The sequence below is a fragment of the Daejeonella rubra genome, assembly GCF_900103545.1.
Lineage (GTDB): Bacteria > Bacteroidota > Bacteroidia > Sphingobacteriales > Sphingobacteriaceae > Daejeonella > Daejeonella rubra.
On record NZ_FNHH01000022.1, the window covers coordinates 1 to 57,671 of the forward strand.

Consider the following 57,671-nt stretch of genomic DNA (forward strand, 5'->3'; position numbering starts at 1 on the left):
GAATCCTTCAGAATAACAACGGGTTTTCTTGATTTGCTGTAAATTTGCTTTCATATAACTTGACTTTTATGGTCAACCTATATCAGGGACGTACATTCATCCTTACTCTTTGCTCCTTGTTCTTTGCTCCCTGAAAAAGCGTGAATCCAATAGAATAATTCAAAGCCAGACAACTGACAACAGAAAACTTATGATAATGCAGGATAATCCGTATACCCCCTGGCACCTGGCGTATAAAATGTTGACTGATCAGCCTGATTCAATGGAGCATCCGTTTCAAAACGTTTCACCAGGTCCGGATTCGCAATAAATGGAACACCAAAAGCAACCAGATCCGCATCACCATCCTCTAGCACTTTGATAGCAGTTTCCTTCGTAAATCCTTTATTGATTATAAGTGTGCCTTGATATAATGGCCTGAAATGTTTGGCAACTTCCGTTACGGCAAAGGTTATATGATCAACCGGAGCAAAAGGCTCAGTTAAATGTATATAGGCAAGTCCATATCCATTCAGGCGATCAATTATATAATCGAAGGTTGGAATAGTAAGTTCATCCATGGTCATCCCCATAATGCCATGCATGGAAGGATTAAAACGAACGCCTACCCTATTCATATCAATAACTTCCTTCATTTGATCAAGCGTTTCAAACAAAATACGGCTTCTGTTTTCAATACTGCCACCATAATTATCTGTCCGGTGATTGGAGGTTCCATTAAAAAACTGATGAAATAAATAGCCATTTGCAGCATGTATTTCAACCCCGTCAAACCCTGCTTTTAAAGCATTGGAGGCTCCATTTTTAAAATCCAGAATAGTTTGCTGAATATCTTCCACTGTCATTTCCTTTGGAGTGACTGTGTCTACAAATCCATTGACGGTATATGACTTTTCATTCGGGTTAATTGCCGAAGGCGCATGCGGTAATTCTCCATTGTGAAAATCAGGGTGCGACAATCGGCCAACATGCCATAATTGAGCGAAGATCTTACCTCCCTTTACATGAACAGCTTCTGTAACCAGTTTCCAGCCTTCTACCTGGGCATCAGAATAAATACCCGGCACATTGATATAACCTACGGCCTTTGTACTCACAGGAGTACCTTCAGAAATGATCAGCCCGGCTGTGGCACGCTGTTCATAATATTCAGCAGTTAAGCTTGTCGGTAAATTACCCTGATTGTCTGAGCGGCTTCTGGTCAAAGGCGCCATAACCATTCTGTTTTTAAGTTCCAGGCCAGACATAGTATATGCTGTAAATAGGATTGATTTATCCATTATAGATTGTTTTTGTTATTATGAGTACTATTAAATAAAAGAGGTGGCCTGATAAAGACCACCTCTCTAAAATATTTAGCTTTATCTGGAAGACTCTTCTGCCTGCCAAAAAGCTTATCAATTATGCCAGATCGAAACGATCAAGGTTCATCACTTTTGTCCATGCTGCTGCAAAGTCCTGAGCGAACCGCTCCTTATAATCGGCAGATGCATAAACTTCTGCAAGGGCACGTAACTCAGAATTCGAACCGAAAATAAGGTCGAAACGAGTTCCAGTCCACTTGATATCTCCTGTCACACGATCGCGGCCTGTAAATGTATCCCTTGAATCAGATGAGGTCTCCCATTTAGTGCTCATGTCAAGTAAGTTGACAAAGAAATCATTACTAAGCGTTTCAGGATTCTTAGTGAAAACACCATGCTGGCTACTGTATGTATTTGCATTAAGAACACGCAGTCCGGCAACTAAAACAGTCATCTCGGGTGCTGTCAGAGTAAGCAACTGAGCTCTGTCTAACAGCATTTCTTCTGCATAGCGATCAATTACCGGCTGATTTACATGATTGCGGAATCCGTCAACCTTAGGTTCCAAGAATGCGAATGAATCTACATCGGTTTGCTCCTGCGTAGCATCCGTACGACCCGGAGTGAATTGAACTGTCAGATTCTGATCAGCTTTTTTCGCAGCAGCTTCAACACCTGCAGTTCCACCTAAAACAATCAGATCTGCTAAAGAAACTTTCTTACCTCCAGATTGCTGGCTATTAAATTCTGCCTGAATACCTTCAAGAGTTTCTAAAACTATAGCAAGCTTTGCTGGCTGGTTAATCTGCCAGTCTTTCTGCGGAGCAAGTCTGATACGTGCACCATTTGCGCCACCGCGCTTATCAGAACCGCGGAAAGTAGAAGCAGAAGCCCATGCGGTTGAAACCAACTGAGAGATAGACAATCCTGAATTAAGGATTTTAGCTTTTAGGGCTGCAATGTCCTGATCGTCAATTAGTATATGATCAACTGCGGGTAGTGGATCTTGCCAGATAAGAGTTTCCGCAGGAACCTCTTTACCAAGGTAACGGGAAACTGGTCCCATATCACGATGTGTTAATTTGAACCATGCTTTCGCGAAAACATCTGCAAACTCAGCAGGGTTTTCGTGGAAACGTCTTGAAATTTTTTCATAGATCGGATCAACTCTCATGGCCATATCCGCAGTAGACATAAAAGGAGCATGTCTTTTTGATGGATCATGAGCATCAGGAACTAAATCTGCAGCTGCACCATCCTTTGGAGCCCATTGATTTGCACCGGCAGGACTTTTTGTCAGCTCCCACTCAAAGCCAAATAACATATCAAAGTAACTGTTATCCCAAGTAGTTGGAGTTGGAGTCCAGGCACCCTCTAAACCACTGGTAATGGCATCAACACCTTTTCCTGTACCGAATTTACTGATCCAGCCTAATCCTTGTTCTTCAATGCCTGCACCTTCAGGTTCAGGACCAAGAAGCGCAGCATCACCTGCCCCGTGAGTTTTACCGAATGTATGTCCGCCAGCAACTAAAGCTACAGTTTCTTCATCATTCATTGCCATCCGGGCAAATGTTTCGCGAATATCTCTTGCTGAACCCGATGCATCAGGATTTCCGTTAGGTCCTTCCGGATTCACATAGATCAGACCCATCTGCACAGCTCCAAGTGGATTATCCAGTTGACGATCACCTTTGTAGCGCTCATCGCCTAACCAGGTAGACTCAGGACCCCAATAAATATCTAATTCCGGCTCATAAACATCTTCGCGACCACCTGCAAAACCAAAGGTCTCAAAACCCATCGATTCGAGGGCACAGTTACCTGTAAGGATCATCAGATCTGCCCATGAGATTTTGCGTCCGTATTTTTGCTTGATCGGCCAAAGTAAACGGCGTGCCTTATCCAGGTTTCCGTTATCAGGCCAGCTATTCAGGGGTGCAAAACGCTGAGTTCCGGAAGAAGCACCACCACGACCGTCACCCACGCGGTAAGTACCCGCACTATGCCATGCCATACGAATAAAGAAAGGTCCATAATGCCCATAATCTGCTGGCCACCAATCCTGAGAATCGGTCATCAATGCAAAAATATCTTTCTTTAAAGCATCAAGATCAATGCTCTTAAACTCTTCTGCATAATTAAAATCCTTACCGTAAGGGTTTATCAAAGGCGAATTCTGATGCAGCATTTTCAGGTTTAGCTGATTTGGCCACCAATCTGCATTGGAGAGAGTTCCGGCTGCCGTATGCCTGTGAGATGCTGCCAGGAATGGGCATTTCCCTGCATCAGATGATGTGCTATGATGTGTATTTTCCATATTATTATTATAAGTATTCTTTCTAACACAAATTTAAGATAATATCTGGTCAAAGGACTTCAATAAAATCTATATAACTATAGATAAAATTGATATATACAGGGAATATTATAGACTCGTCAAATAGATTTTAAAGAAGGATTTGACATTTAAAATCTAACCATTGCTTTAATAACATGATTTTCAGAATCCAACTATCTATCAAAATTATCAGCTATTTAATCAAACTGAATTGAATGAGTAATATAGTCATCAGGGGCAACCAGGCCTATTTACATGGATGGAATTACGTGGTCAAAATCCAAACTGGTAAAGTTTCTGCTACCTATACCTACATTTCCTGTGACTACACTTTGAAATACTCATATCAGATTTCCACAAATTTTGAACCTGATCCGAATTAAGCTTAAAGCTTCGCTTTCTTCTTACTGGGTGAACAGTCCATAAACGACAAAAACCTCTTTAGAATTAACTAAAGAGGTTTTCTGCTTGCTCCCAAGCCTGGACTCGAACCAGGGACCCTCTGATTAACAGTCAGATGCTCTAACCAGCTGAGCTACTTAGGAATTTCTGGTTATGAAACCATCTGGTGGTTTCGTCCCTTTCGGGAGTGCAATATTCGGGATTTTAAATTATTTATGCAATATTTGTGTGAAATTTTTTTTAAATAAATATGAGTTTAGTAATTATTGGGTCTGTTGCCTTCGATGCAATTGAAACTCCTTTCGGTAAAACCGACAAAATAGTGGGCGGAGCGGCCACATACGCAAGTTTAGCAGCATCCTACTTTTATAAGAAAGTTAAAATTGTTGGAGTGGTTGGTGAAGATTTTCATCAGGAAGACATCCAAAACTTCAACGATCATGGTATAGATACAGAAGGTTTGCAGATAAAAAAGGGAGAAAAATCATTTTTTTGGTCAGGAAAATACCATAATGACATGAACAGTCGTGATACATTGGTCACAGAATTGAATGTTCTTGGTGATTTTGACCCGATCATTCCTGAGAACTATCAGGATTGTGAATTCCTGATGCTTGGTAATTTAACCCCACAGGTTCAGCAAACTGTGATCAATCGCATGAAGAACCGCCCGAAGCTGATCGTTTTGGATACCATGAACTTCTGGATGGATATTGCACTTGATGATCTTCTTGCTGTAATTAAAAACGTAGATGTTTTAACCATAAATGATGCTGAAGCAAGGCAATTGTCCGGTGAGTACTCATTGGTCAAAGCTGCGAATAAGATCATGGCTATGGGACCTAAGTATCTGATCATTAAAAAAGGCGAGCACGGCGCCTTATTATTTAATGAAGACCTTATATTCTCTGCTCCTGCATTACCCCTTGCTGATGTATTCGACCCAACCGGAGCAGGAGATACTTTTGCTGGCGGATTTATCGGATACCTGGCTCAGGTTGACACGATCAATTTCAATAACATGAAAAATGCTATCATTTTTGGGTCTGCATTAGCCTCTTTCTGTGTCGAGAAATTCGGAACAGAACGCATCAAAAATCTAAGCGAAGAAGAAATTCAGGCAAGAGTTCAACAGTTTGTAAAACTGAGCAGCTTTGTGATCGAAAAATAGAATGTAATAGATCTTCAATATCAAGGGTACTTCATTTAATTGAAGTACCTTTTTTTGTGGGTAAAAATTCTCAACCCCTATTCATCAAACCACTCTCAGACCTCATACCTCAGTCCTCATACCTCAGACAACAGACAACTGACAACAGATAACCAATTCCCTCAAACCAACTTCCCAACCACCTTAAACTTCGAAAACACCGTCTCCGTATGTGGTGCATCCTTAAGTTCGTCTGTCAGGTCCTGCCCTGCCCAGTGTTCATAATGCTTGCCATTTTTCCATAAGCGACTTTCGCTGACATCATAGATAATACCATTTAAGGCTACCCATATTTCAGGTTTATCCTGTCCGTTTCGAAGAGCAAGGTATGACCTGCTATATTCAGGTAAGGTGATCATGCAGTTAACTTTCCCTTTTTTCTGAAATATTCAAACAGAAGAATATTGATCAATAACATAGACATCGAGTAGAAATGATCTTCCAAAGGAATGGTTCCCACTCTGAATGCCATATTCTCAGCATCGTTATACATTACAATAGGAATGGAGGTGAGTATTCCATTGACAATATAGAAAGGTAACAGGGAAACCAGATAGGCTAAATAAAATCGGCTTAGTATGCTGCTTTTTATAACAAATTCAGCAACTATTAACACTGCTGCCAGCAAACCGAATGTGATCAGTGTATATACCCTGTCATAAAACAGGAAAAGCATCAGGACTGACAATCCGATTAGTACATAACTAATATAAGCTGAGAAGCGCTGTAAAAGGTCTTTCCTGACATAGAAATTAAGGCATTCGTATACAAAAATACAGGCGAAGGGAACCGTAACGAAAAAAAGTATCTCCTCCAAAGGAAGATTGAGGATATAAAACCCAATAATATATTCAGGATTAAAAGACCATACCCCGTAAACCGTGAATATATAATCCCATAAAAGAAACAGGAGTCCGGTTATGAAAAGTCCCGGGAAAATAAACTTCCAGCTTTTAAAAAATTGTACCCGCTTATCAAATGAAAGAATGATCGGAAAAAATATAGTTAAAAAATTGATCAGCAGATAGGCAAATTTCATGCATAAAATTAAGTATTCTTATCCATTAGCACCCATTAAGCGGTTAAAAAAGCTTCGCATTGGCTATAAAAGCTAATTCTTTTATGTGTAAATCAAATACTACCATGGCAGAAGCAGGCCGGGAGGAAAAACCTCCCAGGCCTTTGAACAAAAAATAAGAGAAAATCAATAGCACTGAGAAAAACATGGTTCTTTAGTTGAACAATTCAGGCACTAATTCAGATATACCAGCTTATTAACTTGAGGATTATAATCATCCAATGATTTTTTCAGAAGTTTTCTTGCCACATGGATTCGTGTTTTAACAGTTCCAATCGGAATTGTTAAATGCTCAGCGATCTCATGATATTTATGCCCGTCAAAATACATGGAAAAGGGAACATAATATTCATCAGAAAGTTTTTCAAGTGCAGTTCTGATATCTTCCATGATAAATTTTGATTCCCCAAGATTTTTACTGGCACTATACATTAGATTTGAATAAGGAATATCATCTGACTGGATCACCATAGTTCCTATCTTAACATAACGCCGATATTTATTAATAAAGGTGTTTTTCATGATGGTATATAACCAGCCTTTCAGGTTTGTACCTTCCTTAAACTTATTGCAATACGATAAAGCCTTCAATATCGTATCCTGAACCAGATCATTTGCATCCTCACTATCATGAGTAAATCGGAGAGCATAAAGTTTTAATGATTCGGCCTGACGTGTGACCATGGTGTTAAATTCAATGGTAGTCATGTTGTTTAGCTTAGATGTTAGTACTCTGAAACACCGCGAAAATCGGTTTTCAATTAGAAGACATACTAAATAAAACAAATGCTGTGCCTGATTTGAACCTAAGCTAAATTCTGTAAAGGGTTCTGTTAGGATTGTATACTAATTGCACACTATATGACATTAACTTCCCGCTCAAGCCGAATTCCGAACCTTGAACTGACACTTTCTATAATGGTGGCAGAAAAGCTGAAAATCTCATTTCCAGTGGCTTTCCCATGGTTAACAAGTACTAAAGCCTGATTTTTCCAGGTACCTGTATTACCCACAACTTTCCCTTTCCAGCCACAATGCTCAATAAGCCAGCCTGCTGAGATCTTTACAAATCCCTCACCTGCAGGGAAATGAACGATGTCCGAAAAATGGGACTGTAACTGTCTGAATTTCTCAACCGGTATTACCGGATTCTTGAAAAAACTTCCCGCATTACCAATAGTAGCTGGATCTGGTAGCTTACTTACACGGATATGGGATATCACCTGGGATACGTCCTTTATACTTGGTTTAGCAATACCGCGGTCATGTAATTCTTCAATAATTGCTCCATACCTAACATTAGGCTTAAATATTCCGGAAAGCTTAAAGGTAACTTCCGTGATGATAAACAATCCTTTTAAGGCTGATTTAAACACGCTATCGCGGTAGCTGAAACCACAATCCTGCTTACTGAACACTTTGATATTACCCGTTGAAATTTCAAATGCTCTGCAGGAATGAAAAATATCCTGAAGCTCAACACCATAAGCGCCAATATTCTGAATGGGCGATGCCCCAACTGAACCGGGTATCAGGCTCAGGTTTTCAATTCCCGCAAATTCGTTATTTACACAGTAATTCACCAGATCGTTCCATACAACACCTGCTCCGGCTGTGACAAAAATACCATCACTCTGAACTTCAGCTTTTAATCCCTGAATTTTAATATGCACGACTAAACCTTTGAAATTACCGGTAAAAAGCATATTACTGCCCCCTCCCAACACCAATCTCGGGCAATTCTTCCACTGCTCATCAGAAAATAATAATTTGAGATCATTTTCATCTTCAATGTCGACAAACCAGGCTGCATTCGCTTCTACCCCGAAAGTATTCAGTGCTTTAAGTGGAAAATTTTCAAGTACCTGCATATAAATCAATGAGAAGATTTGGGAGATTGGTTAAAGTATTTTTTGGATGCCAGAAGCAATCCGAATTCTTCAGAATGATCCCTTTCTGTAGATTTATGATGGATCTTATGTGCCCTCCGGATACCCAGCAAATAGCTGTTACTGGTTTTAAAACTCTTCAACCTGTTGTGTATAAACCAGTCATGGAATATAAAATAAATTATTCCATAAACTGTTATACCAACACCGATCCAGAATTTAACATCCAGATCTGTCCTTCCCATCCATATAAGATACAAAGAGATTGCGGCAAAAAGCAAGCTGAAAATATCATTGAACTCAAACCATCCGGACCTATGCTGATGGTGGCTTCGGTGAATAAACCAAAGAGGACCATGAAACAAATACTTATGCATAAACCATGAAAATGCTTCCATACCTGCAAGAGTTCCAAGGAGTATTGCAATGGGAAGGATTATTTGCATGGCCTATTTTCAGTTGTCTGTTATCGGTTATCTGTTATCAGTTGTCTGTTATCTGTTATCTGTTATCGGTCGTGCTTTATCCTTTTAGCTTTTAGCCTGAGTTGTCAGGGAATAAATCAATTATCAAAAAAATTCAACTATTGAAACAGAATTCAGCTTTATCCTTTTTGCTTTCAGCTTTGACCTTTCGGCTTTCAGCTTAAATATGTATCGCCCTGTTCTCAGAAGCGGCCATACTTGCCTCTCTGAATGCTTCAGTGTAGGTTGGATGTGCGTGTGAGATCCTGGCAATATCTTCTGCAGAAGCTCTGAACTCCATCGCAACAACTGCTTCAGCGATCATATCAGCTGCTCTGGGGCCGATCATGTGAACACCAAGAATCTCATCTGTTGCAGTATCTGCCAACACTTTAATAAACCCATCAGAATCATTGCTAGCGCGAGCTCGTCCGCTTGCTTTAAACGGGAAAGATCCCACCTTATATTTGATCCCACTTTCTTTAAGCTGTTCCTCTGTTTGTCCAACACTTGCCACTTCCGGCCAGGTATAAACTACTCCTGGAATTAGATTATAGTTGATATGAGGTTTCTGACCAGCAATTACCTCGGCTACGAAAGTTCCCTCATCTTCTGCCTTATGAGCAAGCATTGCTCCTTTCACCACATCTCCAATAGCATAAATTCCCGGAACTGAAGTTTCAAGATGCGCGTTAACCGGAATCTTCTTACCACGCTCTTCCAGGGTAATTCCTATATTTTCTAGTCCCAGGTTTTCAGTATAAGCAGTACGGCCAACCGCAACAAGGCAATAATCACCTTCAAGACTTATTTTTTCGCCTTTGGCATTATCCGCAGTCACTGTCACTTTCGATCCCTTAACTGTTGCTCCGGTAACTTTATGGCTTAATAAAAATTCCATCCCCTGTTTAGCAAGAACTTTTTGAAGTTCTTTACCCAGACTCTTATCCATTGTCCCAATGATAGAATCCATGAATTCTACCACAGTAACTTTTGATCCCAATCGTGCATAAACAGAACCCAGTTCAAGGCCGATAACACCACCGCCAATAAGAATCAAATGCTTAGGTATTTCCTTTAAATTCAGGGCTTCAGTAGAAGTAATGATACGTTTACCATCAGTTTTAAGGAATGGCAAGGCTGTTGGCTTTGATCCGGTAGCGAGAATAATATTTTTACCGGTCAGAGTCTCCGCTGTTCCATCAGCTTTAGTAACCTTTACGGTATTCTTATCAACCATGGATCCGATACCCTGATAGGTGCTGATCTTATTTTTCTTCATTAGAAATGAAATCCCGCCGGTAGTATGAGCAACAACCTCATCCTTACGCTTAACCATTTGGGCCAGATCAGGCGACAAATCCTTCAGATTAACTCCATGCTCTTTGAAGGTATGTAATGCATTGTGATAATGCTCTGATGAATCCAATAAAGCTTTTGAAGGAATACAACCTACATTTAAGCAGGTTCCTCCATAAGTGTTGTATTTTTCAATAAGCGCTGTCTTTAACCCCAGTTGGGCACAACGTATGGCGGCAACATAACCACCAGGACCACTACCAATAACTACTACGTCAAATTGCATGTAAGGATATCTTTAAAATTCAATCAAAGTTAATAATTATCGACCCTTAAAAAAATCTGATAAATAAAATGTACACTCATACATGTAATATTTAGTATACATTATTTAATTAGATTTGAGAATCCAATTATAAATGTGCAAAATGTTAAAAAAATATGCTCTGACTGCTGTACTGGCATGCCTGATCACTTCAGTTTCATTTTCTCAAAGCCCGGGAACTCTATATTCAAGAGCTGATTCTCTAAGAGGTACTTTAAGTGATCTCAGGAGTTCCTATGACATTAAATATTATCACCTGAATATCAAGCTCGATATTGAGAATAAATTTATCAGCGGATCGAATCTTTTCAAATTCAAGGCTACAACTGACCTCAACCGTATACAATTCGATCTTTTTGCCAATCTTCAAATCGAGAAAGTACTTTATCATGGACAGGAGCTTCCTTTTAAAAGAGAGTTCAATGCAGTCTTCATTGATTTTCCGGGTACCATAAAAAAGGATACTCAGGATGAATTCACCGTATTTTACAGTGGTAATCCAACGATTGCTGTCAGGCCCCCCTGGGACGGTGGATTTACTTTCTCAAAAGACAAGCAAGGAAAACCTTGGGTAAGTGTATCCTGTCAGGGATTTGGGGCAAGTTCCTGGTGGCCTAATAAAGATCATCAATCGGATGAAGTAGATAGCATGATGATCAGTATTACTGTGCCCAGGGGATTAATGGATGTGAGTAATGGTCGCCTTAGGTCTGTCCAGAATATTGATGCCGATTATACCCGTTTCAACTGGTTTGTGTCTTATCCCATCAATAACTATAATGTAAGCCTTAATGTAGCTGATTATGAGCATTTCGAAGATTCATACGCCGGCGAGAATGGTAATCTTACATTGGATTATTATGTCCTGAAAGAAAATCTTGAAAAAGCAAAAAAACAATTTAATGCGAATGTGAAACCCATGTTTAAAGTTTTTGAAGGCTGGTTTGGTGCATACCCGTTTTATCGTGATGGATATAAGCTGATAGAAACTCCTTACCTGGGAATGGAACATCAAAGTGCCGTAGCCTATGGAAATAAATATTTGAACGGATACATGGGACGCGATCTCTCAGGAACCGGCCTGGGATTGAAATGGGATTATATCATAATACATGAAACCGGGCATGAATGGTTCGGTAATAACATCACCTCTAAAGATATTGCCGACATGTGGATCCATGAAGGATTCACCATGTATTCTGAAGCACTATATGTTGAAAGCCGGGAAGGAAAAGATGCCGGCGCGAAATACATTGCAGGTATCAGGCAAAATATTCAAAATGACAAGCCACTATTAGGTCCATATGGAGTAAATACGGAGGGCTCTAGTGATATGTATTATAAAGGCGCAAACCTGATCCACATGACACGTACAATGATCGATGATGATCAAAAATGGCGTGAAATACTGAGGGGATTAAACAGTGAATTCGGACTTAAAACAACAAGCACTGAAGAGATAATAAATTACCTGAGCAATAAATCAGGTAAAGACCTAAGCAGGATCTATGATCAGTACCTGAGATATACCAATATTCCGGTACTTGAATATAAAACTGAAGGGAAACAGATCTTATATCGCTGGCAGGCAGATGTTCCGGGTTTTGATATGCCTCTAAGAATTAAATCCGGCAGAAAGCATTTATGGATCAAACCTGAGAGCGAATGGAAAAAAATCAGGCTTAAATCAGGGTTTACGCCCGATGTAGAAAATTTCTATATTAAGGTTAAAGAAGTATAAGAACAAAAAAACATATAAAGTGCAACGTTTTATGAGAATTTGCGTCTGATATTTTAAACGAGCCCTAACAGGGAATTTATAGCTTAAAATAAAGACATGAAAAAAACACTCAGATACTTTGCACTTGCATTATTAATGGCAAACACTGCAGAGCTTGCCACTGCAAACACCCTGATCACAGTAGTTAAAAGCAAAAAAATCAGTTCAGACGAAAACCGGACAGTTTCTGGTTTTTCAGGTATTTCTTCTTCAGGAAGCTATAATGTATTTATTACCATGGGAAATAAAGAAAGCCTTCGCTTGGAAGGCAGCTCAGACATTATAAGCCAAATAGAAACTACAGTTGAAAATGGTATTTTAAAGATCCGCAATAAAAAGCAGATGAATATGAGAAACTGGAACAGTGGCGGGAAGGTGAATATCTATATTGAAGCGAAGACCCTTCATGGCATTACGCTTAGCGGATCAGGCGATATTGATGTACGGGGCATGGTGAAATCCACCCAGCTCACAAACACGATCAGTGGTTCAGGAAGTATTTCTCAAAGTATGGATGTAGAAAATTTTGTTGCCGTAATTAGTGGATCAGGAAAGATCAATGCAAAAGGCAAGGCAGAAAATGCAAAAATAACTATTGCAGGATCGGGAGATTTTGAAGGTAAGGGACTTCAGACAACTAATGCAAGTACAAAAGTTAGCGGATCAGGAAACATCACCATCAGTGCCGATAAAAGTTTAGAAGCACTCATGAGCGGTTCCGGGAATATACAATATAGTGGTAACCCAAGCCTTAAATCTACAAAAAGCGGCTCTGGCAGTATTTCGAGATACTAAAAAACAGGTGCAGACTTGTGGATTGGGTTGCTGAATAAGTACCTTATTCAGTCCTGAAACAGAGTCTAATTCAGAAGCTTAACATTCAGGATAAAATAAAAGGCCTGCTCATTTTAAATGAACCGGCCTTTTATTTTATATTCCAGAACGCAAAACGTTCAAATCAATTAAACTCCCAATAACAGTCTGGTTGGATCTTCCAGCAATTGCTTAACTCTAACTAAGAAACCAACTGATTCTCGTCCGTCAATTATTCTGTGATCATATGATAGAGCCACATACATGATCGGACGGATAACAACCTGACCGTTTACTGCTACAGGGCGCTCAACAATATTGTGCATACCTAAAATCGCAGACTGCGGAGCATTGATGATAGGAGTTGACATCATTGAACCAAATACTCCCCCATTTGTAATTGTAAAGGTACCACCTGTCATTTCTTCCAGGGTTAGTTTACCGTCGCGGGCCTTAACTGCTAATGCCACAACTGAAGCTTCGATCTCAGCAAGTGATTTAGCTTCCGCATTCCTGATAACCGGAACAACTAATCCCTTTGGGGCTGAAACCGCAATAGATATATCTGCAAAATCATTAAAAACGATCTCTTCACCCTCAATGCGTGCATTTACTGATGGAAAATCTTTTAATGCTTCACAAACAGCTTTGGTGAAGAAGGACATAAATCCTAAACCCACACCATGCTTTTCCTTAAATTTATCTTTGTATTTGGCACGTATATCCATGATCGGCTGCATATCTACCTCATTAAAGGTAGTCAGCATGGCAGTTTCATTTTTTACAGTAACCAAACGTTTAGCAACTGTTTTTCTCAGAGATGACATTTTCTCACGTCTTTCCAACCTTGCACCCGGAACAGAAACAGCAACAGGAGCAGTTTTTGCGGCAGCTGTATCCGGCTTCTTAGCGGTTTCAGCTTTTAAGGCATCTTCTTTCGTTAACCTGCCACCAACACCGCTTCCCTTAACATCTGCAGCATCCACACCCTTTTCAGCCAATATTTTTGCAGCAGAAGGTGAAGGAGCACCGGAAGCATAGGTGCTTCCTTTTACTTCTTCAGATTTTGCTATTGGTTCTTTTGATTCTGCTTGTGGAGCAGATTCCTTAGTTTCAGCTTGTTTTCCACCCTCCTCTATACTACAAACAGGTGCTCCAATTTCGAGAGTATCACCCTCATTGGCAATAGTTTTTAAAGTCCCTGCCTTTTCAGCTGTCAGTTCAAAGGTTGCTTTATCAGATTCCAATTCGGCAATTACTTCATCCATTTCAACATAGTCGCCATCCTTTTTTATCCACTGGGACAATGTAACTTCGGAAATAGATTCGCCAACAGGCGGAACTTTGATCACTAAACTCATAATGGTTTTTGTTATAACTATTAGTCAATATTAACAACTTTTTTCGTTGCTGCTTCTACTTGTTTTTTATCTTTCGGACTAGCGGCTGATTCAAATGCACTGGCTACAATATACAATTGCTGAGCAATATGCTGTTTCGCATAACCGGTTGCAGTACTACTACTTTCCTTACGGGATATCAGCTCAAAGTTAAATGATGAATTACGGAATTTTCTTGAAATATAAGGCCATGCACCCATATTTTCAGGCTCTTCCTGAACCCAAACAAATTCAGTTGCTTTTTTATACTTACTTTGAATTGCTTCAAGCTGATCATAAGGCATTGGATATAATTGCTCTAAACGAACAACTGCTACATCCTTCCTCTTATCTGCCTGTTGTTTTTCCAGAAGATCATAATAAACTTTACCACTACAGAAAAGTACTCGTTTTACGTCAGCTGCTTTTACAAACGCATCGTCAATCACTTCATTGAATTTACCATCAGTGAATTCTTCCAGCTTACTTACACATTGAGCACTTCTTAGCAAGCTCTTTGGAGTAAATACAACAAGTGGTTTTCGGAAATCGCGTTTAAGCTGTCTCCTCAATACGTGGAAGAAATTTGCTGGTGTGGTACAATTAACTACCTGGATATTATCATCAGCGCAGGCTTCCATAAAACGTTCTATCCTGCCCGAAGAATGTTCAGGGCCCTGACCTTCAAATCCATGAGGCAATAACATAACCAGACCATTTGAGCGCTGCCATTTAGTTTCTGCACTGGTGATAAACTGATCGATCACGATCTGAGCACCATTGACAAAATCGCCAAACTGAGCCTCCCAAATAACCAATGCCATTGGGTTTGCAAGAGCATATCCATACTCAAATCCTAATACGCCGTATTCAGAAAGGTGAGAATTGTAAATTTCAAATTTGGCTGATTCATTGTTAAGCTGTGCCAGTGGAATATATTCTTCTTCAGAATCCTCCAGTGTCAAAACAGCATGTCTGTGAGAGAAAGTTCCTCGTTCCACATCCTGCCCGCTTATACGCACTCTGAATCCTTCCTGCAATAATGTACCGTAAGCCAGTAATTCGCCCATTGCCCAATCAAAGACTTTGGTATCAGACATTTTTCTACGCTCATCAAAAAGTTTTTCAATCTTCTTAAAGAACTTCTTATCGGTAGGTAAAGTGCTTATGGCTTTTGAAAGAGTAAGCATATCCTTTGAAGGCACTTTAGTATTGACAGGAACAGATATTGCTCCGGGTTTTGCTAATTTCAATCCTTTCCAGGATCCGCCAAATATCTGATGAACGGCAGAATAAGTTTGATCTTCTTTGGCTTCGTTTAATCTTTCCTGAAGCAAGGCACGGAAATCTTTTTCCATTTCCTTAGCCAGATTAGCATCAACAGTTCCTTGCTCTAATAATTTTTGGTTGTAGATCTCACGGGGGTTTGCATGTTTCTCAATGGCTTTATATAAAAGCGGCTGAGTGAATTTAGGCTCATCCGCCTCATTATGGCCATATCGACGGTAACATAAAATATCAATAAATACATCGTTATGATACTTCTGACGATATTCAACTGCCATATTGATAGCGTATACTATCGCTTCAACATCATCTCCATTCACGTGAAATACAGGAGAAAGAGTCACTTTTGCAAGGTCAGTACAATAAGTTGATGAACGTGCGTCCTTGTAATTAGTGGTAAATCCTACCTGATTATTAATCACCAGGTGAATACTTCCGCCTGTCCTGTAACCATCCAGCTTAGCCATCTGCAGCACTTCATAGGTTATACCCTGTCCTGCTAAAGATGCATCACCATGAATCAATATTGGTGCTATGCGCTTATAATCTCCTTCGTATTTAAAATCAATTTTAGAACGAACCATTCCTTGCACAACCGAATCAACGGTCTCAAGATGTGAAGGATTAGGACATAAACTCAGGTGTACACTCTTACCAGAATCAGTCTTAACATCTGTAGAATAGCCCAAATGATATTTAACATCCCCTCCAAACGGGGTATTAACATCAAAGCCCTTACCTTCAAATTCGGAGAAAATATCTTTGTAGGTTTTGTGCATAATATTGGCGAGGACGTTTAAACGACCTCTATGTGCCATACCAATCACAAATTCTTCTATTCCAAGCTCAGCACCTTTCTGGATCACTGAATCCAATGCAGGAATCACTGCTTCGGCACCTTCAAGTGAAAATCTCTTCTGACCTAAAAACTTGGTTCCAAGAAAATTTTCAAAGACCACCGCTTCATTCAGCTTGGCTAAGATCCTTTTTTTGGTATCTATATTGAAATTTGGTGTATTTCGCTCAGTTTCCATCCTAAGCTCAAACCATTTCAGCTTTTCAGGATTTCTGACATATTTATATTCTACCCCAATTGACTGGCAATATGTTTGCTCAACCAGGGCAAGTATATCTTTTAATTTTGCTGATCCCAGACCAACTTCAACACCGGCATTGAATACCGTATCAAGGTCTGAATCATCTAAACCGAAAGTAACAAGCTCCTTTCCAGGAAAATAGGATCTGCGCTCACGAACTGGATTCGTTTTTGTAAACAAGTGTCCGCGCTGCCTGTATCCATTAATAAGATTTAAAACTTTTATTTCTTTAAGAAAGTGGTCAGGAGTTTCAGCACTAACTACTCCCGCTTCAGATCCACGACCAAAATCGAATCCTTCAAAAAATTTCTGCCATCCAAAATCTATTGACTCCGGATCTACTTTATATGACTGATAGAGAGAATCGATGTAGGCAGAATTCGCGTTACTGAGGTATGATAATTTATCCATTTAAAAACAATGTCTTTTACGACACAAAAATAAGATTTTAAGCATAGAATCGTGTAAAAGTGAGCGCTAATTTGAAATTTAGCATCAGCACTGAAACTCAAAGAATCTACGGGTGAAAATTAAGAAAAAATGTTCAGAAAATGCCCGGAACAAGCTAAAAGCAATCAATAAATAACAATTTTCTATTTACTCCCTTTAACAGCAACAGGTTCAGGGGCATATGCAGGAGATTCCATGTAGCCTTTTAACTGAGATTCAGCACGTTCAATCTTCGACAGCTTCCATGGCTGATGAATTTGGGCCGCACTAATTGTAGCAAGCTCAGGAATCCATAAACGAATATATTCACCCTGAGGATCATATTCCATAGCCTGCTTCAGGATATTGAAATGCCTGTATTCTCTGGGATCATTCCCCACACCCGCAATATATGCCCAATTTCCCCAATTATTGGCCGGGCAGTAATCGATCAGTTTTTCCTCGAAATAAGCTGCACCCCACATCCAGTTTACTTTGAGATCCTTTACCAGAAAACTTGCCACATTCTGGCGCCCCCTGTTGCTCATAAAACCTGTTGAATTCAATTCACGCATATTCGCATCGATGAATGGAATACCCGTTTCAGCATTCTTCCAGAGATCGAAAAATTCCTGTTGGTTTTCACCTTCTTCCGGAGCAACGCCTTTAAATCCTGCCTTCTGAAAAAACTTGTTACCGTACTTTTTGAACATATAACGGAAATAATCCCGCCATAATAATTCAAGATAAAGACTATATGTTGAATCGCCGGTCCCGTGAACTTGTTCGTATTTTTTTATTTCCCAGTAAACTTCGCGTGGTGAAAGGCATCCCATAGCGATCCATGCTGAAAATTTTGAAGAATAATCAGCTCCAATTAATCCATTTCGGGTTTGCTTATAGGTTTTTACTGCATTCGTAGTCCAGAAATAATCCTGCAATCGTTTCAGTGCCTCTGTTTCTCCTCCCTTAAATTTCATGACCGACCGTTCATCAAAAACCTCGGTATCGGCAAAACCAAATTCAGATAAGTCAGGTAGTTCCCCGGGATCTATATTTTCCGGAAATTTCATAGTACCCGGTGCTTCGAAACATCTTCTTACGGAACTATCTCGTTCGACCTTTTTACGGAAACTGGTAAATACATCCGGAATATTATTGATAGGAAATGGCAGGTCTTCCTTATGATAAAGTGTATGGCCTATAAAATGTCTTAAGTTTATTTTCAACTTCCATAAAGCATTTTCAACTAAGGTTGAAATCCCTGTTTCCTCAGAGGCCACTTCCCGGTGATGATAAACTTCATGAACTTTATATTTAGAAACCAGGTCGGGGAGAATAGATTCAGGTTTACCTACCCGGATGATCAGGTCGCCCCCTGCATCCTGAAAGGATCTGCGCAGATCAGAAACACTCTCCAAAAGAAATCTGGCACGGATCAAACCTGTCTTGTATGTATTGAATGGAGTTAATTCGAATTGCCTGGGATCAAAACAATAAACAGGAATGATCCTATCACCTCTGCGGACTGCTTCGGTCAATATTTCATTATCGTGAATTCGTAAATCCTTTCTAAACCAAACTAATATGGTTTTCCCGCTCATATGTTTAAAGGGCTATCCCTGAATTGCTTTTTAAAAGCAGAATTAAACTGATTTTAAATTTGAGCCAAAATACGTCCTAGAATTGGTTTTAATGATCATTTTCTTGTAAGATTTTCAATATATGTAAATCATGCTCTGATATGGTGTACAACTCAATGAAGCTTCAGGGTATCAATCATCAAAATAACTTCTTAGTTCAGCCAGGATTTTTTGCCAACAGAAATAAAGAATTATTATTTATATTTAATTAAGCTAATATATTCTGCTATGAAAACTGTAAAGAATATCATCCAAAACAAATCAAAATCCATTTACTCTGTTACTCCTCAAACATCTGTATTAGATGCATTACAGGTAATGATGGATAAAAATATCAGTGCTTTACTTGTTATGGAAGGCCCCGATCTTAAAGGAATATTCACTGAAAGAGATTACGCCAGGAAGATCATATTGCAGGGAAAATCCTCAAAAGAAACAAGTATCCAGGAGGTAATGACCGCAGAACTTGCGATAGTTAGGCTCAATACAAGTATTGACCAATGTATGCAGATAATGACAGAACGACATATCAGGCATTTACCAATTGTTGAAGACGGGATGGTTGCCGGGATGATCTCCATTGGAGATCTTGTGAAATTTGTAATCGAAGACCAAAAGCAAACGATAGAACAGCTGCAGAGTTATATTAGTAGTTAGTGTGGTCCGGTCCGGATCGGGTCCGGACTGACAGCAGAATTTTAAACGATAGCAAATAATGTCAGTCCGGACTTGATCCGGACCGGAATTACTGTTTTACGTCCGTTACCGTGATATCAAAATCAAGGGCTGAGAATGCAGGTATTGATGGAGAACTTCCATCTAATCCATAGCCCAGTGATGATGGAACAATTAAACGAATACTTCCACCCTGCTTGATAAGCGGCACTGCCTGACGCCAGCCTTGAACCAAAGAATTAAGTGTAAAGGTTGCTTCACTTCCGGCAAGAGCTCTGTCAAAAATAGCACCATTAAGTAATTTACCAGTATAATTTGCAACGATAGTAGAATCAACTGTAATCGGGCTTCCTGTTCCAGGCTGCCCTATTTTATAATACAAACCGGTTGTAGTTCTTGTAAATCCGGTCAATGAATTTGACTCCAGGTATTTCCTGATCGTAAAATCCTCATAATCAATCAATTTTGAGATATCCAGCACTCTAACCGTTATATCCATAGAAGCATTACCAGGAATACTACCTGAACCATTTCTGCCAAAAGCTAAACGTGAAGGAATGATCATCCTTATAGTACCGTTTGATTTTTTCAAAACTTCTTTTACCCCAACGCGAATTCCTTCAGGGTTATAATATCCCAGAAAATTATAATACCTGTTAGCAACATTAAAAGTATCGACAGACACATACTTACCGTCTAATGAACGCATAGTAATTATTGCGGGAATTCTGTCTGAGTATTGAACTTCAGGACCGGTACCAGCAGTTACAACCTGATAATAGATACCAGTTCCCTGATATTCCTGAACATTTAATTTATTCTGCTGTATATATTCCTGAACATTTCTGTCATCAATTACATCTATGGTCTCATATTCCTTTTGGCATGAAATAAGGATAGTCAATAAAAGAAATCCAGGGAAGGCATATTTAAAAAATTGTTTCATTTCGTCTATTTATTATTGAACATCAACCAGTTCTATATCAAAATCAAGAACTGCGTTAGACGGAATTCTACCTGCACCATCTCGTCCATAACCGTACCCGGAAGGAATCAGCAATCTGATCTTCCCACCCTTTTTAATTAAAGGTACACCAATCTGCCATCCAACTATTACATTTCCAAGCGGAAAAGTAAGGGGCTGAGTTGTAGTTTGATCGAATACAGTTCCATTTAGTAATCTGCCGGTATATTTTGCGGTAACCTGAGTTGATGCAGAATAAGTTGTTGAACCACTACCAGAGTTTAATATCTGATAATATACTCCGCTGGCATGCTTAATTGCTGTAATATTGTTATCAGCAATAAACTTAACGATCAGGGCATCATCTAATCCAGCCTGCACTGCAGGATCATAATCATCACTTTTTAAACATGAGCTCAAAGTGAACATCATGATAAAGGATAAAATCACTAAATTTTTAATCTTCATATTGCTGCAAATTTATCCTTTTAAATGTTAAAAAGTAAGTATTAACATTATTTAACAAAATATTTAGACAATGTGGCTTTCCAGTCCTGTATCAATAGAATAAAAAACCTATACAGAACATATTTTAGTAAGGAGTATTAATATGAGGTTTCCAGGTATCTGTTCTTACGATTGCTCCCAGTTCATGAAGCATATTATACAAACCAAAGTTAGTACGGTTTACATAAATAAAATGTTTAACACCTCTGGCCTGTTTGAATTCAGGCATTCCAGCAATTCTTTCGCCATAATTATAGAGATTATCGAAATATCCCTTCTTACTGAAATCAAAAGTCTCGGACATATATGGCTGGGCAAATAATTCGATCATTTCTTTATAAACCTGATAGAAAAATTCTATTTGTGCAGGACTATCATTTACACGGATCATCTCCAATTCACGGAAGGCCTTAATAGTCTTAGTTTTATCCTGAAGCATATCTGTTGAGGTCAGGGAAAAGAAAGGATCATAAAAATCAGAAGGCATTTCCTTTATACAACCGAAATCAATAACACCTAATTTCCCATCAGGGGTGATCAGGAAATTTCCCGGATGAGGGTCTGCATGTACTGCTCTTAACTCATGCTGCTGAAAATTATAAAAATCCCAAAGAGCCTGCCCAACCTGATTGCAGATCTCCTGTGAAGGATTCGTTTTCATGAACTCCTTCATATGCAACCCATCCAGCCAGTCCATAGTAATGATACGTTTAGACGACAGATCAGGATAATAGGTAGGGAAAACAAGATTTGGAATATTCTTACAAGCTTCAGAGAATTCGATTGACCGTTTTATCTCAAGATCGTAATCAGTTTCTTCAAGCAAACGATCTTCAACCTCAGACATATAAACCTCAAGCTCCTTCTGGCTCATCCCGAGTAAACGGAAGGCAAATGGCTTAACCATTTTCAAATCTGATGAAATACTATCCCCAACACCGGGATATTGAATTTTAACCGCTAATTTTTTACCCTTGAGGCTCGCCTGGTGAACCTGACCAATTGAAGCTGCATTTGCAGATTTGATATTAAACTCGTCAAATATCTGTGAAGGTGTCTTTCCGAAATATTTAGTAAAGGTTCTTACAATCAGGGGACCCGATAAAGGCGGAGCATTATATTGGGATAAAGAAAATTGATCAACGTATGCTTTTGGCAAAATATTCTTATCCATACTTAGCATCTGTGCTACCTTAAGAGCACTTCCCTTAAGCTCGCTCAGTGATGTATAGATATCGGTCGCGTTGTCAAGATTTAACTCATCTTTATTAAGAGCAGGGTTAAATAATTTCTTAGAATAATGTTTGATATAATTCCCCCCAACCTTAAATCCTGTTTTGACAAATTTTGCAGATCTTTGTGTTTTTGAGGTTGGGATGCTATCTTGTTCTTTCATGCTTTTTGGCAAAATGCCAATCTAGATTAGATTAAAACTTCATGTTTTGTTTAATACCACCGTTGTTCATCATAAATTTCCCGTAGTCAAACAGACTATCCAGGGGAGATTTTTCGAACAGATCAAAGGTCACATTAATACCTCTTTCAATGGCTTCATCGGTCTTTTCAAAACCGGCGCTGTTATCCTTTGTCCAGAAATTAAGAATGAAACCGAATTGTATCCAAAGTGCATCTTTATACTTCCCTGTAAAAAAACGTCTGTTTGCCAGTTCACCCGACTCAACTCCTTGATCTATAATTCCTGTAGCAAATGCTTCAAAAATATTTTTCACACCAGTGATGATGGATGGAGTTCCAATCATCTGACCTGAATGCTTAAGGCTGTACAAAACAAAACTTCTCTTACTTTTAAGGAGTTCAATAAATGCAAAAAAGAATGCCAATGCTTTCTCTCTTGAAGAGTATTGCGACCATATCTCCTGATTTTCAGCCTCAGTGAGTGCCTTTTTACAGAGACCTGTCCAGATCGACTGCTCTATACCTTCAAAAGAACCGAAATAATTGTAAAATTCTTCCTCTGTAAGATTGTTCTCCTTAGCAAAAACATAAACAGATTTCGGTTTGTTGCCTTGCGTTAAAACATGATCTACATAAGCATTTTGCAATTCCTCTGCAGTGATCAAACTCTTTTTCTTAGCCATTTTACAGATCAGTTGAATTCTGGTTACCCGCGTTTCTCTTTAAATTCATAGAATTATTAACTCTTACAGGGGCAAAAGTCAATTGCTTTCCTTTATGATTTGAAGTACTGTTATTCTTAAAAAAGGAATAATATTTCTTAATAAGAGATACTATTAATCCGGGCATTAAAAGATTTCTGAAGTTCATAATCAGTGTATTAATTGTTTAACAAATATCGGAAATACAGGAAAGGAAAATGATTTTGAAGGTTGGATTATTGTCATTTTTCAGAGCAAAATGACTGGCTTTGAAAAAGATTGACAAAGCGATGATAAAGGAAATATACTCATCAGACCAGAATGCCTGGCCTGATGAGTTAAAAATTTAGTAACAGTATTTATTGGCTTCGATCAGTTGCTTAGCAACACGCTGCCTTGTTTCTTTGATATTAAATGGCTCAGTTTTGGTAAATCGTCTTAGTCCGACAAGCATCATTCTAAGTTCATCACCCTCTGCAAAAGAACAAAGTGCTTCTTTACCAGCCACAGCAACCTTATCAACTGACTGATACAGGTAGATTCGCATCATATCCAACTGGCCTTTGCATGCCTCTTCTCCTCTTAATTTTACCAGTTTCTCCACACGCAGGATGGTTGACTCCAGCACATAAACATATCCGATGATATCAGCGATGTTCATCAGTACTTCCTGTTCTTTGGAAAGCGTCATCATCAGTTTCTGAACTGCTGCACCAGCAATCATTAAACCAGCTTTTTTAAGGTTTTGCAAGACCTTCTTTTCAGCGGCAAACAGAGTTGTATCTTCTTCAGCAAAATCAGGGATCGACATTAATTCTCCTGCCACTGCCTGCGCAGGTGTCATCAGATCCAGTTCTCCTTTCATAGCGCGTTTCAATAGCATATCCAGGATCAGAATACGATTGATCTCGTTAGTACCTTCAAAGATTCTGTTAATACGGCTATCCCGATAAGCGCGATCCATTGGAGCCTCAGCTGAGTAACCCATACCACCATAAACCTGAACACCCTCGTCAACAATATAGTCGAGCATTTCAGATCCCCAGACCTTCAATATTGCACATTCTACGGCAAACTGTTCTGTAGATTTTAGTTTTGCCTGGGATGGATCCATTCCTTCAGCAACAAGAACATCATAGGCATCATCAATATTTTGTCCTGCGCGGTAGGCAGCACTTTCAATCGCAAAATTTCTGGTTGCCATTTCGGCCAGTTTATAACGGATAGCTCCAAATTTAGAGATCGGCAAACCGAACTGAATACGCTCATTTGAATAATTGATAGCATGATTCAAAACTTTACGAGAAGAACCAATTGCAGCAACACCAAGTTTGATACGGCCTATATTCAATATATTAACGGCTATTTTAAACCCATTTTCACGCTCTGAAAGCAGATTTGCTACAGGAACAGGGCAATCATTAAAGAATACCTGGCGGGTTGAAGAACCCTTAATTCCCATTTTATGCTCTTCAGGATTCATAGTGATACCACCAAAACCCTTCTCTACGATAAAAGCAGAAAGATTTTTATCATCATCAATCTTAGCAAAAACGATGAAAATATCGGCGAAACCACCATTGGTGATCCACATCTTCTGACCGGTGATCAGATAGTGGGTACCTTCAGCATTTAGAACTGCTTTTGTTCTTCCTGAATTTGCATCTGAACCTGAATTTGGCTCAGTCAGGCAATACGATGCTTTCCATTCTCCTGTTGCAAGTTTCGGGATGTACTTATCCTTCTGTTCCTTATTTCCATAATATAGAATTGGCAAGGTGCCAATACCAGTGTGCGCAGAAAGCGCGACTGCAAAAGAGCAGCCGGGCCCTACTGAGTCGGCAACCAGCATTGAAGTATTGAAATTCTTTCCAAAGCCTCCGTATTCTTCAGGAATAGACACTGCCAATAAACCAAGCTCGCCGGCCTTATCCATCAAATTGACCATAAGTCCCTCTTCCTGATTATCGATCCTGTCCAGATTTGCATAAACCTCAGATTCCAAAAAATCTTCACAGGTTTTCCTGATCATCAACTGCTCCTCATCAAACTCTTCAGGAATGAAAATATCTTCACATGCAGTTTCGCGAATTATAAATTCTCCGCCTTTGATTGATTTGCTTTTCAATGATTCCATATTTTTTTAATTGACAATATTTTTTTAATTGATTAAGGAACAAGGAGCAAAGATTAAGGACAAATTTGTTTCAATGGACTATTTCTTTAGTCTTTGTTCTTTCATCATTGGTCTTGGTTCCTTGTTATTTGCTCCTTGCTCTTTCTGCTTTTTTACTTTATTCCAGACTGGTCAAAAATTTAGTTAACATTTTTTGAAGCTTTACTATTTTAGGCACAAGGTTATTTAATGTCTCCTCTCTTATAATTCCAAACTCATTTGATAGTATAAGCTGGGTTTCCAATTCAAATAAAGAACCTAATGCAACCTTGATAAAATATGAAAACTCCTTATTTGATGTCCTTCCAGATCCTTCTGCAATATTTGACGGAACTGAAATAGAACACCTGTTTATCTGTGAAACCAATCCATATTTTTCCTCTTTAGGAAATTCAGAAGTGATAAAATAAACTTCCTTTGCCAGTGCCATCGAATCCAACCATATATTCAGCTTCCTGAAATTATGCATAACCTTCGTTTTAAATTGAAATATGAACAAGGAGAAAAAAATAAGGACAGATTCGTTTTAATAGAACTATTTCTATCATTTTTGTTCCTTGTTCCTTGTTCCTTGATCCTTGTTCTTTAATCTCCCTTCAACATCACATTATCTCAAATATCCCAGCAGCACCCTGCCCTGTTCCCACACACATAGTAACCATTCCAAATTTCTTTTCTCTTCTTTTAAGCTCATTGAACAATTGAACAGAAAGTTTTGCGCCGGTACATCCCAGAGGGTGGCCGAGTGCAATAGCTCCACCGTTTACATTGACTTTGTCCTGATCAAGATCCAGTTTTCGTATAACTGCCAATGACTGAGAGGCAAAAGCTTCATTCAATTCGATGAGATCCAGATCCTGCTGCTTCATCCCTGCTTTTTTCAATGCAAGTGGAATAGCCTCTATCGGACCGATACCCATGATTCTTGGGGGCACACCTGCCACACCATAACTGACCAGGCGGGCAATCGGCTGTACATTTAATTTCTTTAACATTCTCTCTGATACCACCAGAACAAAAGCTGCACCATCAGATGTTTGCGATGAGTTTCCTGCAGTTACCGAACCACCGGCAGCAAATACCGGTTTTAATTTTGCCAGTTTATCAATAGCAGTATCAGCACGCGGACCCTCATCGGTATCAACAATAAATTCTCTGGTTTTCTGCTTTAGATTATCATCAAGATAAGTTTCCTTCACAGTGATCGGAACCACACCATCTTTTAAATGGCCATTTTTAATTGCTGCGATAGCTTTTTGATGGGAGTTAAATGAAAACTCATCCTGATCTTCGCGATTTACGCTATACTCTTTGGCAACCGCTTCAGCGGTTAGGCCCATACCCCAATACCATTCAGGGTTATTTTTAGCCACATCAGCATTGGGAACGAGTTTCCATCCGCCGAAAGGCATTCCGGACATCACTTCAACACCTCCAGCAATAATACAATCAGCCATCCCTGCCTTGATCTTTGCTGTTGCGATGGCAATTGTTTCCAATCCTGAGGCACAATAACGGTTCACTGTAACACCCGGAACTTTGTCGGTATCCAATCCCATTAATGAGATCATACGCGCAATATTTAGTCCCTGTTCAGCTTCAGGAGTCGCATTTCCAACAATTACGTCGTCAATTTCAGCCGTATCCAGATCAGGCACAGATGCCACCAGATGCCTGACCACTTCAGCCGCCAGATCATCGGCACGTGTAAAACGAAATACACCACGAGATGATTTTCCAACTGCGGTTCTGTAGGCTGCTATGATATATGCTTGTTCCATCTTTTTAGTATTTAGTATGTAGTAGTTAGTAATTAGATATAAGTACTCATACTTTCTGCTTAAACTTTGATTGAATAGAGTAATTCATTTTTTGTACTTCCTCGATTTGCTCTATTAAATGATTTAATTCTTCAACTGATAAATAATTTAAATTCTTTGATATTATTAATTGAGTTTCCAGTTCATATGATGATGCATGAGCAATTGACAAAAACTGAATAAACTCTTTATCTGAATTTCTTCCGGCACCCTCAGCTATGTTGGATGGAATTGAAACTGCCGACCGATTTATTTGAGAGACTAAGCCAAATTTTTCACCTTGAGGAAAAGAACTAGTCAATAAATATACAGATGTGACTAAATCAATTGACTTTTGCCACAATTTCAATTCCTTATATTTATGCATTTCTGAAAATATTCACCGATCTGATTTCTAACTACTCAGTACTAATTACTTTGTACTCTCGACTAAATACTAATTCCTCAAGGGCTTCCCTTTTGTCAAAATGCTTTGAATACGTTCTAAGGTTTTCTTTTCTCCGCACAGTGAAAGGAAAACTTCCCTTTCCAGATCAAGTAAATATTGTTCTGAAACCAGTGTTGGCTGTGAAAGATTTCCTCCGCACAAAACGTAACCCAATTTTTCGGAGATCTTTTTATCATGTTCAGAGATAAAGTTACCTGCGAACATGGAGTTAGCTCCGGCATATACAATTCCCATTCCCTGTTTACCTAAAACGCGAATATCCTTACGTTTTACAGGCTGGGTATAACCATTTTCAGCAAGTTCTATCGCCTTATTTTTGGCATCGATGATCAATCTGCTTCGGTTCATGGTGATACTGAATTTATCTTTTTGCAGATAACCCAGTTCAGCTGCTTCAACTCCTGAAGTTGAAACCTTAGCCTGACCAATAGTTAAAAAACGATCTCTGAGAGCAGCCTGTTCTATCTGCCCATCTTTGAATTCATCTGAAAGGCGGAGAGCAAATTCTTTTGTTCCACCACCACCCGGGATCAGTCCAACACCAAACTCTACCAGACCCATATAAGTTTCTGCGTTGGTTTGAACATGATCAGCATGCAGGCATAATTCGCAACCACCACCTAAAGTTAGATTATGGGCAGCCGCTACAACCGGAATACTGGAATAGCGCATCCGCATCATGGTATTCTGAAACATCCGGATAGCCATATTGATCTCATCCCAATCCTGCTCTACTGCAGCCATGAATATCATCCCGATATTAGCACCTGCAGAGAAGTTGGCACCATCATTCCCTATGACCAAACCTCTGTAATCCTTTTCAGCAAGATCAATTGCTTTATTCAATCCCTGAATCACTTCCCCTCCTATGGTATTCATTTTTGTATGAATCTCAAGGTTTAGAATTCCATCACCAAGATCAGTAATGGTTGTTCCTGAATTTTTCCAAATGGTATTTGTTGGGCGAATATTATCTAAAATGATAAAGGCTTCAGAACCTGGGACTGCTTTATAAGACTTTGAAGGAATATCGTAATACTTTTTAATGCCATTCTCTACTTTATAAAATGACTCATGGCCGGCAGCAAGCATTTCATGTACCCATGAGGCTGCCTCATTGCCATATTTCTTCATACCCTCTACAGCATTTTTGATTCCAAGCGAATCCCACACTTCAAAGGGACCAAGTTCCCATCCAAATCCGGCCCGCATAGCATCATCAATACGGTACAATTCATCAGAGATCTCAGGTATGCGATCTGAAACATATTCAAAAAGACCAAAAAAAGAAGTTCTGAAGAACTCTCCAGCCTTATCCGTTCCTTTGGCGAATACCTTCATCCGTTCCCGCAAATTTTCAACAAGCTTCGTTGCCTCGAGTGTAGATGATTTTATTTTTTGCTGTGCTTTATATTCTAATGTTTTAAGATCAAGTGCAAGGATCTCAGATTTTCCATCTGCACCCTTAACTTTCTTATAAAAACCTTGTTTTGTTTTATCTCCAAGCCACTTGTTTTCCTGCATTTTCTTAACATATTCAGGAAGTTCAAACAGTTTATGAGCTTTATCATCAGGAAGATTATTGAATAATCCACCGGCAACATTGATCATTGTATCCAAACCAACTACATCTGTGGTGCGGAAGGTTGCCGATTTAGGTCGGCCCAATGCAGGACCGGTATATTTATCAACCTCCTCCACAGAAAGATCCATCTTTTCAACCAGATGAAGCAAGGCCATGATAGAATATACACCTACCCTGTTTGCAATAAATGCTGGCGTATCTTTACAAAGAACAGTGGTTTTCCCAAGGAATTTATCCCCAAAATGCATCAGAAAATCAACGATCTCAGGTTTTGTTTCGGGAGTTGGAATTATTTCAAGAAGACGAAGGTAGCGTGGCGGATTAAAGAAGTGTGTTCCGCAAAAATGAGCCTTAAAATCTTCAGATCTGCCCTCAGCCATCAAATGAATTGGAATTCCGGAGGTGTTTGAGCTTATCAGAGTTCCCGGGGTCCTGAATTTTTCAACCTGATCATAGACCAGCTTTTTAATATCCAGTCGTTCAACAACTACTTCAATTACCCAATCGCACGAAGCGATATCCTTCATATTGTCATCGAAGTTGCCAGTGCTGATATTTGATACAACTTTTTTAGAAAAAACCGCAGAAGGATTTGATTTTAAGGTACTTTCAAGTGCGGCATTAACAATTCGGTTCCGAACATTCTTATTGGAAATATCGAGACCTTTGGACTGCTCTTCAGGTGTCAGTTCTTTTGGAACTATATCCAAAAGCAGGACTTCAACACCAATATTGGCAAAGTGACACGCTATCCGGGATCCCATTATTCCCGAACCCAATACAGCAACTTTTCTGATCACTCGTTTCATATACATTCATTTTCAAGTTTCACTACCCGGAATCTCCGGGTAGCAAAACTGAGGTTTATAATCAGTGGTTAGTTGATTTATTTTATTTAAGGTTTTTATTAACTGAAGTCTCTCCTTATCGGATATATGCGCGTTCAGGTATTCATTAAATGTGCGTACCACATCTTTAGCGATCTGCCGCTTTTCTTTTCCGAAAGGGGTTAAAAAAATCTTAACTGATCTCTTATCATTCGCATCGGTCTCCCTGAAGATCAATCCCAATTCCTCCATGCTCTTCAGCATCCTTGAAAGGCTTGTTGACTTTACTCCCGACAAGGCAGCGATCTGAGATACCGCTGTGCCTTCTTCATGAATATTGATCAGCATATAACCCAAGGCTTGCGTGATCCCGAAATCCGAAGCTATCTGATTATATTTATTAGCAACAGTTTGCCATACAATCTTTAAAAAATAATCTACAGTTTCTTCAGGCTTCATTCAAAATTACTATGCAAGCATAGCAAATCTATTAATTAGAAATTTATAAAACAAGGGCTAAAGCATAAATTATTTTTAGATTAGGGAGGCTCCTTCGATTAATTATTAAGCTTAGCTTTGAGCAGAGATGAAGAAAAACAAATTATATGTACTTATAATTTCTGTGATTGCAATTGCCACCATGCTTTGGAATGCATTAAGTGAACCTGGAATCAAAGGATTAAAAGGCAATCTAAAAGAGACGGCATTTATCCGTAACGAGCAGAATACCGGTCCGGTGATCAGGATATATGCAATAAGTATTGATGAAGAGAACTGGAAAGACATGGAACAATACGGCAATTATATGCCTCATAACAAATATGGAACAACCCGAGTCTATTTCTTTTTGAGTAATAATCCCTATGCTGGAAAACTTGAACTCGGAGACAGCAATATAGAGGAAGAATATAAACAACACTGCATCGCCCTATATGAAAAGAACGGCATGAGCCAGTCTTCATTTGTAAGGTATCCATTCAGGAATTGATTTTCAACAATTTAAAATAGTACCTTAACTTATATGAAACCTGCATGAGCTTACCGCTCACAAACCGGAATGAATAAGCTCATGCAAGCTTCATAACCATTAAAAAACAAATTATATTCTGATGAAAAATAAAGGACTGAGATTAATACTACTGTTTCTGCTTACCGCAGGCTGGTTCATGTTAATGAGACAAATGACCGCACCATTAGATCCTGCCAGTATTCTAAAATTTGAGTTTATTGGGACAGCCGAAAAAGCAGTGAATTTTCTAAACGGTCTGAGAGAATCAGGTCAAATAGAACTTATTACTCTCAGCATTTACCTGGACTTTATTTTCCCACTTTTATATGGAGCTATGTTCTATTATGGCAGTGCATGGGCCTGCAGTAAACTAGCTAAAGGCCATACCCTAAACAGGTTCAAACTATTAAGCAGTTTGACGGTAATTGCTGTTGCCTGCGACATGATCGAGAACATCTCACTCCTTCAGCTGATCTATTTTGAACCTACAAATATGTTTGCCAGTGCAGCATTCATTTTTGCAGGGATAAAGTTTTTGCTGCTAGCAATTGTCTTGCTACACTTTCTTGTCAGCACATTATTACCAGGCAAAGGGAGTAAAACCAATTAAAATCTGGATTTTAATACAGAATCAGGGTATTACCAGCCCAGTTTTGTATCATCTCCCCTTGGATCTGCACCGCCTTCATAATAACCCCATTGGGTCTTTAGGATCGCATCAACACGTCCTATCGCTCTTCTTTCTCTGAATTTATAGCCTTTTTTCTCAAGCCTGAGCCTTGCCAGGCTATCCAGGCCACCCTTCTCAACCACTACTTCATCAGGGAGCCATTGATGGTGAAACCTTTTGGCATTCACGGCACTTTGCATCCCCATATCAAATTCAATAGTATTCAGGATAGTTTGGAAAACAGAAGTAATGATAGTTGATCCTCCAGGGGTCCCTACCACCATAAAAAGATCACCATTTTTTTCAAGAATTGTTGGAGTCATTGAACTTAACATTCTTTTCCCGGGCTGTATTGCATTGGCCTCGCCACCCAGTAGTCCGAACATATTCGGGGTTCCGGGCTTTACAGAAAAGTCGTCCATTTCATTATTCAATAAAAAGCCGGCCCCCTTTACGAAGACCATTGAGCCATAGCCTCCATTCAGCGTTGTGGTAACTGCTGCTGCATTCCCTTCACGATCAACGATAGAGAAGTGGGTAGTTTCCTCAGTCTCCTTTGGTACTTCACCTGCCTTGATATCGCTGCTCAATGTTGCCTTTTCCCAATTGAAGTTACTCATACGGTATTTAGAATAGATGGGATTAATAAGATATTTCTGGGGCACTTTGTAAAAATCAGGATCCCCAAGATGGGTTGCTCTGTCTGCATAAACTCTTCTTTCAGCCTCAATCATTACCTGCATGCTTGAGTCGGAATTGAATCCATAGCGCTTAATGGGATATTCCTCCACAGAACTTAAAAGTTGCAATAATGCAATTCCACCACTCGAAGGCGGAGGCATAGTTATTATTTTATATTCTTTATAATTTCCAACAAGCGGCTCGCGCCATTGTGCCTGGTAATTTTTCAGATCTTCTTTGCTGATCATACCACCCCCGGCAAGCATTTCAGCTACGATATGATCGGCTACTTCTCCAGCATAAAACCCTTCACGGCCTTTATCTCTGATCAATTGAAGTGTTTTAGCAAGATCTTCCTGAACCCAAACATCTCCTTTTGCCCATTTATCTTTAATAAAGTAGGTTTTACCGGGATTATACTTTTTTATCGGCTCCTGGATTTCTGCAAATTCTTCAGCCTGACTTTCAGTGATAGGAAATCCGTTTTTGGCAAGATCCAATGCAGGTTGCACTACCTCAGCCCAGCTTAATTTACCAAACCTGGCATGAGCCTTAACCATCCCATCCACGCTACCCGGAACACCGGCTGCCAAATGACCAAATATGCTTTTTTCTGTTATGGCATTACCTGCAGAATCCAGATACATGTCACGGCTGGCCTTTCCTGGTGCTTTCTCTCTGAAATCAAGAGTTGCTGTTTCACCTTCTGCAGAACGATAAACAAGGAAACCTCCACCACCAATATTTCCGGCATCAGGATAAACAACTGCCAAAGCAAACTGCACAGCAACTGCCGCATCTACTGCATTTCCACCTTTCTTAAGAATATCAAGTCCAACTTTCGAAGCAGCAGGATGAGCAGAGACCACCATACCGTTTTTATACTGACCGCTATTATTCCTGCCTGTCTGACCACCAACACATCCTGAAAACAATATGCCCAGAGAGAATACAATTAGTAAACCCTTAACAGATCTGATCTTAATATTTTTATTCATTTCTATATATTTTATCAACCAGTGTCTTATATTTTTGTAAAATTATTTTTCTTTTTAAGCTTAGTTTAGGAGTTAACTCCCCCCCATCTATACTCCATTCATTTACCAGCAGTTCAAACTTTTTCACCTTCTCCCAGTTTCCGAAATCCTGGTTAAAATGATCGATCACTGACTGGATCTTATCAATAACCCGCTGATCTTTGATCATTTCCTCATTCGTTGTGTAGGTGATATCAGATCTGGTGCACCAGGCTGATAAGGCAGGGAATGATGGGAGGATTAACGCAGCGGGAAAACGCTCGTTTTCACCTATCACGATCACCTGCTCAATATAAGGTGATTCTTTAAATTTATTCTCAAGAACCTGTGGGGCTATATACTTTCCTCCGGCAGTTTTAAAAATTTCTTTTTTACGATCCGTGATCCGCAGATATTTGCCTTCTAAAAGTTCTCCAATGTCTCCGGTATGGAAAAAGCCATCCTTATCTATTACTTCATCACTAAGATCAGGACGATTATAATAACCTTTCATCACATTAGGGCCCTTACATAAAATCTCTCCATCCTCGGCAATTCTGACCTCCACATCTTTTATCACTTTACCTACGGTGGTAAATTTTGCCGCTCCCGGGTCAAGTCCGTTAACTGCAATAACAGGTGAAGTTTCAGTCAATCCGTATCCTTCCAAAACAGGCATATTCGCTGCCCAAAAAACCCGGGCAAGCCTTGGCTGCAATGCAGCTCCACCAGAAACAATTGCCATGATATTTCCGCCTAAGGCTTCACGCCATTTTTTGAAAATGATCTTATTGGCAATTTTAAGCTGAAATTCATAAAATGCACCATTTTTTCCGTCCATTTCATATTTAAGCCCCAGATTCAGTGCCCAAAAAAACAACTGTTTTTTGATGCCTGTCAACTCTGACCCTTTAGCTACAATACGATCATAAACCTTTTCCAGCAAACGCGGAACTGTTGTAAAACCATGTGGTTTTACTTCAACCAGATCCGCAGCAATAGTATCCATACTTTGTGCGTAATAAACAGATATCCCAAGGTAGAAATACATGTACAGTACCATCCGTTCGAAAATATGGGAAAGAGGCAAAAAGCTTAATGCTTTTGAGAAATTCTTAGGATACATCACTGAAGAAGCAATGCAATTACTAACCAGATTACCATGCGTTAGCATCACCCCCTTAGGTGTTCCTGTGGTTCCTGAAGTATATATTAAAGTCAGAAGATCACCCGGTAGAATACGATCGCGATAAATTTGTAGATCAACAGGTTCAGAACGGCCTGCAATTTCAGACAATTCCATCCAATACGGAACACCTTCGATCTTATCAAAACTAAAGATCTTGAAATCAAGTTCCTCTAATGTCCTAACGTTGTTTAGTTTTTCATACAGTATCTTATCCGAAACAAATACAATTTTGACTTCTGCATCTCTCAAAATAAATTTTATATCATTCTCGGCGAGAGTCGGGTACATCGGTACTTGCGTTGCACCGATCTGCATGATGCCAAAATCACATATATTCCACTCAGGCCGATTGGGCGACATGATAGCAATTTTATCATTCTTGCCGATTCCGGAAGCTATAAGTCCGGAGCTAACTGCGTTAACAAGCCCAACAAATCTCTCAGTTGAATACTTTTCCCAAACCCCATTCTGCTTGGCTGCTACCATATCATCCTTCTGATACTTTTCAACAGAAAGCTGTAGAAGATCAAAAACCCGGGTTATCTCTGCCATAAGAACATTTATTTTACAGTGTTAATTTAGCAAATTAGCTAAAAATAAGAGCTCTGCAAATAAGAATAAATTAAGTTTCATAATTTCTCATCCTGGATATAAGGAATAAAAAATATTTTGATCAGAGTTTTTATTTCATCCATTCATAGAAAATTCTTTTCCAACTATAAGGTGTTGGCATTGTATTTGAAATCAATATTGCATTAAATACAATAATTATGAAAAAACTACTTTTACTATGCTTAACTGCTGGATTTTTGCTTATCGCAAACACGAATGCAAATGCCCAAAACTATGAGAATGCCATTGGTGTTAGATTGGGTTCTTACAATGGTTTAAACTATAAAACCTTTTTAAATTCAAATAAGGCACTTGACCTGAACTTATCATTCAGAAACAACGATGACCTTAAGCGTTTTATATTTACTGGTCTTTATGAAGTACATAACCCAATTGCAGGTGCTCCTGGTCTTCTTTGGTATTACGGAGGTGGTGGTAGCATCGGATCCTACAAAAGAAGAGATTTTGAAGGCGATCTATTTTTGAGTGCTGATGGCGTTCTAGGTTTAGATTATAAGATAGATGGAGCTCCCTTAAACCTGGCAATTGACTGGAGACCAAGATTGGAACTAACTCCAAATACTGACTTCCGTTCAGGCGATGTAGGTTTAGCAATACGATTTACATTCTAATTGAAATAAACATTAAAACAAAAAAAGCAGCTTAAGCTGCTTTTTTTTGTTTTAATTAATTTTTAACCATCGCTTCCTCACCGCGATCTGCGATGGATTCGCAGTTTCAATTGCAGCAATTCTGAACTTATGATTCGGGTTTCTAACAAGTACAATGTCAATATTCATCAATCGGCCGTCACGGTTAACCAAAACCCGGATCTTATCACCAGCGCGCTTATTAGCAATAAACTTCTCAACCTCAGACAATCTAGGATCTGAAACATTATTTATCCGCTGATCGTCCATAGCCAGAATTTCATCATTTACATTTAAACCTCCTGTCCACGCCGGGCTTTGGCGGGAGATATTCGTTACAACAATCTTTCCGTCTTTAAGCGAGGTTATCGCACCCAGATAGGCATCATTTCCAGCAGCTGCATCATCAATTAATGTCAAGCCTGCATAGTTTAAATACTTATTGTAGTCAATGGTTTTTACTCCGTTTATATAATCTGCGTACATAGCATCAAATGATTTTCCTGCTATCTTCTCAGTCATCGCTTTAAATTCTGCATCTGTGTAACCCTTTGATTTCTTGACAAAATACTCGTCATACATCGCCTTCATTACCTCATCAAGACCTGATTTACCGGCTGTAGAATTAATGATCTCCAAATCCATGATCAATGCAATCAAAGCACCTTTACTGTAATATGAAATTGTTGAATTTGCTGAATTTTCATTCGGGCGATATTGTTTGATCCAGGCATCAAAACTTGCCTGACTGACAGGATCTACACGATTTCCGGGCTGGTTCTCAACCAAACTAATAGAATTTGCCAGATTCATAACATAGCGCTCAGGACTTTGCAATCCGGCTCTTTTGGTATAAATATCCTGATAATAGGCAGTGAAGCCCTCAGCGATCCACAAATTAGTTGTGTAATTTTCTTCGTCATAATTGAAAGGACCTAAAGCAATTGGCCTCAGGCGTTTGACATTCCACAGGTGAAAATACTCATGAGAAACAAGGCCCAAAAAACGCAGGCGGCCAGCTTCCGTATTGTAAGAATTACGACTTGCACCCAATACAGTTGAATTCAGGTGTTCCAATCCGCCGCCACCTGAATTGAAGTTATGGACAATAAACACATACCTTTTATTGGGGTTAACACCAAATGTTTTGGTCTGCTCCACAACAATTTTTGTCATATCCCTTTTTAGGATCTCTTTATCATAATTACCGCCACCATACATGGCTACTTCATGTTTTACACCAGCTGCATCAAACTCAAACACATCCTGATTTCCTATTTCAAAAGGAGAATCATAAAGTACATCAAAATCAGGCGCAATAAAGGTATTTGCCTTTGATCCGGTCAGTTCAAGACCCGTAGATATTTTTGTCCAGTTTTTGTATGGGATGATAGTGATCGTCGAAGCCGAGTTCAGTTGTCCATCAGGATACATGAATATTCCGGTTGGGGATAAAAAAGCATGCGATTCATCCACAAAACTCGTCCGGACAGATATTTCAAAGGAATACACACGGTAAGTTACTTTGATCCTGCCATTATTCTGAGTGTTTACCCTCCAGGTATTTTTATTTATTTTCCCGGCATTTAAGGCTGAACCTGTAGTACTAAAGGCCTCAAAAGATTCAACATTTTTTGCAAACTCCCTGATCAGGTAAGATCCGGGAGTCCAAACAGGCATCTTCAGATCGACATATGCACCTTTTAGTCCTGAAATTTCCATTGCTACATCTACATAATGTGCCTGAGGTTCTGAGAAAGAAACTTCAAAAGCAATTTTATTCTGGGCACTTAAGGAAGTAGTCATAATTGCAATAAAAAAAAGTGATATCAGATATTTCATAAACAGATTAATAATTGGTTGCGCCAAAAATAACTTTTTAATACATTTTTCAAGAGGCAAGTAAATTGAAGGCTGTAAAATAGTTGCTACATACAACTAATTACAAGGTATAAAAATAGATTTGTACACTAATTATGCAAGAGCCCCTCGCAAATCCATTATTATCTGCCTCTAAAAAATACCTGAATGCCCTTTCAAAAATGGTCAATCAGTTATCTATAGACCGATATCATTATGTTCTGGTATTGATAGACTTTCATGAGGAGAACCTATCACAGAAGGCACTTGCCGAAATTTTACATATTGATAAATCTTACATGGTCAATATTTTGGATTACCTGGAAGAAAAAGAATATGTGATTCGGGAAAAAAATCCCTATGACCGGAGAGAGCAGCTGATCAGACTGACATCCAAAGCTCAAAAAGACATACCTGTCATTAAAGAAGCTATTGAAGAGTTAAACAACAAGTCGCTTCAAAATATAAGCGAGTCGAAAAAGCAGATCTTCAATGAAGTTCTGGGAATTATTCAGGATAACCTGATAAAAATTGAGCCTAAGCAAACTAAAAAGCCACATACAATTTTAAAAAACTATAACTAATTATATGAAAGTCAAGTATATCGTATATATAATCATTGTAATTCTTGTTGGAGGAGCAGTTGCATACCGGTTTACAAAAAATAAAGCCCAGAAGCCTGCTGAAGGTGGCCGCGGTCCCGGCGGACCCGCAGCGGCATTAAATGTAAATGGTATTGTCACAAAAACTGAGAGCTTTTCCAATTCACTTTCAATTGCAGGATCAATAGAGGCCAATGAGCAGGTTGATATACGAAGCGAGATCTCTGGTCTTGTAACAGCCATACAATTTTCTGAAGGAACATCGGTCAGCAAAGGAAAGGTATTGATAAAGATCAATGATCTTGAGCTTCAGGCTCAACTATCACAGGCATTAACCAAGCAGAAATTAGCTCAGGAAACAGAATACCGGGCGGGTATGCTACTTGAAAAAGAGGCCATCAGTAAAGAGGAATACGATGTAGCACTGGCAGAACTTCGGTCATTACAATCACAAACACAGTTAATTCGTGCTCAACTTGCAAAAACTCAGGTCCGTGCTCCATTTAGCGGGAAAATAGGCCTGAGAACTATCTCTGCGGGTGAATACATTACTCCTTCGAGTAATATCGCTCGTCTGGTTAGCACAGATCCTGTAAAGATTCTGTTCTCTATTCCTGAAAAATATGCGGGCACTATCAAATTAAACACGAAGATCTCATTTACAGTGGCAGGCTCTAAAGATTCGTATACCGGAACTGTCTATGCCATTGAACCAGGGATAAACATATCAACCCGTACCTTACAGTTAAAGGCCAGAGCATCCAATTCAAAAGGAGAGCTATTACCCGGTTCATTTGCGAAGATCGATCTGCCATTGAGTAATATAAATGATGCGATCTTAATCCCTACACAATCTATTGTACCTGTACTTATGGGTAAAAAAGTTTATATCAGCTCAAATGGGAAAGCCAAAGAAGTTATGGTTGAAACCGGAACCAGAACTGAAAAATCTGTTTTAATAACCTCGGGTTTAAGTGTGGGTGATACCGTCCTGACAACAGGAATCATGTCATTAAAAAATGATGTCCCGGTTGTAGTTAAAATTGTCAATTAATAAAGAAACAGTTTACGAATCAGGGTGATCAGTTTAAATAAAAAACAATAGAGCAATGAGTTTATCAACCACCAGTATAAAAAGGCCTGTACTAGCAATCGTAATGAATCTATTACTGGTTCTTTTCGGGATCATCGGCTTCAATTTTTTAGGTGTCAGAGAATTTCCGTCTATTGATCCTCCCATCGTATCTGTACGTACCAGTTATCCTGGGGCTAATTCGGATATTATAGAATCACAGATCACCGAACCTCTTGAGAAAGCAATAAACAGTATAGAAGGAATAAAAAGTGTTAGTAGCTCAAGTAACCAGGGTACCAGTAATATTAATGTTGAGTTCAACCTTGAAAAAAATCTGGAAGAAGCCGCGAATGATGTCAGAGACCGTGTTTCTCAGGCTGTAAGGCAATTACCAAAGGATATTGATGGCTTGCCGGTAGTTTCTAAAGCTGATGCAAATTCAGAAGCGATCTTATCAATGACCCTTCAGAGTGACAGAAGAAATCAATTAGAGTTAAGTGACTATGCTGAAAACGTAATATCTCAACGTTTGCAAACAATTCCGGGAGTTAGTGGAGTGCAGATCTGGGGTCAAAAACGTTTTGCTATGCGTATCTGGATCGATCCGGCAAAACTTGCTGCATACAGGCTTACCGCATTAGACGTAAAAAATGCTCTCGACAGGGAGAATGTAGAACTTCCATCAGGCAAAATCACCGGTAATTCAACAGAACTCTCAGTAAAAACACTCGGTAACTTATCAAATGAGGAACAATTTAACAACCTGATCATTCAAAGTTCAGGAGATAACATTGTTCGGCTGAGAGATATAGGTACAGCTGTTTTGGGCCCCGAAAACGAGGAAACCATGTTACGCCAATCAGGCACCCCGATGATCGGGATAGGAATTCTTCCACAGCCAGGCGCCAATTATCTGGAAATATCACAGGAGTTTTATAAACGATATGAACAATTAAAGAAAGAGCTTCCTGAAGATTTTGTAGTTGATATTGCTCTCGATACCACCGTTTTTATCAAGCGTTCTGTGACTGAAGTTGCTGAGACCATTCTAATCTCACTCATCCTGGTTATCCTGATTATCTTTTTGTTTTTCCGCGATTGGAGTATCGCATTCAGGCCACTGATAGATATTCCCGTTTCCCTGATATCCACCTTTTTCATTATGTACCTTTTTGGCTTTTCCATAAATGTACTGACGCTACTTGCTATCGTATTGGCAACTGGTCTGGTAGTTGATGATGGTATTGTAGTAACAGAGAACATCTTTAAAAAACTTGAAGAAGGATACAGTCCAATTGAGGCTGCAATTAAGGGCTCTAACGAAATATTTTTTGCAGTTATCTCCATATCAGTTACCCTTGCCGCCGTATTCCTTCCGGTAATCTTTTTAGAAGGTTTTGTGGGGCGGCTCTTCCGGGAGTTCGGCGTCGTCATTGGCGCGGCAGTACTGATCTCAGCATTCGTATCACTTTCTTTGACACCTATGCTGAATGCCTACATGATGAAGGCAAATAAAAAGAAAACCAAATTCTATAATTGGTCGGAGCCTTATTTCGAAAATATGACATCAGGGTATTCTGAGTCGCTGACCCGTTTCATGAAAAGCCGGTGGCTGGCCTTCCCGATCATTGCGGTCTGTATTGGACTAATCGCATTATTCTGGGTGATCATTCAAAAGGAAACTGCCCCATATGATGACCGAAGTGCTGTTAACATTCAGGTTAGTGCCCCGGAAGGTTCTTCTTATGATTATACCGACAATTTTATTCTGCAGTTATCCAAAATGGTGGAAGATTCTATTCCTGAGAAGAAAATAAATCTAACGATCACCTCACCCGGATTTAGTGGTTCAGGGGCAGCAAATACCGGATTTTTAAGGATCAGGCTCAGCGAACCCAATGAACGTAACCGTACACAGGCTCAAATTGCCGATAAGCTTACAAAAATCACCAAAGGATATAATGACGGACGGTCTTTTGTTATTCAACAACCTACAATTTCGGTAAGCAGAAGAGGGGGACTACCAATATCATATATTATTCAGGCCCCGAATTTTGAGAAGCTAAGGGAAAAAATTCCATTGTTTATGGAAGAAATCAGCAAGGATCCAACATTTACCGCAACCGATGTAAACCTTAAATTTAACAAACCGGAGATCAACATTTCTATTGATAGAGAAAAAGCAAAAAATCTGGGTGTATCTATCCTGGATGTTGCTCAAACGCTGCAATTTGCACTTAGCGGACAGCGCTTTGCCTATTTTCAGATGAATGGAAAACAGTATCAGGTTATAGGACAATATGAGCGTATCGATAGAAATGACCCTCTCGATCTGACCTCTATTTTTGTCAGAAATAACAAAGGAGAATTAATACAACTGGATAACCTTGTTCTGATGGAAGAAACCAGTACTCCGCCACAGCTTTACCATAACAATCGTTTTATGTCTGCAACAGTTTCTGCCGGTTTGGCTCCGGGAAAAAGTATAGGAGATGGAATTGAATCAATGGATAAAGCAGCTGATAAAATTCTTGATGATACCTTTTCAACAGATTTGGGTGGAGAGTCCCGGGATTTCCAGGAAAGCTCTTCAAATACTCTCTTTGCATTTGCATTAGCACTGCTATTGGTTTATCTGATATTAGCTGCCCAATTCGAAAGTTTTATTGACCCCTTCATCATCATTTTAACTGTACCAATGGCCGTAGCCGGAGCCTTTCTATCACTCTGGCTTTTCGGACAAACCTGGAATATCTTCAGTCAGATAGGGACGATCATGCTCATTGGTCTGGTAACCAAGAATGGAATCCTGATCGTAGAATTCGCCAACCAATTGAAAGAACAGGGTAAACCTCTTGCCGAAGCGATCATTGAGGCCTCTGTGGCCCGTTTAAGACCTATCCTGATGACAAGTCTGGCAATTGCCCTTGGTGCCTTGCCAATTGCAATGGCATTGGGTGCTGCAGCAAAGAGCCGAATGAGTATGGGAATCGTTATTATAGGCGGAACATTATTTTCCCTGATCTTAACACTCTATGTCATCCCTGCTATCTATTCAATGTGGTCAAGAGAGCATAAAGAAAAACCAGAGATGACCGGCATAAAAAATCCTCATCACGAGGAAATGGAATTGTCTGAAAATTAACAGATCCTAATCGGAAAAATGGAAAACGCATGTTAAAAAGTATATGAACAGAAAAAACTTTAAACGATATATATTCTTGATTTTATTACTGGCAGGTAATTTACAGGCACAGGAAAGATTAAGTCTTGAACAGGCTGTACAATTGGCACTTGAGAACAATTATGATATCAAGCTTAATAAAAACGATGTAGAACAAGCTAAAAATAACGTCAGCCGTGCCAACGCAGGAATGCTTCCTGTAGTAACAGGAAATTTTAGCACCAATAATACTGTTTCAAATACCAAGCAAACACTTTCCAGCGGTCAAACTCAGGAAAGAACAGGAGCAAAAAATTCAAACCTGGTATATGGCCCTGTACTCAACTGGCAGGTATTTGATGGATTCGAAATGTTTGCCAGATACGACAGGCTTAAAGAACTGGAGCAATTAGGTGAAGCTAACTTTAAACTTACTGTACAAAACACCCTTGCTGATGTGATCAACAACTATTATGACCTGGTTTCACAACAACAGCAAATAAAAGCTTTGAGCGGAGCACTGGATATTTCAAGATTGAGGCTCAAAAATTCGAATAACAGATTCAAGATCGGAAAGGCTGCTAAACTTGAAGTGCTTGCGGCAACGGTTGATCTGAATACAGATACTACTAACCTTCTCCGGCAGATTGATGTGTATCGCAGCACAAAGATCAGACTCAATGAATTGCTTGCCAGAGAAATTTCAACTGAATTTAAGGTATCTGATTCGATAATTATTGGGAACAACCTGATTCTGGCAGAATTACAAGCTTCTGCATCCCAATTAAATCCAAACCTGCAGTCGGCATTAATTAATCGTCGAATCGCAGAGATCAATCTGAAGGAAGTCAAGGCAAACAGATACCCGGATATTAATATCAACTCAGGATATAATTTCAGTAAATCTACTTCGGAGCTGGGATTTGCACGTACTTCAACCGGAAGAGGACTTAATTACGGCTTAAGTGCATCTATTAATATCTTCAATGGATATCTTCAAAAGAGAAATGAGAAAAATGCCTCTCTGCAAATTGAGAACAGCAAACTTCAATATGATAAAATAACCCAGAACATTTCTTCACAACTTGCTTCATTATACCAGACCTATCAAACAAATCTGGAGCTGGTCAGACTGGAACAAGAAAACCTGGGGGTTGCAAAGCAGAATATGGACATTACTCTTGAAAAATTCAGGATAGGCAGTGTCGCACCTCTTGAGTTCAGAGAAGCTCAACGCAATTATATTGATGCCAATGCCCGATTTACAAGTTCACAATTTGACGCGAAACTAGCAGAAATTGCCTTGTTGCAACTATCAGGCAAACTAAATCTTCAATAAATATTAGAAACCAATGATTTGCTTTAATGCAAAGAATTAGTATTTTTGATTGAATGGATATCTTTAAATATAAAAATGTACTGCTTATTGATGATAGCTATATCGACAATCTGATCAACAGAAAGATATTAGATAATTGTAATTACGCAGAATCAATTACTGTCATTGATACTCCAAATGAAGCCTTCAAACTAATAAAAGATTCCTTACAAACCGGAGCCGTACTACCTGAGGTGATATTTCTTGACCTTAGAATGCCACTGATGAATGGTTTTGAGTTTCTTAAAGCATTATTGGAGCTTCCTGATCTTGAGCCTGGGAAGATCAAAATATATGTACTGACCTCTTCCCTTGACCCAAAGGACATCAAAAAAGTAAAAGAAAATCCATTGGTATCAAAATTCATAGGGAAGCCACTAACCAAGCAAATACTTCAGGAAATATAATATACTATGTTATTAGTTGCAGATAGCGGCTCGAGCAAAGCCGATTGGATATTAACGCTATCAGAAAATCAGACAATTTCTTTCAGAACAAGTGGAATAAATCCATTCTTCCTTTCTGAAAAAGATATCATCAAGATATTTCAAAACACTCCTGAAATACAGCCATACACTGACCAGGTCAAGGAAATTTATTTTTTCGGAGCAGGTTGCTCAAGTCCGGATCGTCGTGAACTAATTTCGAACGCTTTATCAAAAATATTTAAAAATGCATTTATAAGCGTTGATATTGATATTATTGCCTGTATATACGCTACTACGGGAACATCCGATGGAATTTGCTGCATATTAGGTACTGGCTCGAACATCTCTTATTTCGATGGGAACAGGATACACGACAGCAAACACGGGCTTGGTTATATTTTAGGTGATGAGGGTTCAGGAACCTATTTTGGCAGACAACTGATCACGGGATATTTGTACGGAACAATGCCTTCTGAACTTTCCGGAGAATTTTATAGAAAATACAATATTGATAAGGAAAAGATCATAAAACGCATTTATCAGGAGCCATCTCCCAATTTTTACCTTGCGTCTTTTGCACCATTTATGAGTGAACATTTAAGTCATCCATACATTATAGAAATATTAAAAAGGGGCTTTAATGAATTTATTGAAACAAATATCAAATCCTATCCGGATTACAAAACACATACCTGCCATTTTGTAGGATCCATTGCCTTTCATTTCTCTGACATTTTAAAACAACTTTGTCAGGAAAAGGGAATTAAGGTGGGGAAAATCCTTAAACATCCCATAGAGGAACTATCCCTGTTTATTTTAAGAAACGGAGAGAAAATAATCCGATGACGGATTTACACCAGTTTTTATCCAAAAACACCCTTTTTAAGCAGGCAATTCAGGACTATAGCTGATAGAATCCTGATAAGCATCACAAAGCTCCTTTAAAGAGTGAACTTCAAAATCAACACCCCATGGGTTCCATGATATAAATCTCAGTTTATCAACATTCTTTCCTTTATTTGATATCTCTTCATAAATACCAAAATTACCTAAACTGTAGTAGTTGATCTTTACCGCTTCATTATTCAGATCATGCGACTTTATCAATTCAAATCCCATTGTTTTGATCCAATTTTTTATTGCCGAAATTTTACTTAGTACCATAATTCAAAATGTAAGGTTTGACTAATTATGAACGAAAATTAGGCCAGAAATATTTCAAACAATGTGACAAAAGTCACAAAAGGCCAGGGCATTTCTTAAAAATCACTTTCACAAACATTCAGTGGCAATTTGTTGGTTAAAAAATTGCAAACTAATGACTTACAAATTTTTAACAATCCAAATAATAAACATTTTATGATACAAAAAAGAAACATAGAGTGTATACTAAACTTAACAGTGTCTTGTAGTTGATCCGGGAAAATCAAACAAAAACTTTCACTGTGCAACTCTTGTTACAAAGGCTATGCTATCTGGTTCGTAACTTGCGCAAATAACAATTTAGGCATACATGGAATTATTGAAATATATCAGATCCAATATCAGTAACCTGATATTTATTTTATTTATCGCTGTTATCTTCTTTAGTACAGATGCCAGAGCAATACTTATCAGGGGAATTATGTTTACTGGTCTGTTTAACGCTGAAGCAAGCTCGGGTATAGATAAGTCAGCCGCTAACAGATCGATACCTGCCAGCATGACCTTCAGATCGGAAGATGGTGAGCTTATTAATATTTCTGAAAACAAAGGAAAAGTATACTTCATTAACTTTTGGGCAACCTGGTGCCCTCCCTGTCGTGCAGAGATGCCCTCTATTAATGCTCTGGCATCCAAAATAAAAAACAAGGATAAGATCAGCTTTATTATGGTAGATGTAGATAATAAAATGGATGCATCAGTTAAGTTTATGAAGAAACGCTCGTTTAACCTCAAAGTTTACACGAGCGAAACACCTATTCCGACGCAAATTTTTAATGGAACACTCCCAACCACTGTAATAATTGGTCCGGATGGTAGCATTGTTTTTCATCACACAGGGATGGCAGATTACGATAACAAGGAAATGATCAATTTCCTGAATACACTCACCCGCTGATCAGATAGCAATCCTTAAATCTTTAAATGAACAAAAAATCATTATTTTTGCTGTTCAAAACAATTGAAAAAATAAACAGATGAAAAAAATCCTGCTTGGCCTTCTTTTAAGTATAAGTGTCATTTCCTTCAGTAAGGCACAGACCGGTATAAATACTCAGCAATCACTTGACAAAAGAGACACCTGGACCCAAAAAGACCTGATCGAACCATCTGCCCTAGCCGCTATTATTGCAAATCCAAAAGCGAAACAGGCAATGGTTTATAATATCGGGGTTGTTGAGAACATAAAAGGAGCTAAAAATTTTGGTGCTGCAAGCGAGAAAGAAAATCTTGAAAAATTCAAAAAAACATTGGCTGGACTACCTAAGACCTCTTTTGTTGTTGTTTATTGCGGATGCTGTCCATTTAATAAATGTCCAAATATTCGCCCTGCATTTAATACGATGAAGAGCATGGGCTTTGTTAATGGTAAACTTTTAAACCTGCCAACAAATCTGAAACAAAACTGGATCGATAAAGGTTATCCACTGGCATCAAAATAATCTATAAAAATTTTTTTCAATCAGATTTCTTGTAAGAATTACAAAACAATAAACCTGAGATAAGATACTGCTGTTCTTTTTATTCAATATGCTTTTCATTCAAATGCATTTAATTAGAATCGCATTAACAACTGAATAAATTAAAAATGTAACATAGCCGGTTTACATCGGTAAATATTTTACCATAATTGAGGAAGCTTTTCCCCAATATTCCGGCAATAAATTCCACACTTTTTCTAAATTCGCCCATACAGAGTGTTTATTTGCATTGGCACTTTCATTGTTAGAATAAAACGTTAATTAATAAGCTAATTTCAATTTAATGTTTAAGTGAATTTTAAAGAAGCATTTGTTTTTCCAGAATGAGGCAGAATATTAGCCAAAATCCTGATAAACAATTGTTTATTAATATTTACGCTTAATCATTTTGAGTGAGATTTAGTCTATATGAGTTTTATGAGAAAGCAAATTCTGGTTGTTGATGATGAACTAAGCATTTTAAAATTGCTTAATTTTATTCTATCAAAAGATTATGACCTGGTGATCAAGCAGAATGGCGCAGATGCTATCTCCTGGCTGGAAGATGGCAATGACCCGGCACTAATCATATCAGATCTTGAAATGCCATATATTGACGGAGGATCCTTTATCAGAAATTTAAAAATTAGCGGGTTTTATAGAGACACCCCTGTCATTCTTCTCTCAGGAGCTGACAATCTCGATAATATTGTTTCCAGTATGCCATTTCAGGCAGATTGTTATTTCAAAAAACCATTTAATCCTGCAGAATTAAAATCTTCAATATTAGAGGCCCTCTTATATAGCGATGTCAAAAATAATTAAGCAGGATAGCTGTTATCTTAATATAGGCCTTCACTTAAGTATTGCCTATATGGGCACCCAATCATGCGGTACAATTCTTTCTGAGCTGCCTGTAGCATTCAATATTTCTCAAAACAGAACTCTGGAAGAATTAAAGAATTATCTGGACAACCAATCTATTCTAACACTTCCCGACATTATTATTATTGAAGCGGATACAAAAGGAGAATGCTTCAATTTTATAGAGCAAATAAAAAAAAATGCATTGTGGCGTGAACTTATTATTGTTCTCATCTCCACAAGTCATAATAAAGAATGGAAAGCCCGGGCATTGCAATTAAAGGTTCATGATTTTTACATCCTTCCTTTCCCCATAGAGCATTTAATTGAGAGATTAGCATTCCTTGTCAAATTCAAACTGATCAAGCCAACGTTATCCATTTTAGAAAATGCAGATGTTGTTTATAAATTACCATTGGGAAAGAGATTGTTTGACATTCTTGTTTCTACTCTAGGTATAATCCTGGTTTCTCCCATATTAATTATTACTTCTATCCTGATACGGCTTGACACTAAAGGCCCTGTACTTTATAAAAGTAAAAGGGTTGGCACAGGTTATAACATATTTGATTTTTACAAATTCCGGTCCATGCGAATCGATGCTGAAAGACAGTTGGAAAATCTTTCAGAATTAAATTTATATAAAGCGGATGCCGATGAAGAAAACTCAGGTAAAAAATCTGTTTTCGTTAAACTAATTGATGACCCCAGGATCACCCGAATTGGAAATTTTATCAGAAGAACGAGTATAGATGAACTTCCGCAACTTTTCAATGTAATAAAAGGAGATATGTCGCTTGTCGGTAACAGGCCTTTACCACTTTATGAGGCTGAAATGCTAACATCCAATGAATGGTCATTAAGGTTTATGGGCCCGGCAGGAGTTACAGGACTCTGGCAGATAAAAAGTAGAGGAAAAAGAGATATTTCTGAGCGGGAACGAAAAAAATTTGATAACTTTTACGCCTTGAAGTATTCATTCTGGTTTGACCTGGAAATACTCATAAAAACATTGCCTGTTATATTGCACAAAGAAAAATTTTAATTTATGTTCAGGAAATACATTTTATTAACGTCATTACTCCTATTAATACAAAGCGGAACCACCAAAGCACAGGAATCAATGATGACAGATATTTCTTATGTATTTCTGGAAAAACTGATAGCAACAGCAAAGGAAAATTACCCAAGAATGAACAGTTTTGAAGGTCGTATAAAAGTTGCTAAAACCACTGTCGGGCAGGAGCAATTATCATGGTTGGATGCTTTCTCATTTAGTTATGTCTATAATCCAAATAATACAATTGACCTTGCAGAGCCAAGATTCTTCAATGGATATCAGGTAGCTTTCAACTTGAACCTAAGTTCTTTTTTTCAAAAACCAGGAAACGTAAAGCAAGCAAAAGAGAGTGTAAAACTAGCACAATATGATCTTGATGAATATCATCTTACTCTGGAAACAGAAGTTAAAAGACGCTATTTCAGCTACGTACAGGCACTTGCCAACCTCAGACTGCAAACTAAAGCATCTTCAGATGCATTGAACATTAGCAGGGAGATAAAGACCAGGTACGAAAAAAGCGAAACAACATTTGAGCAGTATACTATGTCTCAAATGTCTTATTCAGGGGCTCTGCAATCTAAGATAGCTGCTGAATCAAATTTTCTTATTGCAAAAGCTTCTCTGGAAGAATTATTAACCAAAAAAGTGGAGGAAGTTCTGTAGAGGTAATATGGAGGAAATAAAGAAATTTATTGATTTATTATTACGTTATAAATTTGTTCTTATAACCGTACCGCTAATTACGGTCATGGTTACCTTTTATATTGTCAGAAATCTTCCTGATGTTTACCCGGCACAAGCTCAGATAGCCACAGGAATAGTTGATGAAACCCAACAAATGGCTCTTTCTGAAGCCAGTTCACTCCAGGAGTCACGAATCAATCAGAAGTTTGTCAATATGGTACAAGTCATGCAATCAAAAAGTATGCTTGACCTTGTTTCATATAAACTTATCATTCATGACCTGACAAGTAAGCCTTTCAAAGAACCAAGTGAACTATTGAATACCCTAAACCTGGAAGCAAAAAAACATGCATTAAGTGTCTTTAAGGAAAAATACAGGAAAAAAGAAGGCCTGAATTTAAGAAATGATGATGAGGAAGGCTTGCATAGAATTCTTGGATCCATGGGCTATGATGAACTATCCCTAAAATGGGATATGCTGGTGTACCGTGCAGGAACAACAGATTTTATTTTCATTGATTACCAGTCAGAGAATTCGGAGTTATCTGCATTCGTAGTAAATACCTTATCAAACGAGTTCACAGATTATTATACTGTTCTGGTTAAAGAAAACCAGCGTTCATCAGTAAACTTTCTAAAAAACCTTTTAAAAATCAAATCTGATACCCTTCAATCCCGCATTAGTGGATTACGTCAATATAAAATTCAAAATCGCATACTTAATCTGACAGAGCAATCCTCACAGATCTATTCCCAGACTGCAGATTATGAACAGAAAATGCTGCAAGCAGAAAAAGATATTGTTTCGCTGAAAGGTACCATTGCAAGTATAGATAAAATGTTCGATCCTAAAGACCGCCGGTATATGGAATCGACCTTTACCAATATTAACCAGAAAATAATTGGTACCAAAGCAGAAATGAATGCTTTGCAGGATAAATACATAAAAAACGACTTTGACGAAAAATATAAAATTTCAATAGACTCCCTTCAGCAGGTTATGAGTGCACAGATCAATACCATGTCTGATAAGTACACCGACAACCCACTTAATTCAAAAACATTACTGATCCAAAAAAAGCTTGAACTTCAGATTGAACTAGACCGTGCAGTTTATGGCCTTAACTCGCTCAAAAAACAACTTGACGTAATGAGCAACAAATTTGAAATGCTGGTACCTCATGAAGCAGTAATTCAATCTTTTGAACGGGACATTCAAACAGGAAGTGAAGAATATCAGGATCTTCTGGCCCAATACAATAAAGTTACCATGGAATCTGAGTTTCCGGTCAAATTAAGACAAGCTCAGATTGCTATGCCCGGACTTCCGCTTCCTTCCAAAAAAATGCTTCTTGTGATCATTAGCGGGATTCTAAGCGGAGTTTTCTGTGTGATCATATTATTTGTCATGTTCTTCCTGGATAACCGTATACGAGTACCCGGAGATCTGGTACTTATTACAAAAGCCCCTGTACTTGGATATTTAAATCTGGTAGGGAAATCTACCCTTGACCTTAAAGGAATATGGAAGAACCTGCATGGCACAGCAGAAATGCGGGAGTTTAAAAAACAATTGCGCTCAACCCGGTTTGAAGTGAACAGAGAGCTTGCCCAAACTTCAGAACGGGGACAAATATTAAGTATAACAAGTATTACTGAAGGTGAGGGTAAAACACTGATTTCTGCCTGCATAGCCTATACTTATGTAATGGTGAATAAAAAGGTTTTACTGATCGATGGTAATTTTGATAGTCCTTCGATCACAAAAAATTCAAACACCAAACTCTTCCTGGAAGACTACCTGCATTCCGGAGATCTGGAAGGAATCAATTTCAATACCGGTATCATGGTCATGGGAAATCGCGGGGGTGATAAATCCTTATTAGAGGTAAGCAATGAAGAAACCATACTTCAACGATTGGAGCAACTACGCTCCCATTTCGATATCATCCTTGTTGAAACACCTCCGCTTGATGCATTGAACAAAGCAAAGGAATGGATCTTATTCACAGATAAAACGGTCAGCGTTTTTGAAGCTGATCAGACTATCAATGAAATGAAAAAGCAGCATATTAATTATCTGACCAATCTGAATGGTCAGTTCATAGGCTGGATATTAAATAAGGTAAAGCAACAAGGAAAATTTGAAGAAAAAATAGATCATGCAAATGTTCTAGAATGATATGCTGCATCCCATCATAATATATATATGGACATTGATCCAGATAGTGATCGGATATAACCTCATTTTGCCATTGATATTCTTTTTTTTTTACCTGCCAATTCACCTGATTAAAAAAAAGCATACAGCGTTCAGGTCAATTCCGGAAAATGACTATGCGATCATAGTTACTGCTTATCAGCAAACCAGCCTTATCCCTGAAGTGATCGATTCTATCCTAAAGCTTAATTACGGTAATTTCCTGGTTTATATTGTTGCTGATAATTGCGATATCTCTGATTTAAAATTCAGCGATGAACGTGTTATTCTGCTTCGTCCGGAAACGATAATTGCAAGTAATACCGGATCTCATTTTTATGCAATAAGCCATTTTAAAAGGGATCATAAACTGCTAACGATCATTGACAGTGACAACCTGGTTCATAATGATTATTTAGTGGAACTTGACTATTATTTCAGCCTTGGTTTCCAGGCAGTTCAGGGTTATCGTAAAGCCAAAAACCTGGGCAGCAGCTATGCGGCCCTTGATGCCGCCAGAGACATTTACTATCACTTTTATGATGGCAAAATACTTTTTGGCCTGCAGTCATCAGCAACACTTTCCGGATCAGGTATGGCATTTACCACTGAACTTTATAAAGATTGCTTTAAAAATACTGAGATCAAAGGGGCCGGATTCGATAAAGCCCTTCAGTATGAAATTGTGAAACGCGGATTAAGAATTGCATTTGCAGAAAACGCAATCGTATATGATGAAAAAACATCGCAGCCTGAACAATTAGTAAAACAAAGATCGCGCTGGATAAATTCCTGGTTCAAATACTTTAGCAATGGATTTAAACTGATAAAGAAAGGCATCATTCACAAAAACATTAATCAGTTGCTTTTTGGAATTGTACTTCTTAGGCCACCATTATTTATTTTTCTTATTCTATCCTTGATCTGTCTTATTATTAATATTGCAATAGATCCATTTACTGCTTTTATTTGGCTGATTGCATTTATATGTTTTGTTTGGGGTTTTGGAATTAGTATAGTACACAAGAATACTGACCCCCTGATATACAGATCACTGGTAAATATCCCTAAATTCATTTTTTATCAGATCATCTCCCTGCTAAAAATACGGTCGGCAGATAAAATTTCTGTTGCCACAGAACACAGCCATAAAAAAAAACTAGATGACCTGGTCAATTAATAACAATGATTTAAAATGAGATATAACCATATAAAAGACAGAAAAACTACCAAGGAGATATTTTTACTGATCAGTAAAAATGCATCCATGGCTCTGGCTTTTATTACTGTTTTCTTCTTTTTTATTAAAATTCTGTTTCTCTGATATTGGATTTTAAAAGATGAAACTGGATTTTAAAAATATTGGACTTTCATTAAAAACCCTTGGGAAACCAACAGGCTTTATTATTTTGCTTGTTATCTCAATTATGTTTGCCTATGTAGTTAAATCTGCTCAGATAAAAGGTGCCGCATTGATATTTATTGCATTAATAGGCCCAATCATTGCCTTTGCTGTGATTGCCAAGCCAAAATTTGGGATAACCGTATTATTGATCGCTTCCTACCTGATCATGTGGATACTGAGGTTGAACTTAATAAACTTCCCATTAGGAACAGTAATGGACGGCATTCTTGCTTTGTTGATCATCGGACTGTTTGTTCAACTTAAATATCGGCCCGACTGGTCTTTTCTGAGCAGCCCGATAAGTGTAATGATCATTATATGGATCATTTACAACTTCATTCTGGTAGCTAATCCGGTGGCACAATCTAAAATGGCCTGGCTTTATACCATCAGAAGTATGGCCATCGTAATGCTTACCTATTTCGTATTCAGTTATAATATACGTGACATAAAATTTATCAGGCTTATCATTAAACTTTGGCTGGGACTGAGTGTATTTGCCGGGCTGTTTGGATACAAACAGCAATTCATTGGATTTTTCGCCTATGAAGAAGCCTACCTCTATTCAGATCCACTGATCAGGGACCTATTATTTATTAATGGGGTTTGGAGAAAATTCTCGATTTTTTCTGACCCAACTGCCTTTTCATATAATATGATTCTGAGCGCACTCCTATGCGTAGGATTAATGTTCGGCACTGTTTCAAAAATAAAAAAAGGCATTCTGGGCTGTATGATATTGTTTTTTATCACCAATATGCTTTTTTCAGGAACCCGGAGTGCCTACGTACTCCTGCCTGCAGCAATGATCATGTTAACCATTCTTGTATTTAACAAGAAGATTCTGATCATTACTGCTGCTGCTGCCATGTTAATGGCCGTAATCATATTCATACCGACAAGCAATCCGGTGCTTTACCGATTTCAATCTGCCTTCAAACCATCTGACGATGCATCCTTTAATGTAAGAGCACGTAATCAGAAAATGATTCAACCCTATATCTGGTCGCATCCAATAGGCGGGGGACTTGGATCAACGGGGGTATGGGGAGCAAAATTCTCACCGGGTTCTTTTCTGGCATCCTTCCCTCCCGACAGTGGTTATGTTCGTGTGGCCGTTGAAATGGGGTGGATAGGATTATTCCTGTTTTGCACCCTCCTGTTTGTTATCCTAAAAACAGGTATAAATAATTATTTTGCGATAGAGGATCCTGAACTCAAAAGCTATTGCCTGGCTATGGTATTAATTGTGTATGCCTTAACCATTGGAAATTATCCCCAGGAAGCTATTACACAATATCCATTAAATGTATATTTCTTCCTGGTTGCGGCGCTTATCAATGCAACCTATCAACTTGACAAAGAAAAGAGAGCAGAAAAACAAGCGCTTGCTGATGCAGGCAGCAGTGTATAAACATAATTAATAAAACAAAAATGAATTTAGAGTGGATCAGTATATTGAAGTGTCCTATAAGCGGACAAGAATTATCAGTACTTCAGCCTGCAGAGATAATTGCTCTCAATGAAGATTCCATGAATAATAAACTTTGGCAATTAGATGGAAAACAGATCGGTTACACCATTGAGCTGGGATTGATTTCAACAGACCATATCTATATTTATCCCATCATTAATGGTATTGTGCTATTGCTGAAAGATCTGGCTCTGACAGGTTCTACAGATCATATTATTAGTGGAAAGATAGATAAAGACAAGGCGCTGGTTCAAAATTTTTATAATCAGAAAGGCTGGTTTGTGAATGAAGAAGGCAATTATGAGGATGCTGTTATTTACGAAGATCTGAGGGAGGTATCAAAAGAATATTTGAAAAAATGCCATGATCGGGTATCGCGTTTTTTGAATCCCAAAGGCACCTATATGCTGGATGCTGCCTCCGGGGCCTTACAATATTCAGATTATTTACAATATTCATCCAGTTATAAATACCGGGTATGTGTTGATTTTTCATTTCAGGCATTATCTGAGGCGAAAAAGAAACTTGGCGACAAAGGCATTTATATCCTTGCTGACATGTGTAATATGCCCTTCAAAGACAATGTTATGGATGGATTTATATCCTTGAATACCATTTATCATATTCCAAAAGACCAGCAGGTTTTGGCTATACAGGAATTATACAGACTTTTGGCAACCAATGGTAAAGGAGTAGTGGTTTATGACTGGTACAAACATTCTCCATGGATGAATATATGTTTATTACCCTTCAGAGCATTTGTCTATATTAAGAACAGGCTTTTAAGTCTTTTTGCGAAGCTGGCAAGGCAAAATGAACCGCAAAAAAGATTATATTTCTTTGCACATAACTATACCTATTTCAAACAGAATTTACCACCATTTAAATTAGCTGTATGGCGAAGCCTTAGTGTCCCATTCATGCGCTATTATATTCATCAATCTCTGTTTGGGAAGCAGATCTTAAACTGGGTTTACAATAAAGAGGAAAAAGAACCGGAAGTTTGTGGTTTGAAAGGCGAATATCCAATGTTTATCTTTGAAAAGTAAAAGAATCAGAAAATGTCTATATCATCCATAATCAGATCAAATGATTCTTTGAAAAAGGCTGCCCGCTGGGCGCTTATTTCACCGAATCAATACCGTCCGCGATTATGGGTAAGGTTGCTATTAAATCCCTTTAAGCATAGCAGAGGGAAAGGTTCCATCATCAGGAGAAGGACCAAAATGGATCTATTCCCTTACAAAAAATTTGAGTTAGGCGCCTATTCGGTAATCGAAGATTTCACAACGATCAATAACGGTGTTGGTGATGTACATATTGGAAGCCGTTCATTTATTGGAGTTTCCAATGTTATAATCGGACCGGTTGAAATTGCTGATCATGTAATGACTGCCCAGAATGTGGTCATTTCGGGCATGAATCATAGCTATGAAGATATTCATACCCCTCCAACCATGCAGAAAGTTAGCACTTCAAAGATCACAATAGCAGAAAATGTATGGGTAGGAGCCAATTCTGTCATTACTGCCGGAGTAAGTATTGGCCGTCATACTATCATTGGCGCAGGTAGTGTTGTTACCAAGGATCTGCCTGCCTATTGTGTGGCTGTTGGTAATCCGGCAAAGATCATCAAACGCTATAATCATGATACCCGGCTTTGGGAGAAGGTTAATAATTAATGATCCTGAAGGGTAAACATATCTTTATTCTAGGCGCCACTAAATTTGACGGGCCTGATCAGTCGACCAGCTATAATACAGCAAAAGAACTTGCAAAGAATAATTTTGTCTATTATATCGATTATCCGATAACATGGAAAGACTATTTCAAGCTAAAAGGAACTGAACAGATCAGAACAAGAAAAAAGTATTTCTCTCCTTTTTCTGATGGTTTGACATCAGGCGGAATTGAAAATTTAAAAATCATCATCTCTCCGCCACTAATTAGCATTAATTTTCTACCCGAAGGAAAAATTTACCGTTTAATCCTCAAATTCAATGAGTTATTGATCAGGAAACGTATCAGAAAGGTGATAAAATTGAACAATATTTCTGAATTTATATTTATAAACTCTTTCAACTTTCATTATCCGGGAATTGCTGATTCCCTGAAACCTGCATTAACTGTCTACCATTGCGTAGACCCGATGATCATTCCTTATGATATGAAACATGGGATCATTTCTGAAGATGAACTGGTTGCAAAAAGTGATCTGGTAATATGCACCAGCCGAATGCTTTATGAAGAAAAGTTAAAGCAAAACAGAAATACACACTTCATTCCTAATGCAGCAGATATTGCCCATAGTTCAAAGGCCCTTGATAAAGACCTGCCTGTTAATATTCATTTATCAGACCTTAAAAAGCCTGTAATTGGTTATGCAGGTAGTATTGAAAGACGTATTGATTACGCACTTTTGAAAGAAGTGGCTGAAGCAAATAAAGATAAAAGCTTTGTTTTTGCAGGACCATTAATGCCTGAATTTGTTCCTGAATGGTTTTTAAGAACAGAAAATATCTTTTACATCGGTCGCATACCCTTTGAAGAGATTCCTGGACTGATCAAAGGATTTGATGTAGCCATTATTCCATTTAAAAAAGATGCTGTCAGCCGGACTATCTTTCCACTAAAATTATTTGAATATCTTGGCGCAGGTAAGCCTGTTGTGGCAAGTAATTTCAATCCTGATCTTAAAGATTTTACTCATGAAGTGGTTTCCTATTGTGATAATGCACAATCCTTTTCACTGGCTATAGATGCCGCTCTGAAAACAGAAGATCCCAATTTAATACAGCCGAGGTTGAATGTTGCAAGGGAAAACACATGGGAAAGGCGGGTTGAAGAGATCGCAGAACTAATCTTCAGGAACCTCAAAAAAACCGGAAACTAAGTTTTATTATTTTTTAAGGACCTTGCTCTTAAACACGGAACGGCAGATATCAATAAAAGCAGAAAAGCTTGACATACCCTCACCGCTTAAAGTTCTCTTAACCAGAAAACGATTACATGCCTCTTCATCCCATGGTTTGGTAAAAAAGTCCTTATAATAGGAACTGTCAGGATTTACAAGAACCTCTATATCATCCTTCCATTCATATTTCAAAAGAGTGAGATCACTATGAT

51 protein-coding genes and 1 tRNA gene (1 of these 52 running past the window's edge) are annotated in these 57,671 nt (G+C 38.5%); 25 read left to right on the plus strand and 27 right to left on the minus strand.

Annotated elements, in window-relative coordinates:
* Positions 1-188: 188 nt before the first annotated feature.
* Positions 189-1,280 (minus strand): alkene reductase, encoded by a 1,092-nt coding sequence (locus tag BLR27_RS13575; RefSeq protein WP_090705741.1) that lies wholly within the window; start codon positions 1,278-1,280, stop codon positions 189-191.
* Positions 1,281-1,401: 121 nt separating this feature from the next.
* On the minus strand, positions 1,402-3,624 hold the full coding sequence (gene katG / locus BLR27_RS13580; protein WP_090705742.1) for a catalase/peroxidase HPI: 2,223 nt from the start codon (positions 3,622-3,624) through the stop codon (positions 1,402-1,404).
* A gap of 236 nt (positions 3,625-3,860) precedes the next feature.
* Here katG and BLR27_RS18550 point away from each other — a divergent pair, with 236 nt between their 5' ends.
* On the plus strand, positions 3,861-4,028 hold the full coding sequence (locus BLR27_RS18550) for a hypothetical protein (protein ID WP_176767707.1): 168 nt from the start codon (positions 3,861-3,863) through the stop codon (positions 4,026-4,028).
* 88 nt (positions 4,029-4,116) lie between these two features.
* On the opposite strand, the gene BLR27_RS13585 is transcribed toward BLR27_RS18550, so the two are convergent.
* Positions 4,117-4,190 (minus strand) — tRNA-Asn (locus tag BLR27_RS13585).
* 107 nt (positions 4,191-4,297) lie between these two features.
* Here BLR27_RS13585 and BLR27_RS13590 point away from each other — a divergent pair.
* Positions 4,298-5,218 (plus strand): PfkB family carbohydrate kinase, encoded by a 921-nt coding sequence (locus tag BLR27_RS13590; RefSeq protein WP_090705744.1) that lies wholly within the window; start codon positions 4,298-4,300, stop codon positions 5,216-5,218.
* A 161-nt stretch (positions 5,219-5,379) separates the two neighbouring features.
* Here BLR27_RS13590 and BLR27_RS13595 read toward each other — a convergent pair whose 3' ends face one another.
* The 6 genes from BLR27_RS13595 to lpdA form a co-directional block, all read right to left on the minus strand.
* Entirely contained in the window at positions 5,380-5,616 is a 237-nt protein-coding gene (locus BLR27_RS13595) for a cytochrome b5 domain-containing protein (RefSeq protein ID WP_090705746.1), read from the minus strand.
* Positions 5,613-6,296, minus strand: a complete 684-nt coding sequence (locus BLR27_RS13600) for a lycopene cyclase domain-containing protein (RefSeq protein WP_090705747.1) — start codon at positions 6,294-6,296, stop codon at positions 5,613-5,615. Before BLR27_RS13600 ends, BLR27_RS13595 begins: the two co-directional genes overlap by 4 nt.
* Before the next feature lie 213 nt (positions 6,297-6,509).
* Positions 6,510-7,043: an RNA polymerase sigma factor gene (locus BLR27_RS13605; protein ID WP_090705750.1), complete on the minus strand. Its 534-nt coding sequence runs from the start codon at positions 7,041-7,043 to the stop codon at positions 6,510-6,512.
* A 149-nt stretch (positions 7,044-7,192) separates the two neighbouring features.
* Positions 7,193-8,206 (minus strand): UDP-N-acetylmuramate dehydrogenase, encoded by a 1,014-nt coding sequence (murB, locus tag BLR27_RS13610; RefSeq protein WP_090705752.1) that lies wholly within the window; start codon positions 8,204-8,206, stop codon positions 7,193-7,195.
* A gap of 5 nt (positions 8,207-8,211) precedes the next feature.
* The gene (locus BLR27_RS13615) at positions 8,212-8,670 is read right to left on the minus strand and encodes a sterol desaturase family protein (protein ID WP_090705754.1); all 459 of its coding nucleotides are present in this window, start codon (positions 8,668-8,670) and stop codon (positions 8,212-8,214) included.
* Between the two features lie 199 nt (positions 8,671-8,869).
* The gene (gene lpdA / locus BLR27_RS13620; RefSeq protein WP_090705756.1) at positions 8,870-10,273 is read right to left on the minus strand and encodes a dihydrolipoyl dehydrogenase; all 1,404 of its coding nucleotides are present in this window, start codon (positions 10,271-10,273) and stop codon (positions 8,870-8,872) included.
* 142 nt (positions 10,274-10,415) lie between these two features.
* On the opposite strand from lpdA, the gene BLR27_RS13625 reads away from it, so the two are divergent.
* Together BLR27_RS13625 and BLR27_RS13630 are read left to right on the plus strand one after the other, a co-directional pair.
* Positions 10,416-12,053: a M1 family metallopeptidase gene (locus BLR27_RS13625; protein WP_090705758.1), complete on the plus strand. Its 1,638-nt coding sequence runs from the start codon at positions 10,416-10,418 to the stop codon at positions 12,051-12,053.
* A gap of 96 nt (positions 12,054-12,149) precedes the next feature.
* Positions 12,150-12,887: a head GIN domain-containing protein gene (locus BLR27_RS13630; RefSeq protein ID WP_090705760.1), complete on the plus strand. Its 738-nt coding sequence runs from the start codon at positions 12,150-12,152 to the stop codon at positions 12,885-12,887.
* A 167-nt stretch (positions 12,888-13,054) separates the two neighbouring features.
* Here BLR27_RS13630 and odhB read toward each other — a convergent pair whose 3' ends face one another.
* From odhB to BLR27_RS13645, 3 genes are all read right to left on the minus strand, one after another.
* Positions 13,055-14,266 carry a 2-oxoglutarate dehydrogenase complex dihydrolipoyllysine-residue succinyltransferase gene (odhB, locus tag BLR27_RS13635; protein WP_090705761.1) on the minus strand — a complete coding sequence of 404 codons (1,212 nt, stop codon included), beginning with the start codon at positions 14,264-14,266 and terminating at the stop codon, positions 13,055-13,057.
* Positions 14,267-14,286: 20 nt separating this feature from the next.
* Entirely contained in the window at positions 14,287-17,079 is a 2,793-nt protein-coding gene (locus BLR27_RS13640; RefSeq protein WP_090705763.1) for a 2-oxoglutarate dehydrogenase E1 component, read from the minus strand.
* Positions 17,080-17,261: 182 nt separating this feature from the next.
* On the minus strand, positions 17,262-18,701 hold the full coding sequence (locus tag BLR27_RS13645) for a DASH family cryptochrome (protein WP_090705765.1): 1,440 nt from the start codon (positions 18,699-18,701) through the stop codon (positions 17,262-17,264).
* Positions 18,702-18,968: 267 nt separating this feature from the next.
* Here BLR27_RS13645 and BLR27_RS13650 point away from each other — a divergent pair, with 267 nt between their 5' ends.
* Entirely contained in the window at positions 18,969-19,397 is a 429-nt protein-coding gene (locus BLR27_RS13650) for a CBS domain-containing protein (RefSeq protein ID WP_090705767.1), read from the plus strand.
* Between the two features lie 88 nt (positions 19,398-19,485).
* Here the strand turns inward: BLR27_RS13650 and BLR27_RS13655 are convergent, their stop codons facing one another.
* The 10 genes from BLR27_RS13655 to BLR27_RS13705 form a co-directional block, all read right to left on the minus strand.
* Positions 19,486-20,361 carry an FKBP-type peptidyl-prolyl cis-trans isomerase gene (locus BLR27_RS13655; protein WP_090705769.1) on the minus strand — a complete coding sequence of 292 codons (876 nt, stop codon included), beginning with the start codon at positions 20,359-20,361 and terminating at the stop codon, positions 19,486-19,488.
* Positions 20,362-20,373: 12 nt separating this feature from the next.
* Complete coding sequence (locus BLR27_RS13660; protein WP_245704520.1) at positions 20,374-20,847, minus strand: FKBP-type peptidyl-prolyl cis-trans isomerase; 474 nt, start codon at positions 20,845-20,847, stop codon at positions 20,374-20,376.
* A gap of 124 nt (positions 20,848-20,971) precedes the next feature.
* Entirely contained in the window at positions 20,972-22,282 is a 1,311-nt protein-coding gene (locus tag BLR27_RS13665) for an ABC1 kinase family protein (protein WP_090705771.1), read from the minus strand.
* Between the two features lie 31 nt (positions 22,283-22,313).
* A complete protein-coding gene (locus tag BLR27_RS13670) occupies positions 22,314-22,985 on the minus strand; it encodes a TetR family transcriptional regulator C-terminal domain-containing protein (protein WP_245704521.1) in 672 nt (223 codons plus the stop codon).
* 364 nt (positions 22,986-23,349) lie between these two features.
* Positions 23,350-25,140 (minus strand): acyl-CoA dehydrogenase family protein, encoded by a 1,791-nt coding sequence (locus BLR27_RS13680; RefSeq protein ID WP_090705775.1) that lies wholly within the window; start codon positions 25,138-25,140, stop codon positions 23,350-23,352.
* A 157-nt stretch (positions 25,141-25,297) separates the two neighbouring features.
* Positions 25,298-25,648: a four helix bundle protein gene (locus tag BLR27_RS13685; protein ID WP_090705777.1), complete on the minus strand. Its 351-nt coding sequence runs from the start codon at positions 25,646-25,648 to the stop codon at positions 25,298-25,300.
* 133 nt (positions 25,649-25,781) lie between these two features.
* Complete coding sequence (locus BLR27_RS13690) at positions 25,782-26,960, minus strand: acetyl-CoA C-acyltransferase (RefSeq protein WP_090705779.1); 1,179 nt, start codon at positions 26,958-26,960, stop codon at positions 25,782-25,784.
* A 46-nt stretch (positions 26,961-27,006) separates the two neighbouring features.
* The gene (locus tag BLR27_RS13695; protein WP_090705783.1) at positions 27,007-27,366 is read right to left on the minus strand and encodes a four helix bundle protein; all 360 of its coding nucleotides are present in this window, start codon (positions 27,364-27,366) and stop codon (positions 27,007-27,009) included.
* A gap of 69 nt (positions 27,367-27,435) precedes the next feature.
* The gene (locus BLR27_RS13700) at positions 27,436-29,841 is read right to left on the minus strand and encodes a 3-hydroxyacyl-CoA dehydrogenase/enoyl-CoA hydratase family protein (RefSeq protein WP_090705839.1); all 2,406 of its coding nucleotides are present in this window, start codon (positions 29,839-29,841) and stop codon (positions 27,436-27,438) included.
* Positions 29,842-29,853: 12 nt separating this feature from the next.
* Positions 29,854-30,318, minus strand: a complete 465-nt coding sequence (locus tag BLR27_RS13705) for a MarR family winged helix-turn-helix transcriptional regulator (protein ID WP_090705785.1) — start codon at positions 30,316-30,318, stop codon at positions 29,854-29,856.
* Positions 30,319-30,445: 127 nt separating this feature from the next.
* Between BLR27_RS13705 and BLR27_RS13710 the strand changes: the two genes are divergently transcribed.
* Complete coding sequence (locus tag BLR27_RS13710) at positions 30,446-30,847, plus strand: hypothetical protein (protein ID WP_221406347.1); 402 nt, start codon at positions 30,446-30,448, stop codon at positions 30,845-30,847.
* 121 nt (positions 30,848-30,968) lie between these two features.
* Complete coding sequence (locus BLR27_RS13715) at positions 30,969-31,478, plus strand: hypothetical protein (protein ID WP_090705787.1); 510 nt, start codon at positions 30,969-30,971, stop codon at positions 31,476-31,478.
* A 29-nt stretch (positions 31,479-31,507) separates the two neighbouring features.
* Here BLR27_RS13715 and ggt read toward each other — a convergent pair whose 3' ends face one another.
* Both ggt and BLR27_RS13725 read right to left on the minus strand, forming a co-directional pair.
* Complete coding sequence (gene ggt, locus BLR27_RS13720) at positions 31,508-33,217, minus strand: gamma-glutamyltransferase (RefSeq protein ID WP_090705842.1); 1,710 nt, start codon at positions 33,215-33,217, stop codon at positions 31,508-31,510.
* Positions 33,210-34,976: an AMP-dependent synthetase/ligase gene (locus BLR27_RS13725; RefSeq protein ID WP_090705789.1), complete on the minus strand. Its 1,767-nt coding sequence runs from the start codon at positions 34,974-34,976 to the stop codon at positions 33,210-33,212. The genes ggt and BLR27_RS13725 overlap by 8 nt, the downstream gene beginning before the upstream one ends.
* Before the next feature lie 218 nt (positions 34,977-35,194).
* Between BLR27_RS13725 and BLR27_RS13730 the strand changes: the two genes are divergently transcribed.
* The gene (locus tag BLR27_RS13730; RefSeq protein WP_090705790.1) at positions 35,195-35,668 is read left to right on the plus strand and encodes a hypothetical protein; all 474 of its coding nucleotides are present in this window, start codon (positions 35,195-35,197) and stop codon (positions 35,666-35,668) included.
* 51 nt (positions 35,669-35,719) lie between these two features.
* On the opposite strand, the gene BLR27_RS13735 is transcribed toward BLR27_RS13730, so the two are convergent.
* Positions 35,720-37,528 carry a M61 family metallopeptidase gene (locus tag BLR27_RS13735; RefSeq protein WP_245704522.1) on the minus strand — a complete coding sequence of 603 codons (1,809 nt, stop codon included), beginning with the start codon at positions 37,526-37,528 and terminating at the stop codon, positions 35,720-35,722.
* A 134-nt stretch (positions 37,529-37,662) separates the two neighbouring features.
* Between BLR27_RS13735 and BLR27_RS13740 the strand changes: the two genes are divergently transcribed.
* Genes BLR27_RS13740 through BLR27_RS13765 form a run of 6 tightly spaced genes read left to right on the plus strand, consistent with a single transcriptional unit; the run spans position 37,663 to position 45,038 of the window.
* Entirely contained in the window at positions 37,663-38,130 is a 468-nt protein-coding gene (locus BLR27_RS13740; protein ID WP_090705792.1) for a MarR family winged helix-turn-helix transcriptional regulator, read from the plus strand.
* A 4-nt stretch (positions 38,131-38,134) separates the two neighbouring features.
* Positions 38,135-39,202 (plus strand): efflux RND transporter periplasmic adaptor subunit, encoded by a 1,068-nt coding sequence (locus tag BLR27_RS13745; RefSeq protein ID WP_090705794.1) that lies wholly within the window; start codon positions 38,135-38,137, stop codon positions 39,200-39,202.
* A 55-nt stretch (positions 39,203-39,257) separates the two neighbouring features.
* The gene (locus BLR27_RS13750; RefSeq protein WP_090705796.1) at positions 39,258-42,368 is read left to right on the plus strand and encodes an efflux RND transporter permease subunit; all 3,111 of its coding nucleotides are present in this window, start codon (positions 39,258-39,260) and stop codon (positions 42,366-42,368) included.
* Between the two features lie 43 nt (positions 42,369-42,411).
* The gene (locus BLR27_RS13755; protein ID WP_090705798.1) at positions 42,412-43,725 is read left to right on the plus strand and encodes a TolC family protein; all 1,314 of its coding nucleotides are present in this window, start codon (positions 42,412-42,414) and stop codon (positions 43,723-43,725) included.
* Positions 43,726-43,778: 53 nt separating this feature from the next.
* Positions 43,779-44,171 (plus strand): response regulator, encoded by a 393-nt coding sequence (locus BLR27_RS13760; RefSeq protein ID WP_090705800.1) that lies wholly within the window; start codon positions 43,779-43,781, stop codon positions 44,169-44,171.
* A gap of 6 nt (positions 44,172-44,177) precedes the next feature.
* Positions 44,178-45,038, plus strand: coding sequence for an N-acetylglucosamine kinase (locus tag BLR27_RS13765; protein WP_090705804.1), 861 nt, complete (start codon positions 44,178-44,180; stop codon positions 45,036-45,038).
* A 36-nt stretch (positions 45,039-45,074) separates the two neighbouring features.
* Here BLR27_RS13765 and BLR27_RS13770 read toward each other — a convergent pair whose 3' ends face one another.
* Positions 45,075-45,356, minus strand: a complete 282-nt coding sequence (locus BLR27_RS13770) for a hypothetical protein (RefSeq protein ID WP_090705805.1) — start codon at positions 45,354-45,356, stop codon at positions 45,075-45,077.
* Between the two features lie 349 nt (positions 45,357-45,705).
* Here BLR27_RS13770 and BLR27_RS13775 point away from each other — a divergent pair, with 349 nt between their 5' ends.
* The 11 genes from BLR27_RS13775 to BLR27_RS13825 all read left to right on the plus strand — a co-directional run bounded on the left by BLR27_RS13775 (position 45,706) and on the right by BLR27_RS13825 (position 57,438).
* On the plus strand, positions 45,706-46,293 hold the full coding sequence (locus BLR27_RS13775) for a TlpA family protein disulfide reductase (RefSeq protein WP_090705807.1): 588 nt from the start codon (positions 45,706-45,708) through the stop codon (positions 46,291-46,293).
* A 79-nt stretch (positions 46,294-46,372) separates the two neighbouring features.
* Positions 46,373-46,837, plus strand: a complete 465-nt coding sequence (locus BLR27_RS13780) for a hypothetical protein (RefSeq protein WP_090705809.1) — start codon at positions 46,373-46,375, stop codon at positions 46,835-46,837.
* 456 nt (positions 46,838-47,293) lie between these two features.
* A complete protein-coding gene (locus BLR27_RS13785; RefSeq protein WP_090705810.1) occupies positions 47,294-47,680 on the plus strand; it encodes a response regulator in 387 nt (128 codons plus the stop codon).
* Positions 47,664-48,764 carry a sugar transferase gene (locus BLR27_RS13790; protein WP_090705812.1) on the plus strand — a complete coding sequence of 367 codons (1,101 nt, stop codon included), beginning with the start codon at positions 47,664-47,666 and terminating at the stop codon, positions 48,762-48,764. The genes BLR27_RS13785 and BLR27_RS13790 overlap by 17 nt, the downstream gene beginning before the upstream one ends.
* Positions 48,765-48,767: 3 nt before the next feature.
* On the plus strand, positions 48,768-49,445 hold the full coding sequence (locus tag BLR27_RS13795) for a TolC family protein (RefSeq protein WP_090705814.1): 678 nt from the start codon (positions 48,768-48,770) through the stop codon (positions 49,443-49,445).
* 85 nt (positions 49,446-49,530) lie between these two features.
* Positions 49,531-51,648 (plus strand): GumC family protein, encoded by a 2,118-nt coding sequence (locus tag BLR27_RS13800; RefSeq protein ID WP_245704523.1) that lies wholly within the window; start codon positions 49,531-49,533, stop codon positions 51,646-51,648.
* Between the two features lies 1 nt (position 51,649).
* Complete coding sequence (locus BLR27_RS13805; RefSeq protein ID WP_090705818.1) at positions 51,650-52,846, plus strand: glycosyltransferase; 1,197 nt, start codon at positions 51,650-51,652, stop codon at positions 52,844-52,846.
* A gap of 160 nt (positions 52,847-53,006) precedes the next feature.
* Positions 53,007-54,485 (plus strand): O-antigen ligase family protein, encoded by a 1,479-nt coding sequence (locus BLR27_RS13810; RefSeq protein WP_090705820.1) that lies wholly within the window; start codon positions 53,007-53,009, stop codon positions 54,483-54,485.
* A gap of 20 nt (positions 54,486-54,505) precedes the next feature.
* Positions 54,506-55,594, plus strand: coding sequence for a class I SAM-dependent methyltransferase (locus BLR27_RS13815; protein ID WP_090705822.1), 1,089 nt, complete (start codon positions 54,506-54,508; stop codon positions 55,592-55,594).
* Between the two features lie 12 nt (positions 55,595-55,606).
* A complete protein-coding gene (locus BLR27_RS18870) occupies positions 55,607-56,227 on the plus strand; it encodes an acyltransferase (RefSeq protein ID WP_090705824.1) in 621 nt (206 codons plus the stop codon).
* On the plus strand, positions 56,227-57,438 hold the full coding sequence (locus tag BLR27_RS13825; RefSeq protein WP_090705826.1) for a glycosyltransferase: 1,212 nt from the start codon (positions 56,227-56,229) through the stop codon (positions 57,436-57,438). The genes BLR27_RS18870 and BLR27_RS13825 overlap by 1 nt, the downstream gene beginning before the upstream one ends.
* A gap of 6 nt (positions 57,439-57,444) precedes the next feature.
* Here the strand turns inward: BLR27_RS13825 and BLR27_RS13830 are convergent, their stop codons facing one another.
* On the minus strand, positions 57,445-57,671 hold the 3' portion of the coding sequence (locus BLR27_RS13830) for a methyltransferase domain-containing protein (RefSeq protein WP_090705828.1). It continues 505 nt past the right edge of the window; the window shows 227 of its 732 coding nt (coding positions 506-732); its start codon lies off the right edge, out of view; its stop codon occupies positions 57,445-57,447.

Excerpts from the sequence above, each read along its gene's own strand:
- BLR27_RS13575 (WP_090705741.1), bottom strand. The coding sequence starts at position 1,280 with ATGGATAAATCAATCCTATTTACAGCATATACTATGTCTGGCCTGGAA.
- katG (WP_090705742.1), bottom strand. The coding sequence starts at position 3,624 with ATGGAAAATACACATCATAGCACATCATCTGATGCAGGGAAATGCCCA.
- BLR27_RS18550 (WP_176767707.1), top strand. The coding sequence starts at position 3,861 with ATGAGTAATATAGTCATCAGGGGCAACCAGGCCTATTTACATGGATGG.
- BLR27_RS13590 (WP_090705744.1), top strand. The coding sequence starts at position 4,298 with ATGAGTTTAGTAATTATTGGGTCTGTTGCCTTCGATGCAATTGAAACT.
- BLR27_RS13595 (WP_090705746.1), bottom strand. The coding sequence starts at position 5,616 with ATGATCACCTTACCTGAATATAGCAGGTCATACCTTGCTCTTCGAAAC.
- BLR27_RS13600 (WP_090705747.1), bottom strand. The coding sequence starts at position 6,296 with ATGAAATTTGCCTATCTGCTGATCAATTTTTTAACTATATTTTTTCCG.
- BLR27_RS13605 (WP_090705750.1), bottom strand. The coding sequence starts at position 7,043 with ATGACTACCATTGAATTTAACACCATGGTCACACGTCAGGCCGAATCA.
- murB (WP_090705752.1), bottom strand. The coding sequence starts at position 8,206 with ATGCAGGTACTTGAAAATTTTCCACTTAAAGCACTGAATACTTTCGGG.
- BLR27_RS13615 (WP_090705754.1), bottom strand. The coding sequence starts at position 8,670 with ATGCAAATAATCCTTCCCATTGCAATACTCCTTGGAACTCTTGCAGGT.
- lpdA (WP_090705756.1), bottom strand. The coding sequence starts at position 10,273 with ATGCAATTTGACGTAGTAGTTATTGGTAGTGGTCCTGGTGGTTATGTT.
- BLR27_RS13625 (WP_090705758.1), top strand. The coding sequence starts at position 10,416 with ATGTTAAAAAAATATGCTCTGACTGCTGTACTGGCATGCCTGATCACT.
- BLR27_RS13630 (WP_090705760.1), top strand. The coding sequence starts at position 12,150 with ATGAAAAAAACACTCAGATACTTTGCACTTGCATTATTAATGGCAAAC.
- odhB (WP_090705761.1), bottom strand. The coding sequence starts at position 14,266 with ATGAGTTTAGTGATCAAAGTTCCGCCTGTTGGCGAATCTATTTCCGAA.
- BLR27_RS13640 (WP_090705763.1), bottom strand. The coding sequence starts at position 17,079 with ATGGATAAATTATCATACCTCAGTAACGCGAATTCTGCCTACATCGAT.
- BLR27_RS13645 (WP_090705765.1), bottom strand. The coding sequence starts at position 18,701 with ATGAGCGGGAAAACCATATTAGTTTGGTTTAGAAAGGATTTACGAATT.
- BLR27_RS13650 (WP_090705767.1), top strand. The coding sequence starts at position 18,969 with ATGAAAACTGTAAAGAATATCATCCAAAACAAATCAAAATCCATTTAC.
- BLR27_RS13655 (WP_090705769.1), bottom strand. The coding sequence starts at position 20,361 with ATGAAACAATTTTTTAAATATGCCTTCCCTGGATTTCTTTTATTGACT.
- BLR27_RS13660 (WP_245704520.1), bottom strand. The coding sequence starts at position 20,847 with ATGAAGATTAAAAATTTAGTGATTTTATCCTTTATCATGATGTTCACT.
- BLR27_RS13665 (WP_090705771.1), bottom strand. The coding sequence starts at position 22,282 with ATGAAAGAACAAGATAGCATCCCAACCTCAAAAACACAAAGATCTGCA.
- BLR27_RS13670 (WP_245704521.1), bottom strand. The coding sequence starts at position 22,985 with ATGGCTAAGAAAAAGAGTTTGATCACTGCAGAGGAATTGCAAAATGCT.
- BLR27_RS13680 (WP_090705775.1), bottom strand. The coding sequence starts at position 25,140 with ATGGAATCATTGAAAAGCAAATCAATCAAAGGCGGAGAATTTATAATT.
- BLR27_RS13685 (WP_090705777.1), bottom strand. The coding sequence starts at position 25,648 with ATGCATAATTTCAGGAAGCTGAATATATGGTTGGATTCGATGGCACTG.
- BLR27_RS13690 (WP_090705779.1), bottom strand. The coding sequence starts at position 26,960 with ATGGAACAAGCATATATCATAGCAGCCTACAGAACCGCAGTTGGAAAA.
- BLR27_RS13695 (WP_090705783.1), bottom strand. The coding sequence starts at position 27,366 with ATGCATAAATATAAGGAATTGAAATTGTGGCAAAAGTCAATTGATTTA.
- BLR27_RS13700 (WP_090705839.1), bottom strand. The coding sequence starts at position 29,841 with ATGAAACGAGTGATCAGAAAAGTTGCTGTATTGGGTTCGGGAATAATG.
- BLR27_RS13705 (WP_090705785.1), bottom strand. The coding sequence starts at position 30,318 with ATGAAGCCTGAAGAAACTGTAGATTATTTTTTAAAGATTGTATGGCAA.
- BLR27_RS13710 (WP_221406347.1), top strand. The coding sequence starts at position 30,446 with ATGAAGAAAAACAAATTATATGTACTTATAATTTCTGTGATTGCAATT.
- BLR27_RS13715 (WP_090705787.1), top strand. The coding sequence starts at position 30,969 with ATGAAAAATAAAGGACTGAGATTAATACTACTGTTTCTGCTTACCGCA.
- ggt (WP_090705842.1), bottom strand. The coding sequence starts at position 33,217 with ATGAATAAAAATATTAAGATCAGATCTGTTAAGGGTTTACTAATTGTA.
- BLR27_RS13725 (WP_090705789.1), bottom strand. The coding sequence starts at position 34,976 with ATGGCAGAGATAACCCGGGTTTTTGATCTTCTACAGCTTTCTGTTGAA.
- BLR27_RS13730 (WP_090705790.1), top strand. The coding sequence starts at position 35,195 with ATGAAAAAACTACTTTTACTATGCTTAACTGCTGGATTTTTGCTTATC.
- BLR27_RS13735 (WP_245704522.1), bottom strand. The coding sequence starts at position 37,528 with ATGAAATATCTGATATCACTTTTTTTTATTGCAATTATGACTACTTCC.
- BLR27_RS13740 (WP_090705792.1), top strand. The coding sequence starts at position 37,663 with ATGCAAGAGCCCCTCGCAAATCCATTATTATCTGCCTCTAAAAAATAC.
- BLR27_RS13745 (WP_090705794.1), top strand. The coding sequence starts at position 38,135 with ATGAAAGTCAAGTATATCGTATATATAATCATTGTAATTCTTGTTGGA.
- BLR27_RS13750 (WP_090705796.1), top strand. The coding sequence starts at position 39,258 with ATGAGTTTATCAACCACCAGTATAAAAAGGCCTGTACTAGCAATCGTA.
- BLR27_RS13755 (WP_090705798.1), top strand. The coding sequence starts at position 42,412 with ATGAACAGAAAAAACTTTAAACGATATATATTCTTGATTTTATTACTG.
- BLR27_RS13760 (WP_090705800.1), top strand. The coding sequence starts at position 43,779 with ATGGATATCTTTAAATATAAAAATGTACTGCTTATTGATGATAGCTAT.
- BLR27_RS13765 (WP_090705804.1), top strand. The coding sequence starts at position 44,178 with ATGTTATTAGTTGCAGATAGCGGCTCGAGCAAAGCCGATTGGATATTA.
- BLR27_RS13770 (WP_090705805.1), bottom strand. The coding sequence starts at position 45,356 with ATGGTACTAAGTAAAATTTCGGCAATAAAAAATTGGATCAAAACAATG.
- BLR27_RS13775 (WP_090705807.1), top strand. The coding sequence starts at position 45,706 with ATGGAATTATTGAAATATATCAGATCCAATATCAGTAACCTGATATTT.
- BLR27_RS13780 (WP_090705809.1), top strand. The coding sequence starts at position 46,373 with ATGAAAAAAATCCTGCTTGGCCTTCTTTTAAGTATAAGTGTCATTTCC.
- BLR27_RS13785 (WP_090705810.1), top strand. The coding sequence starts at position 47,294 with ATGAGAAAGCAAATTCTGGTTGTTGATGATGAACTAAGCATTTTAAAA.
- BLR27_RS13790 (WP_090705812.1), top strand. The coding sequence starts at position 47,664 with ATGTCAAAAATAATTAAGCAGGATAGCTGTTATCTTAATATAGGCCTT.
- BLR27_RS13795 (WP_090705814.1), top strand. The coding sequence starts at position 48,768 with ATGTTCAGGAAATACATTTTATTAACGTCATTACTCCTATTAATACAA.
- BLR27_RS13800 (WP_245704523.1), top strand. The coding sequence starts at position 49,531 with ATGGTTACCTTTTATATTGTCAGAAATCTTCCTGATGTTTACCCGGCA.
- BLR27_RS13805 (WP_090705818.1), top strand. The coding sequence starts at position 51,650 with ATGCTGCATCCCATCATAATATATATATGGACATTGATCCAGATAGTG.
- BLR27_RS13810 (WP_090705820.1), top strand. The coding sequence starts at position 53,007 with ATGAAACTGGATTTTAAAAATATTGGACTTTCATTAAAAACCCTTGGG.
- BLR27_RS13815 (WP_090705822.1), top strand. The coding sequence starts at position 54,506 with ATGAATTTAGAGTGGATCAGTATATTGAAGTGTCCTATAAGCGGACAA.
- BLR27_RS18870 (WP_090705824.1), top strand. The coding sequence starts at position 55,607 with ATGTCTATATCATCCATAATCAGATCAAATGATTCTTTGAAAAAGGCT.
- BLR27_RS13825 (WP_090705826.1), top strand. The coding sequence starts at position 56,227 with ATGATCCTGAAGGGTAAACATATCTTTATTCTAGGCGCCACTAAATTT.